This window comes from Mesotoga sp. BH458_6_3_2_1 (genome assembly GCF_003664995.1).
In the GTDB taxonomy this organism is placed as follows: domain Bacteria; phylum Thermotogota; class Thermotogae; order Petrotogales; family Kosmotogaceae; genus Mesotoga.
This window is the reverse complement of the sequence record NZ_JFHL01000021.1, coordinates 57,672-115,342: the sequence shown is the minus strand read 5'-3', so window position 1 is coordinate 115,342 and position 57,671 is coordinate 57,672. Positions and strand designations below refer to the sequence as shown.

The following is a 57,671-nucleotide window of genomic DNA, read 5'->3' as shown; positions in this document are numbered from 1 at the left end:
GAAGCATCTTCGTTGTTTCGATAAATGGGAACTCTCTGCCCATAAGAAATGCCGACTGTATTGTAGTGAATATTGTACTGATTAGCACCATGGTGAAGATTGAAGTCACGACATCATCTGATATAAGACCGAAAATCAAGCCAAACACAACGGGATATAGGAGATAATAGATCAACTGCTCATAACGCCTGTATATCTTCAGTTCTCTCCTCAGTAGGACGCCTCCTCGTCTTTCGGAAAAGGAGAAAGTTCTTGATCTGCTCTTAGTGTACGAAACTGGCTCGAATCTCATAGATGAGGCGACTTTGAAGAACAGAAGTCCCAAAAGTGGGATCGCACCAATGGCAAACAGAAAGTACATTGGCTGCTCAGATGCCTTGACGCTCCATGTAAATATGTTCACGGGATTTGAGAGAGTTTCCCAGGCAGCGGCAAGCTTCTGCAAATAGAGAGGGATATTATCTGTGTTCCTCGGGACCAACTGTACAATTATGAAGAACATGAACCCTGCTACAATTTGCACGATAAACATCACTTTTCTAGCAGCAGCCCTGGACATAAACTTTCCGAAAGCCACGGAAACTATTGAGGCAAGGAGAACAGTGTTGATTACTACCAATACAAGTGAAGGTATCCCTATCCATGGATTAGGATCGATCCTTAGATGATAAGGAAGAGCTATTCCAAGGAATACTGACAATGTGAGGCCTTGATATACCGTCGAAATCATAATTTGGTAAGCAATTATACTGACTCTTTTTACGGGGAGAACCAGAAGCATATCTATCTCTTCGTTTCTCATGAAGAGATACGATGATGTGGCCGAGAAGGATATAAGAAAGAACAGTCCGGAAATTGTGAGAAAAAAACCAGCCATAACTTTTCCAAGGGCAATTCCCTCTACTTCCACTCCAGCAGTTGCACCATAAACTTCCCAAAGAAAGAAACCTATCATGACCGTGAAAATTGCAAATACGAATAGTTGACTTGAAACGCCACCTCTGGTTCCTTTCTTGCCAGGGAACATGAACAACTTATATTTGAAGAACAGCTTAAGATCGTTCACAATTAGCACCTCACAAAGCACTTACTATTTCCTGGATATCTTCATCCTCTCCAGTAAGCTGTAGGAACAGATTTTCTAGAGTCTCTCTTTCATCGGCGCCGGCCCTCTTTCTTAGCTCGTCCATTGTTCCTTCGGAGATCAACCTTCCCTTGTTTATAATCCCAATTCTGTCACACATCTTTTCCGCGATTTCAAGCACGTGTGTTGTCATGAAAATTGTAGATCCCTCATTCTTGTACTTCTCCAGAAGCATCTTCAGAATTTTAGCGCTTCTTGCATCAAGGCCAACCGTCGGTTCATCCAGAAAGATGACCTCGGGCCTTCTCATAAGTACAGATATGACCATTATCTTCTGCTTCATTCCGTGAGACATCTCTGAAATCATCTTCCCTAGATAATCGATGCCGAATGCTTCGCAAAGTTCCCCCACTCTCTTTTTCGCCTCCTGTCTCTTGTCAGGAAAAACGTCCATGATGAATTCGAGAAACTCTGCGCCAGTGAAATAGGAATAGATTCTTGGTTCATCCGGAACAACACCTATCTTGCTTTTTATAAGAAGTTCGTTTCCTGGATAATCCATGTTTAGAATACTTACTTCTCCAGATGTAGGCCTTAGGGTACCTGTAAGCATTTTTATTGTCGTTGTCTTCCCAGCACCATTTGGCCCCAGAAAGCCGTATATCTCACCCGAACTAACCGACAGATCAACCTCGCTGACCACCGGGTCTTTATCGAAGACTTTAGTAAGCTTGTTACAGCTGATCATTTGAATCCCTCCAGACTCTATTGCTAAGTGTCTACCAGATTGTTCTCACGCCCCAATTTTACGACAAGAGTCATGGCATTTCAAATTACGATACCAATTCATCTGTGAAGCGTTCAATCTCCACAAGGGGCGATGAATCGTAAAGTCAGATGATATAATTGGCTGAGTTCATGAGGTGCGAATATGAGAAGAGCGTTATCCTTCGCCATACTGGCCGTAGTAGTTGTGGTTTTGCTGTCTGGAATAAACGGGTTTAGCTTTGACCCCTCCCCGGCTGCCTTTTTGAGCGACGACGATTCGGAGCTTGGGGCATTCAACAAGATCGCGGAAGTTTTCGGCGATTCCGGATCGATTGTTTTGGTTCTTGAAGCTTCTCAAACCTCTTTGGATCTCTTGAAAAGCATCACTGAAAAGATTAATTCTCTTGAATGGGTAAAATCCGTTTTGTCTCCTACAGAGGCCGTTAAGCTGGGAAGCTTCAATCTCTTCACGATGAGTATTCCATCGGAAAGCTATGTTTATGAAGAAGAGGGCCGACTGGTCCTTAATGAAGAATTGCTTTCAAATCCGCTGTACAGCAACTTAATCATTTCTTCTGACGGCAGGTACTATGCGGTCATGATCACAATAGCAGATGGTAACGAGCTGAAGAGTGACGCGTTGATCCCGGAACTGCGATCGGTACTGGATTCTTCCGGCGTAGAAAGCTACAGATTGATCGGAGAGAGTGTTGCTAATTCCGAAACCTTCAGGTCGATCATTGATCTCACCTTCAAGTATCCGCCTTTCATACTGCTTGCCATCATGGCGGTTTACGTGATCAAGTTCAGAAGAATATCTCTATCACTTCTAACTCTTGTACCCCCTCTGGCCGCAGTAATGGTTATAGTAGGAATAATGGGGCTGATGGAGCTTTCGATAAATAGTCTTACGGTTATGATTCCTTCGTTTATAGTCATAATCGGAAGTGCTTACGGAATGCATTTCCTTTCCCGATTTGAAGAGAACATCCATATGAAGAACGCTGTCAGAAGAACCGTGCACGAAGAAAGAGTGCCAATTCTCTTTTCTGCTCTTACAACTATGGCGGGCTTCTCTTCATACATCTTGCTTGATATGAAGGCCTTTCAGGAAATGGGAATATTCGTCTGCTCCGGGATCTTTTTATCGGCGATTTTTACAATTACTGTCCTTCCAGGTCTTGTTACATCTAAGGCAGCCACTAAACGAGAGGTTTCGCCGCCGAGAGACGTTAATCCAGTTGTTAAGAGAGCGGTAATTTGGGTTGTTATAGCCCTCAGCATTGCCTCTCCTTTACTGATAATTACTATACCAATGACGATTGATCAGTACAATTTCTTCAAGGAGGATTCAAAGATCAGAGAAAGTGCAAGAACCATGAAGGAAGCCTTTGGTTGGTTGACGAATTATGCTCTCATGGTCGAACCTGCAGAGGGAGGAAGCATTTCGTTGACATCCGTTCAACTTGAGAATCTCGAAGCTCTCGAGGAGGAGCTGAAGGGGATTGAAGGAATTTCCAAGGTTATGAGCCTCTTCGATCTTTCGAGGGAGACAAACGTCCCCTTACCTTTGATGATCAGGGCGCTCAATTCAACAGATGTATTTGGAGATTCTACCTCACTTTTAGTGAGCGATAATGCGATCCGTTTCAATCTCTTTTCATCTGAGAGTGACAGTCTGAGCGCAGAGAGATTGAAGGCCGCAGTTGAAAAGTCAATAGGGAAATTCCCTGAACTGCACAAGAACTTCGATTTCACTCTGGCGGGCACAACTCTAATATGGAAGAGCGTCAACTCATCGGTTGTCAACAACCAGATTCAGAGTCTGATAGTCTCATTTGGGCTTATCATACTTCTTCTGTTATCGATATTCAGGAGCTTGAAGTCAACTATAATTGCTACGATTCCAATTCTGCTGACGACACTATTTAACTTCGTCTTTATGGCCTTTTTCAGGATTTCCCTCAGCATTTCTACAGCTCTTATTTCAGGAATGTTGATGGGACTTGTAATCGACTACGCCATCCATTTCACGATCTGGTTCAGAAGATTCGGCGATTCTCGTAAAGCTTATGAACAAACGGCTAGGGCAATTCTTACAAATGGGTTGAGTCTTGTGGCGGGTTTCTCGGTTTTGCTGCTTACACCACTGCTGCTTTATGTGGACGTTGCGAAACTTATGGTAAGTGGGCTAGCTGTGGGGATGATTCTTACTCTCATACTTCTTCCCGAAATCGCATCGAGGAGTGAAAGGTTTTTGAGCGGGGCCAAAGACTCCGGCTGATATAATTCTTGTATAGATCAACTGGAGGTGCGCGGTTCTGAAAGCACTTGTTTCTCTTCTCCCAAGGGATTTGGATCGTTTCGTCAGAGAGATATGGGATGAATTGAAGACCGAGTTTAAGTTTGATTCGGTTTTTCTTACACCTTTCCCTCATATAACCTACTGCATTGTAGAAGAGAGGAAGACTAAGATAGATCCTTTGATAGAGGCAATAGCTTCCAATACGCCCCCTTTGATAGCCAGAACGGAGTATCTGGGAGTCTTCTCCGGCGAGAAACCGGTGATCTTCATTGGGCTGGCAAGGAATTCGCGCTTAGCATCTCTCCACCATGCCTTATGGACCGAACTCTGCGATTCAGTAGACAACAGAGCGATCGCTTACAATGAAATTCACTGGATACCTCATATTACAGTTGTTTTTGGAGACGATCTTAATCGATCCAACATCGGTCCGGTTATGGAAAGACTTGCCTTCAAGGATTTTCATCACGAGTTGACAATAGACAATCTGACGATACTTGAAGAGGTCCCCGGCGAAGGGATCGTTATCAGGGAAAAATTGAGGCTCGCCGGCCCGCTAGAAGACTATTGACCTCTCCCTCTCTCTTAAAGCAGCTTCTAGAAAGGTAAGCAACTATAAATCAAGCTTCCAGAATATCGGGTTTGTTATAATCTATCGAAAGAAGGAGGTAGATGCATGAGAAAAGTCAGCTGGAAGGACATAGATCTGAAGATCATGCTCCCAAGAAACGTAAAATCGACGGACTGTGTTAGCGAACTTGAGGAATTCATTGGTCAGGAGAGAGCCATAAGGGCTCTAGAAACTGGTCTTCATATAGATGCAAAAGGATACAATGTCTTCGTCTCAGGGACAAACAACACTGGGAGAAGGACCTTCGTAAGTCGTTTTCTCAAGAAGAAAGTCGAAGGCACGAAAACCCCTGGCGACTGGATATACGTCTATAATTTCGATGATCCCAGGACACCAAATTCGATACCGCTTGGAGCAGGTGCCGGAAAGGTATTCCAGAAGGAGCTGAACGAGTTTGTTCAAATAGCAATAAACTCGATAAGTGAAAGCTTTCAGAGCGAGGATTATCAGCAGAAAGTGACATCGATTCAGAACGAGCAGTCGGAGAAACGTTCGAATATGTTGAAAGAGCTTGTTGAGAAAGCAAAAGAGAAGGACTTCACGGTTCAGATAAATCAGACGGGAGTCGCCACCGTCCCTCTATGGAACGGGAAACCATTGACACAGGAAGTCTACGAGGCCCTGCCCGAGGATTATCAGAAGCAGATTACCAAAAAGGGCGAAGAGGTACGTGAACTTGTCAATTCCTACCTTTTAAAGCTTAGCAAGATGGAAAAGGAGTACGGTGAGAAATACAAAGAACTGAACAGGAATGTTGCTTCATTTGCAATTGAAGGTCATATTGAAGAGATGAAAGACAGATTTAGCAAAAGTAGAGAGGTCGTTGACTTCATAGAGAGCATGAAGGAAGACTTACTTGATAATCTGGGAGTCTTCTTCAGCCAAGAGATCGATTCGAAGGCCTTCTTCGGCAAGAGATATGCGGTCAATCTGTTTGTCGATAACTCGGGAATAGAGGGGAAACCCGTTGTAGAGGTTACGAACTCCAATTACTCCTCCCTATTCGGAAGAATAGAGTATGTAGCGAAAATGGGAATGCTTGATACCGATCACACAATGATAAGACCCGGAGCGATACACAGCTCCAACGGCGGATACCTTGTTCTTGATGCCAAAAACGTGTTAAGCGAACCGTATGTCTGGCAGACACTGAAACAGGTTCTCTTTTCGGGTCTAGAGGGGATCGAGAATCTTGAACATAAGATCGGCCTACTTTCGACCGTGAGTCTGAAACCGGAGCCGATTCCACTTGACATAAAGATCGTCATGATCGGAGAGCCTTGGATATACAGTATGCTCAGTACACTTGACACCGATTTCAAGAAGCTCTTCAAGATAAAGGCGGAGTTCGACTGGGAAATGACCATAGAGAATGATACTGTCGGCAAGCTCTGCGGACTCGCGTGCAACATTGTCAAGGAGAACTCCTTGAAGCCCCTCGAGAGGGAAGGAATCAAAGAAGTAATCAAAAGAGCGATCTTCCTTTCTGGCAGTAGAAAGAAGGTCTCGACCCAATTCGGCGCACTTGAACAGATCCTTCTAGAAAGCTCGGCAGTAGCGGAAATCAACGCTCACAAGATGATACAGGCCGATGACGTATCGACTGCATGGGAAGAAATGCACACGAGGGTCTCGCTCTATCAAGACAAGATCAAAGAGATGTTCCAGAACTCCACTTTGATGGTTCAAACAGAGGGGGAACTTGTCGGCGAAATTAACGGGTTGACAGTGATCCAGACTGAAGACCTTTCTTTCGGAATACCGGTGAAGATTACCGCCAAAGTCGGACCGGGCAACAGCGGAATCGTCGACATACAGAAGGAGTCCGAGCTCAGTGGACATATTCACAACAAGGCCAGTCTGACCATTCAGGGATACATGAGCTCGAAATACGCGCAGCAGTTCCCGCTGAGCCTAAACGGCTCGATAAGTTTCGAGCAGGTTTACTCGGCAGTTGAAGGTGATAGCGCTTCGGTTGCCGAAACGGTCGCCTTCCTTTCTGCAGTTGCTGAAGTCCCAATAAAACAGTCGATAGCCGTGACAGGCTCCATAAACCAGAGCGGACGGGTTCAGCCAGTTGGTGGAGTCCAATACAAGATTCAGGGTTTTTATGATCTCTGCAAGATTAAGGGCTTCAACGGCCAGCAGGGAGTGATAGTGCCCGAAGCAAATTCCGATAACGTGATTCTGAATGACGAAATAATAGGAGCGGTTAAAGAAGGTAGATTCAACGTCTGGACTATTGAAACCGTGGACGAGGCTATCGAGATACTAACGGGAATGAAACCGGGGAAAATCGGAAAAAACGGGCAGTACTCTTCGGGCAGTTTCAATCGACTTGTCGTTGATAGACTCAAGAAGTTCTTCGAGATTGCCTCTCGAACAAATAAGCGAGCCGGTAAGAACGTCGATTAGTCAGGTTATTTCATTAGACTAGCAAAATACGGCGATAGATAGTGCCTCTGTCTATCGCCGTATTGATTATAAAAACAGCTATTCTAGGATTCGGAATCTATCTCGGCAAATCTTGCAAGCATATAGTTTATGTAACCCTTTACATAAGAGGCAGTTTCTCTCAAAATCTCTACTGAAAGCGCATCGAGCTTCGCTGTTTCGCCTGCGTCTTGAAGATCGTCGAAATAGGCTTTTCCAGGCCAGGCTGATTCGGGATTTTCCAGTTTGTCTCCCATTGTACGCTTAAGCTCGTAATAGACTGAACTCAACCTATTTCTGGAGTACCTTCGCAAACTAACGGCCGCTTGCTTCGGGTCCTTAATTTCTTTGGGAGAAACCTCTTTGATCGCCTCAACAAGTGGTTCGTATTCTTCCCAAAGCAGGTATCCACCGTAGAAGTCATAAGCGAAGTGGTAGTTTGCAAAGACAGTCAGCCACTTGTCCATATTGAACGGCAATTTCAGAAGCTCGAAAAACGGAGCCGGGAATGTATGAAATGGCTGACCAACGTCTTCAAGATAGTGAAGTGCTCTTCCCAAAAACCGGTATGCCCAGTAGTGGTCTCCTCTAGAATAAGCGATCTCGGCCAGATCGCTGAAATACTGAACCACGTCGGTCACCTTACCAACTCGAATGAAGAAAAGCATTCTGTATTCCATGTGTCTCAGCCCCTGGCTATCTCCGAGAAGTGTCTCTATTCCTTTAAGTTCAAGCCCCTTGTCCATACCAAGATCGGGCTCGTAAGAATAGACCGAAAGGATCTGCCACAGGGGCGCCAAATTGTCAACCGGTTTGGGGTTTGGGAAGATCGAGCTGTACAGATCGAGATCTTCTTCCGGCAGATAGTCTTCGCCGAGATAATCGTAGAAACCCTCTATGGCCGGATTGTACTGCTGAGTATCTACATCGGAGTAAGTATAAGGAGTTATTTCCACGAACGCGTCGAAATCATCCTCATACTGAGAAACAATAATATAAGTAAGCGCGTCATGCCCCGACCACGAAAAGGCAAACGCGGTCAAAAGTAGTGTAAGAATCACCATCACTCTTTTCATTTGATCACCTCCAGTCTGATAATATCAGATTTCACGTTGCATTATTACTTTCTCAAGAGCGCCTTTATTTCGGTAATAGAACTCTTTTCTGATAGTATTATTTGAGAAAAGGCGTTATAGGAGGTGCGAAATGGAGGACAATTCAAAGGGAGTCTCAAGAGGGTCGCTCGATGTGAGAATACTGCGTGATGTCGAATTCGATTTTCAACTTTACAGATCTCTCGGTGCGGTTTCCTATGAAGGGGGAACGGTTGGGGAGATCCTCTCGCTTGTACCACATATAGATTGCGACGATCCCGACTCATGGGTGAAGTCATTCAAAGAGCTCGCAACAAAGCTTAAGAATCACGCCCTCGTAGTTCTTCAGAAAGGCAATAACGAGAGTGCGAGACAGGAATTCTTGAGGGCGGCAAGTTATTTCAGAGCCGCCGAGTACTTTGGCGACCCCAGGGATTCGAAAACAAGATACCTTGGAATGGAAAGCAGGGATTGCTTTGTATATGCTTTCAGAACCACCGATATTCAATTTGAAGCGGAGAGGATACCATACGGCGAGGATTTTATTCCAGCGTACTGGATTGCTCCAACAACCGGTGGCAAGAAGAAGACGATAATGATGATGAGTGGTTTTGACGGGACGTCGGAAGAAATGTATTTCCAGGCAGGCTCGGCCGCCTTGCAAAGGGGTTACGCGGTTGTTCTCTTCGATGGTCCCGGTCAGGTGGGAATGAGAAGGTTCTCGCCCGAGACACCGTTGCGTCCGGACTACGAAGTCCCGATCTCGAGAGTTGTCGACTATGCCCTGTCGAAGGAGGATGTAGATCCCTCGAAACTCGGACTGTACGGCATAAGCCTCGGAGGATACTTCTCGCTTAGGGCTGCGGCAAACGATTCTAGGATAAGGGCCCTGATTTCTAACTCGCCAATTACTGATATGTACAAGTACATGTCTGCATTTGCCGGAGGAGTTGTCAATTCCTCCGAAGACATAACACTGGAGACAGTCGATCTTGTGCCGCCTGAGTATCTATCTAAGACCCAAAAACTGCAGCTCGTCAACATAATGCTTAAATACGGAAGCCATTCAATGTTCAAGGCTTTCGAGAGAATGAAGGACTTTGTGGTCGGTGACAGTATAAAGAACATCCAGGCTCCCTTCCTTGCAATGGTTAGTGAGGGAGAGGGAGAAGAGGCGCTATCCCAGGCAAGAAAAGCCTCTGATACCGTTTCTGGAAAGTCGAAAATGAGGATTTTTACGAAACAGGAAGGCGCAGATTCCCACTGTCAGGTTACAAACCTGCCCTTGTCCAATTCAGTTCTTCTTGACTGGTTGGATGAGGTCTTCGGAGCGTAGACATGAAGCGCATGGGTTTACTCGGAGGAATGAGCTGGGAGTCGTCGCTAGAGTACTACAGATTGATAAATGAGATGGTCAAGAACAGGCTCGGGGGACTGCATTCCGCGGAATGCGTAATGGCTTCCGTTGACTTCGGACCGGTTTCGGACATGATGAAGATGAATGACTGGAAAGACATAGAGAGAGTCCTTTCAGAGGCGGCCAGGGATCTCAAGAAAGCGGGTGCAGATTTTCTGATCATCTGTACAAACACAATGCACCTCCTAGCAAGGGAAATCGAAAAGGCATCCGGACTCGAGGTTATTGAAATAGGCATTGCGGTCGGCGAGGAGATCGAGCGAAGAGGACTTAAAACAGTCGGACTCCTCGGAACAAGATTCACCATGGAAAGAGCTTACTACAGAGATACATTGGCGGGATTTGGCATAAATGTAATCGTCCCCTTGGAAGAAGAAAGGGTAGTAGTAGATAGGATCATCTTTGAGGAATTGTGCAAAGGAGTCTTCAGAGAAGAGTCAAAGTCGGCATATAAGGAAGTAATCAGTGGGCTGCAGATGAACGGAGCAGAGGGAGTAATTCTGGGTTGCACTGAAATACCTCTTCTGATAAAGGAGTCCGACGTGGACATCCCCGTTTTCGATACGACTGCCATTCACGCCCGGGCGGCCGTTGAACATGCACTTTCGTGATTCGAGAAAGCGAATGTTAGATCGTTCACAGTAATTCAGAAAACGTACACCTCAAGATACCTCGCTTCTTAGAACAAGAACAGCCTGTTTCTGAACCAGTTAGTTCAACCTGATATGAGATTCCAGATCACACTTGTATGAATCTCGACAGGTAAATGAAGTGTTCCAGCAAAATAATGTCGTTCACTATGATCATTAGCTATTTGAAATAGCTTATGATTGTTCACATCTAGAAAGGAGGACTCAAGTATGAGAAAACTCTTGTTAGTGCTTTTGTCACTATTACTGCTATCAGCAGTCCTATTTTCAAACGTCTACAACAGCGCCTCCAATGGTAACCTACAGGAACTGAAGGAAGCTTTGAACAGCGGTGGTGACATCAATGAGTTGGGTTACGCAAACAAGTCAGCCCTTATGGTTGCTTCAGATTACGGCCACTCGGAAATAGCTGTTTTTCTAATTGAATCAGGGGCAGACATCTCCATTGTTGACGACAACGGTTATACCGCTCTTCATTACGCTGCGAGAAAAGGTCTCCTCGAGGTTGTGAAGATGCTCCTTGAAAGAGGGGCCGACATAAACGCTCATCCAGCCAGTTCAATGTTTTATGAAGGATATACACCTTTGATCCTCGCATGCGACAATTCCAAGAACGACGCTACTCTAGAGGTTGTGAAGTATCTTGTGGAGAAAGGAGCCGATCTTGAGAGAGTTGAATATGCCTTCCGGTCACCGCTAATTGCCGCGATCTTTTCGAAGGGGACAAACACCATAAAGTTCCTTCTCGAAAATGGCGCCGATCCAAATCGACCGGCCAAAGACGGCAGAACCCCTCTCTATCTAGCTATATCGGAAGGTCTCCCAATTGAGGGTATTGAGGCTCTTCTGGAACATGGGGCCGATGTGTCTGTCGGAAACGAGTACTACACCCCGCTTCAGCTGGCAGTATCTAAGTCGAAAAACGATGTCGCGATTAAGCTCATCGAGTTTGGAGCGGACTATTCTTCTGTAGATGATAATGGGAACACTCTCCTCCATCGCGCTGCCGGAAAGGGCTCTACAAAAAACATCGAGATGTTTTTCGAGCTCGGAATTGATATAAACGCTAGAAACAACGAAGGAAAGACTCCTCTACATATCGCTGCTGAAGATGAATACTTCAATAACGTCAAGCTGTTGATCTCTCTTGGAGCGGACGTACTGGCAAGGGACAACAACAACTATTTGCCATTCCATCTGCATCTTGCCGTTTATAAAGAAGATGTGGAAGTCATCGAGCAGTTGCTCTCGGCAGGAATCAGTGTAGACAACAATGAAGTCGAAACAGGTATCTCTCCACTACATATTACGGCCGTGTACGGAGAAGTCGACATGGCAAAGCTCTTGATCCAGAAAGGTGCGGACATCTCGATAAGAGCACAAGGAGGTCTTCAGCCGATCCATGCTGCGGTGGGCAGTTATGGGAGTCTGGAAATGATTGATTACTTGCTGGAGAGTGGAGCAAATATCGATGCCGAAGATGACGAAGGCAGAACTCCAATCTTCTATGCTGTAAAGGACTACAATATGGAGGCTATCTCCCATCTCGGAGAGAAGGGGGCTGACGTGAATCATCAAGACCATGCCGGTATGACACCCGCTCACTATGCGGTTCAGGACGAATGGGACGGAATCGAAATGTTGACAATTCTCAGCAACTTCGGCTTGGTAGCGAATGTCAAGGACAACTCCGATAAGACTCCCGAGGATTACGCCGCTTCCGAAGAAATAAAAGAGTTTTTGAAGACTCTTTACTGAGGATTCAGACAAGTTTTTGCAATGTGCCACAAACATGGCCTCTGCGTTTGCTTAGGCCATGTTTATGATCGTCTGAGAAAGGACACAAAGAGTGGTAAAAGATCACTTTGCTCTTTTCGCATTAGTAGCTGCTCTGTGAAGAAGCGATTGCAGTTGCTGCTTTTCATCCTCTGAAAGGCCTTCGGTCAGTATCTCTTCAAAATTCGCACCAAGTCTTCGGAGTTCCTGACCGATTTTCTTTCCGTTATCGGTAAGAAAAAGCCTGTAAATCCGGGTGTCCAAAGAATCGATTTCTCTCTTAACGTAACCCGCTTCAGCTAGTTTTTTCATAGCCTTTGCAGTGGTCGCCTTGTCAACATCTAGAATATTGCTGAGTTCTTTCTGACTGATTCCTTCTCTTGACATGAGGATTCTCAAAAAGAAGAAGTGTCCGCTGCCCAGCCCGTACTTCTGCATTTCCCTGCTGAAGTAAACGTTTGCACTACGCGAAATGCGATATATCCAGCGACCTATGTACCCTTCTCTATTGAAGGAAAGATCATGCGACATCCGTTGTTCCTGCCTTAACATCGAGCTCACTTGAACGGAATATCTTCAGCTCTCTAAGGTAGAAAACCACCGAGATTGCGAAAGAGATCAAATCGGCAAGTGGAAAGGATATCCAGATGCCATCAATCCCCAGAAATCGCGGGACCACAAGAATTAGAGGGATGAGGATGATTATTTGCCTGAGGAGTGATAAGAAGAGTGCGGGTACTGCCTTGCCGAGAGCTTGGAACATTCCAGACGCAATTACCTGAACTCCTATAGTGGGGATGGCAAGGATAACGATCCTGAGGGCAAAAATCGCGGGCTCGATAAGTTCTGTTTCATCGGTGAAAATCGATATGAGTTGTCTCGCAAACAGGAACATAATTATTGCCGAGAAAAGAGCGATCAACGTGGTAACTGTAGATGCCAGTTTTACAGATTCTCTTGCGCGCCTCATTTTTCTGGCGCCGTAGTTGTATCCAACAATCGGAAGAAATCCCTGATTCACACCGAACATGGGCATGATGAAAACCATCAGAAGTCGGTTGATCACTCCATACACTGCTACTGCGATATCTCCTCCGTAGAATACCAGAGAATTGTTGAGAACCACGGCCAGAAGACTGCCGGCTACCTGCCTTGAAAAGGCGGAGAGCCCTACCGAGACGGTCTCCCTCATGATTTTCCATTCGGGGATCAGCGATCTTAAAGAGACTCTGAGTAAACTCTTCCCACTTAAGAAGTAGAAGAGAACATAAATTGAAGTGGCAGCCTGAGACAAAACGGTAGCCAGTGCCGCGCCCCAAATTCCCATATTTAGAGAGAATATGAAAATCGGATCAAGTATTATGTTGAGAACGGCGGAGATCAACATTGCAGCCATTGCTATTTTCGGTTTTCCTTCGGCCCTTACTACATGATTCATAGCCATTCCGAAAGAGAAGAAAACGCTTCCGAAAAGTATTATGCCCAGGTATTCTCTCGCGTACGGAATGATAGCTTCGCTGGCGCCAAGCATTATAAGCAGCCGATCTAAAAAGAAGTATCCCAGAAGGGTCATCGCCAATCCGAAGGCAATAGAGAAAGCCATTACGTTTCCAGCGGCACGTTTCGCTTTTTCGTGGTTCTTCTCTCCCAGCGCCCTAGATATCACCGAAGCGCCACCGATTCCGAACATTTGAGCGAAAGCCATAACGAATATTTGAACAGGCAAGGAAATCGAGATGCCCGCGATTCCCATCGACCCGACACCTCTTCCAACAAAGATTGTGTCAACGAAGTTGTACATAGCCTGGACGAGCATGCCGATAGTAGCAGGCAAAGATAGACTTAGAAGAAGCCTTCCGATTTTCTGCCCCCCAAGCATCTTATGTATGTCTTTTGCCATAACTCACCTATCAGATGGTTGCATATTCAACTATTATAATCCGAAGTAGTATCAAATGCTGCCGTTTGCCTCCAGGAGAGAAGTTCCGGTTTTAGAAATTAGAATTGAAAGTCGTTGTTCGTAAGCGGTCCCACCGTCCTTGGTCCTTAATGAAGAGCAGTTGCATGTTGTCTGTTCCAAGTTGCGAACCCTAAAGTAAAGAAACGTCAAATGCCGTCATTCCGACAAAGCTCCTGGTCGGAATCTTGATGCTCTTGCTTCATGACTTCAACCAAGAACGAAGAACCTGGACGCAGAGCGTCGGAACGAAGCGCGGGTTTTTTCTTCGGAGAACGGAGAACCGCTCAACGGTCAACCGTCTCTCTTGCTCTTACGAACCCCCAACCTCCCACCCCGAACCACGCTTCAAAAGTGCAGATCCCGAAACAAGTTCGGGATGACCGTAATTAGAGGCCCCACACAGGCTAGTAACGGCTCTTTCCAGCGATCAACGGGTCTTTGCTTTTCAGCGAACAGCGGATCAAAAAATCGAGATCCCGTGCAAATACATCACGGGATGACGAAGTGAATGTATTCAGGCAGGCTCAGCGGGATGACAACTGACGGTTATTGTGAGAAGGCCATATCCCGTCATTCTGACAATGCCCGTGGTCAGAATCTCTGTCCAAAAGCCGCCGTTCGCTTAGGAGCAAGAACCCGCTGAACGTTGATGAAAGCCGTAAGCCAGTCAACGGTACGCCGTCCTCCGCTGAGAGGATCAAAACCAGATCCCGGATCAAGTCCGGGATGACAATATTGGGCGATCAAGAGAACATCACATTGTATCTGAATTTGCTGTGGCATCCAGTTCTTGCATTTATGACTTCAGTTCCGCTCTTTCCAGCGTTAAGCGTCTCCTAGCAAGCGGGAAGCGGCTCTTGTTGGAGAACGGAGAACCGCTCAACGGTCAACCAGTTTCTCTTGCTCTTACGACCCCCCAACCTCCCACTCCGCGAAAGTCTAATACTTGTCTACTTTGAGCTTCTGATGTATTCTTCTTCCATGGGGATTGAAGAAAAATCGGCAGGTGAATTATGAACAGGAGTAAAGAGAAGTCTTCTGGAACAAAGTCAGTGATCTTATTGATTCTTACCGGTCTTCTTTGGAGCACCGGAGGTCTCTTGATCAAGAACGTCGACTCAAACCCTCTTGCGATATCGGGAATGAGGAGCATAATAGCATCCCTGGTAATACTCCTTGCCCTTGGAAAACCGAAATTCACATGGTCCCCGCCGCAGATAGCCTCTGCACTCTCTTACTCGGCCACGGTGATTCTCTTTGTTTCGGCAAACAAGATGACAACGGCTGCAAATGCTATTCTGCTTCAATCAACCGCGCCTATATATGTTGCTCTGTTGAGCGCATGGATATTGAGGGAGAGGGCGAAGCTCCTCGACTGGATCACCATTATTGCGGTCTTTGGCGGTATGGCGCTCTTCTTCTTTGAAAGCCTGGACAGCAGGGGAATGACGGGAAATATTCTGGCGGTTGCCAGCGGAGTTACCTTTGCTCTTTTCAACATCTTCATGAGACTTCAGAAGGATGGTTCGCCGATGGAGTCAGTACTTCTTGGAAACATACTGACGGCTGTGATCGGAGTGCCCTTCATTGTGGGGTCTCTGCCGAGTCCTTCCGGATGGATCAACCTCTTCATTTTGGGCGTGGCACAACTGGGATTATCTTATGTTTTCTACTCTGAAGCAATCAAACATTCTACGGCTCTTGAGGCCATTTTGATTCTCATGATTGAACCTATTCTCAGTCCCGTCTGGGTCTTCTTATTCATGGGAGAGATTCCCGGTAGACTTCCTATGATTGGAGGGGCCGTAGTAATAGGCGCCATAACGATTAGGTTTGTTCTTAGAAATCTCGCAGGAAGACCAATTCTCCTTAAATATGGGGTTTCCAGGAGATCCAGAAGGTGAATTCCGCTTGGCTTTAGATTTCGGTTCCTTTGTTAAGACCTGAATCCCGATAATGTTGTAAAATTGTAAGAATACCTAACAAGATTGGAGGTGCATCATGCATTCAGATGAAGCATACTCCGCAGTTATCAACAGGATACTGTCTGGCGGAGCGGATTTTGCAGAGATCTTTTTGGAAGAGAGATATACGGGAAGTATAAACATGGTTCAGGGTGAGGTAGAAGGAAGCGTTTCGGGGAAATTGTTCGGAGCTGGGTTACGTGCCTTTAAAGGTACAAGAAGTATCTATGCTTACACAAACGAACTTTCGCTCGATGGTCTCATGAAAGTTGCAGAAAGGCTGAAGGCCGTTATAAGTCAGGATAGGGTGGCGGATTCAGTTATTGATTTTAGAAATGAAGAGTTTGTTGACGTCTGTCCAGTTCTCTTTTCGCCGAATAATGTCCCGAAGAAAGAGAAGGTAAGAGTTATGCAACTTGCCCATGAAGGAGCGTCGACCTTCGCAGCGACCATATCTCAGGTTGTCGTGAATTTCATCGAATACGATCAAAATGTCTGGATCTACAATTCCGAAGGTGTGAAGGCTCAGGATCGCCGCGTAAGAACGCGACTGGCGATATCAGCGGTTGCCACAAAAGACGGACAAATGGAAAGCGGTTTCTACGGACCGGGAGCAGCCATGGGTTTTGAGTTCTTCAATATGGTCGATCCCAGAGCCGCCGGAGAAAGGGCCGCAAGAATCGCAGACAGAATGGTAAGGGCGGAATTCGCTCCTGCTGGACGTATGCCTGTGATAATCTCCAACGAGTTTGGAGGAGTAATATTCCACGAAGCCTGCGGTCATGCACTCGAGGCCACGGGAGTCGCGAAAGGCGCGTCTGTATTTTCCGGTAAGCTCGGTCAGAAGATAGCAAATGAATGTGTCTCTGCGGTAGATGATCCGACAATTCCCAATGCCTGGGGCTCGGCAAATGTTGACGATGAAGGTACTCCGACCAGGAGAAATTTATTGATCGATAAAGGAGTTCTCAAAAGCTACATGATCGATCGGCTTGGTGGAATAAAGATGAAAATGCAACCTACTGGAAGTGCAAGAAGACAGGATTACACGTTTGCGCCGACATCGAGAATGAGCAATACGTTCCTTCTTCCCGGAGAGTACTATCCCGAGGAGATAATAGCTGCCACAGACTACGGTCTTTACGCGAAGTCTCTCGGCGGGGGATCGGTTATGCCTTCCACGGGTGAATTCAATTTCGCAGTAAAGGAAGGATACATGATAGAGAAGGGAAGGATAACAAGACCGGTAAGGGGTGCGACACTTATCGGAAAGGGCAATGAGGTCCTTACGAAGATTGATATGGTTGGCAACGATCTCGAACGTGGGCAGGGCATGTGCGGGTCGATCTCGGGTTCGATCCCGGCCGATGTGGGCCAGCCAACGGTAAGAGTGTCTGAACTGATTGTTGGGGGGCGAAATTGATGGATTTCAATACCTTTGCCGACAAGGCTTTCAAAATCTCCAGAGAAAAGGGCTTTGATGAAGCCGAGATCTATTATTCGAGGGGTGGAGAATTTCAGTTAAGCTCTCTGAATGGAGAAATCGATTCATATACGGATGCAAGTTCGATAGAAGTTTACTTCAGAGGTCTCAAGAACGGAAAGATCGGAACGGCATTTTCAGAGATTCTAAGCGAAGAGGCAGCGACACTGCTGGTCGAAGAGGCTTTTGAGAACTGCTCAATAGCAAGCGGAGAAGATGTGTATATCTTCCATGACGGAACTGGTGAGTACAGTAACTTTGAAGGTTACTCGGGAGTCTTCCAGAAGAAGACCGTGAAGGAGAAGATCGATACCGTTGTGTCTCTTGAGAAGCTGGCTCTGGAATACGATAAGAAGATCCTTATGGTTCCTACATGCAGATCTGCCGATACCTGGTCGGAAGTAACCATAATCAATACACTCGGATTGAATAGGCGGTACAAGAGCGACGGTGGATTTGCCGTTGTAGTGAGTCTCGCAGGCGACGAGAAATCTAAGAAGACAGGCTTCAGTTTCTCACTTGTCAGAACGCCTGAAGAGCTGGATGTGAAAAGAGTCGCTGAAGAGGCTTCAAAGAGGGCCATAGATCAACTCGGTGCCGGAAATGTGAAGAGTGGAAAGTACAGAGTCGTTTTCAGAAACGATGTCTTCGGACAGCTTTTCGGAACTTTCACCTCTATGTACTCGGCGGACAACGTTCAGAGGGGCCTTTCCATCTTGAAAGGGAAAATGGGGACCGTAATTGGATCGAGCAAACTTACGGTGTACGACGACCCATTTCTTCCCGAGAGTCCTTACAGTAAGCCGTTTGACGACGAAGGAGTGCCGACGTGCAAAAAAGCGCTTGTTGAGAGAGGTGAGTTGAAGACTCTTTTGTATGACTTGAGAACGGCCGCGAAAGAAGGCACGAAGTCAACGGGAAACTCAGTAAGGGGTACTTACAGGTCAAAGCCTTCAATAGCCCCAGTGAATACTGTTATTAGATCGGGAGACTTGAGTTTCGATGAACTCCTCGAAACTATGGGTGAAGGTATTTTCGTAACCGATCTTGCCGGCCTTCATTCAGGAACGAATCAGGTTTCGGGCGAGTTTTCACTCGGAGCAAGCGGCTTTTTCGTGAAGGATGGAAAGATAAGCAGTCCCATAGAGCAGTTTACGATATCTTCGAATATATTGAAGGTCTATAATGGCATTGTCGAAGTTGGCAGCGATTTTGTTTCATCTATCTATCGTGTGAGTTCTCCTTCAGTCTTAGTAGATGAGATAGATGTGGCTTCTGAATGATAACGGAGGTGACTCTTTTGCCTTTATACAGTTTTGTCTGCAAAGAATGTGGTCACGAGGAGAGTCTTCTTTTGGGGATGAGCGCTCCGGTGCCTCCCTGTGAAAAATGCGGAGGTATTCTCTCAAAGCAGATAACTAATATTTCAAGTTTCGGATCATCCTCGGGTTCCGACAGTTGCGGCTCATGCTCTGGTGGAAGTTGCTCAACCTGCGGACACTGATTTTTTCATATACCGAAGTGCCCGGATAATCTGCCCGGGCACCTATGTTTGGATAAGACCGAATAAATTCACTTGACTTAAGGATAATTCGCCCTAGAATGCATATCGAGAAAAGTCAGACTGCTTTTATCCTTCCAACCTATTTGCGAAATTTTTCTCAGTAGAGTTCCAGATATTTACGGATCTCCCAGTCGGTGACCGAAGCGCAGAATTCGTTCCATTCACCCTCTTTTGATCTGACGAAGGTACTGAAAATGTGATCACCTAGCGTCGATTTCACGAATTCGCTGTTCCTAGTAAACTCAAGAGCATTGATTAGAGTCCCGGGAAGGTTTTCTATCATCAGTTCTTTTCTTCTCGAGCCTTTCATCTTGAAAATATTCTCGTCTACCGGATTTGGTGGCTCGATCTTTTTCTCAATACCGTCAAGACCGGCTGCGAGAGTCAATGCTAGCGCAAGGTAAGGATTGCACGTAGGATCGGGACTTCTGAATTCAAGTCTGGTTCCTTCTCCCCTAGTGCTGGGTATTCTGATCATTGCGCTCCTGTTTCCCAGCGCCCAAGAGATATTCACGGGGGCCTCGTATCCCGGTGTAAGTCTCTTATAGCTGTTTATAGTTGGATTTGTAACGGCGGTAATCTCTTTTGCTCGTAAGATAATTCCCCCGACGAAACTCAGAGCGGTTTCACTTAACCCGTGATCTTTTGAGAAATCGTAAAAGGCATTGTTGCCGTCCGAGAAGAGGCTCATATGGACATGCATCCCTGATCCGTTGACTCCCGAAAAGGGCTTCGGCATAAATGTTGCATGAAATCCATTGGCTATAGCTATCGTCTTCACAACCCATTTGAACGTCTGGACGTTATCTGCGGTTTTCAGTATGTCAGTGTATCTGAAGTCAATTTCGTGTTGAGAAGGGGCTACCTCATGATGTGCCGCCTCAACTTCAAAGCCCATTTCCTGTAGAGAAAGTACGATCTGTTTCCTTACCTCCTCGCCTCCGTCAACTGGAAGGAGGTCGAAATAACTTCCCGTATCCAGAAACGCACCGATCGGTTTTCCACAGTCACGGTCTCTCTTGACTATAAAGAACTCAGGTTCCGGACCGGCGTAAGTCTCGAACCCCATGTTTTTAGCTTTCTGGATTACTCTCTTCAAAACATATCTTGGGTCTCCCTCAAAGGGTGTCCCATCAGGTTTGTAGACATCACAAATGAGTCGTATGGTTTTTCCCTGACCATTGTCCCAGGGAAGGAAAGCAAAAGTTGAAAGATCCGGTCGTAGATACATGTCGGACTCCTCGATTCTCACAAAGCCATCGATTGAAGAGCCGTCGAACATCGCACCCTTTTCCAGAATTGCAGGTAGCATTCTTGCAGGGACTTCCACATTCTTCAGCATACCGTTTATATCGGTTATCTGAAGCCTCACAAAACCAATTTCTCTAGATTCACACTTCTGAATCAGTTCCTTTTCAGTCATGTTTCCCCCGCTATCCTTGCCCGACCCATGGGCGTGAGATACTTTAGTATATATCTAATTCTATACATTAAGGGAACTATCTTGAGAGATTTCGAGCAAGAATTGATGATAAACTAATCACAGGGAGGTGCCTGATGAACATCAAGCGTGCGTTTATCAGTGTTCACAACAAGTCAGAAGTGGAGACAATAGCAGGCTATCTTGCTTCAAATGCGGTAGAGATAGTAGCAACTGATCATACTGCAGAATACCTCATAGCTCACGGTATAAAGGCAATAAAGGTTGCAGACTATACTGGTTTCCCACCGATATTTGACGGAAGGTTGAAAGCTATTCACCCAAAGATAATTGGTGGAATACTTGCGATTCAGGATCTTCCTGAGCACATTTATGAGATGAGGGAGCACTCGATTCTTCCTTTCGACTTGATAGTTCTTAACCTGAAGCCTTTTGAGTCAGCTGTAAAGGAATCGCCTGACGAATCCAACCTGTCGAAGGAAATTGATGTAAGTGGACCTGCTCTGTTGATGGCAAGTGCTAAGAATCATAGGGATATTGTTGTGATATCAGATCCTTCGGACTATGAAGAAGTTATCGCGAGTTTGGAAGATTGTGGAGACGTTCCTCTTCTCAAGAGAAGAAGATACGCGCTTAAAGCGATCTATGCTGCCATGCTCTACAATTCATCTATCCATAAGGCTCTCTCTCAGATATTTGCATCCGAGAAATACGACTACACGGTCATGGAACACGTTATGCAGCTTCTCTATGGTGATAATCCCTCTCAGAGCGCTAACGTGCTAAAACTCACACAGGAACCGGGACTGCTAGACGAGGTTCAGATCGGGAACCCTTCGGTGGGGCTGAAGAAATCACAACTGAGGAATATGAACGTGTTCATGGAACTCTATTATTACAGTGACAACATCTCCGTATTCCTTGACAAAGGGAAAATAGTCAAAGTCTGTTCAGGCAGATTGCCAGAGCAAACTTCTGATGGCGGTCCTGATACGATGTTCGCTTCTACTTATGCCATCGACGGAGATACTCTCAAGACGCTTCATGAAAGTGGGATCGAGGCTTTCGGCGGCGTTTTTGATCGTGATGCGATACGAGCCGCGCGAGAAAGAGACATCATGATACTGACAGCTCCTGTGCATGAGGCGGTGTCGCTTTCCGAAGAGACATATTCCGGCTTTGGAAACTACTTCGTAAGAGAACGCACGTTCAAGTTGAAAGACTACGAACTTGAGATTGATGACAAGCTCGCTCTCTACTGCTCCCGTATAAATAGGGCGAATAATTTATCGATCTTCAGAGATGGAGAGAGTTTGCTTCTTCTGAGCGGATTGAGTTACGGAGAAATGATGAACTACGACTTTACAAAGCGCGATCTCAGAGATTCGGTTATGGCTTGCGATAATGATTTGAGCGACGAGTTAATAAGAAAACTCATAGCAGCCGGGGTCAAGAGACTCATTTTGCCGGGCACTAAGAGGACTTATTCAAATAGAAACGTTCTTGTGCTTGGAATTGACTTCACAAGACTCAACAATTGACTAGTACTTGAAAGCTACGAAGACAAACTATATAATGTAGTTACACCATGCTAGGCGGGGAGCTGGCGGTTCCCTGTACCCGAAATCCGCCACACGCGGGGCCGAATGCCTTTTGAGGCTTTGCCGGTTTGGTGTCGGTTTGTCTGAAGGTGTTGAGGATTGAGTCCTGCGCAACGGGAACTTGCGAACCTGGTCAGATCCGGGAGGAAGCAGCCATAAGCGAGCACTCTCGTGTGCCGTGGGGGCGCTCAGTCTGAGCCGGATGGCAAATACGGCCAGGTTGTCACTGTCGATTAAGGATGCATGGTGTTTCTTCTTCTATGTATCACGCTTATCATCTGCTAGAATTAATATGACAATTATAGACGGTTTTAGGAGGTACATAGAATGTTGCTTAAGGGAGAAAAGAGCGAAGATTTTTCGCTCTTCGGTTCAGATCTCAAAGAGTACAAGCTAAACGAATATCTAGGAAAGAAAGTTGTTCTCGTTTTCTATCCCGGTGCATTCACAAGTGTCTGTCAAAGAGAACTCTGCACTTTCAGAGATTCACTGGCGAATTTCGATACCATGAATGCCATTATCCTGGGAATAAGTATGGACAGCCCCTTTGCCAACAAAGCCTTTAAAGAGCAGAATTCTCTTTCCTTTCAGTTGCTTTCCGATATAGGAGGGGGAGTGTCGAGGAAATACGGTGGTGTGCACGAGGATTTTTCCGGTGTCAAAGGCCTTATGGTCTCAAAGAGGGCTGTGTTCATAGTGAACAAAGATGGCAAGATAGCTTACACATGGGTTTCGGAAGATCCGAGAGTAGAACCCGACTACGCAGAAATCTCAAATCAGCTGAAGAAGATTTAGCGACGGGGAATATCCCATCGCCTTAGTTATTGGAGGTTAACATGACTGAATTCAGCTTTCCAGAGTATTCAACAGAGCTTCTAGAAAGTCTTAAGGCAGGCAAAGTTCTGATTGGGGTAACCGACGGAGTGGAAACTAACCTGATGACAGTTGCCTGGGGTTTCTTAGGCAATACCTGGAATCGGCCAGTGTTCATCGCCATGATCAGACCGAGTAGATTTACTCATAATTTCTTCAGGAGTAGTGACGGCTTCTCCGTTAACTTCATGTCAGAAAAGTGGCAGGAGGCTCTAGACTTCTGCGGGACAAGAAGCGGAAAGTATTTTGACAAGTTTAAGGAAACCGGTTTGACTCCACAAGAGGGAATGTCACCATCGATAGTGGTAGTGGGTGAGGCAGATAAAGTATTGGAATGCCGCGTTGTTTCTAAGGAAGCATTAACACCTCTTGCTCTGAATGGAAGCATAGCAAGCACTTTCTACGGCGATAACTCATATCATTCGCTCATATTTGGAGAAATCACCGATTCATACACTCTTCCTTGAATAGACTCCCACGATAACGGTAAGTATGAGAGAGGCTAAAAGAATCGACCACAGTATGTAAGACGACCAGTTTGGTGTCTGCAGGCTTAATCTCGAAGATGAGTCTTGCAGTAGAATATCTCTTGCGAAAATCAAAGATATGATCGACTGAAATGAACATAGGAATCCAAGGACAAGATTCCAGTTCTTCATTCCCGCGGATATTGCGGCTATCTGTGCGGAGATAAATATCATAAAAGATACTGGCGCCAGTGATATTCCCAAAAGAAAGACTAATCTTATGGAATCTGGGTTTTGTACTATGTTTGTTGACATCTGGTTTGCCATGATGATAAGAACAGTGGACGACAAACCAACAACTATTCCCGCACCGGTCAAATATTTGTAAGCCTTTTCTTTTCTACGGACGTGAGCAACGCTTACTGCACCACGATCTCTCTTCTTCAATTCAATCACCCAGACAGCCAAAAATCAGATCAAGAAACCTGAAAAGCAATGAACGCATCTATCCAGATGCTGTGAGTACCTGAGATGCTGACAAAACATTATCATTATACTGCAAATAATATTGATTATCAAAAGTCAATTAGAGCCTACATTGGAATCATTCGCCCTCAATCATGCGAATGTAATAACATGAGTTATCAACATCTAGACAGATCGCCCGCTAAATCGACTCTATTTTCCAATTCTCAGAGAACTTCTAACTGTAATCTCGCGCAGAGATCCTTTTTGCCAATGGCGATTCCTACAAATTCTGAAGCCAGAAGAACTTGGTTAGTGAGAAAACGATAGAATTACAGTGGAAAGAAACTCTGGAAAAGCAGATTGCGGAATCAGGATCATTTCTTCCTCAAGTTTTACCAAGTACACAAGAGATGAATACAAAGATATATTGGTCTTAAGTTCATGGAGACAACTGAAATGAACTTGTTCGCATCTGTGACTATCAAAAGGCAACGAATAGTAAAAAAGACAGTAAGCAACAGCTGCACTTAAACTTTGCAGGGTGATTCTGACGATGGTGAACGTATGAAGGGGGTTTTGCCAATAGCAAGAATAGGATTTAGTGAGATTCGCCTATATTTGGATAGAATGGCGCCGAAGTCATTGACCTTTATGGTTCTGACAAAAATAGTGTTCTCTTTCGTGACGGTTCCATTAATTGCCTTTTTGCTAGGATCATTGTTCTCCTTCTCCGGAAGAAGAATGGTCCTTGACTGGGGTTTCTTGAATCTTGTTGACAGTTTCCCAGGAATTGCCGTTTTCTTTACAGTAGCTTTCCTATGGTTGCTTGGTTTTTCATTTGAGCAAAGCGGGCTGGTAGGGTTTTCATCAGCGGCTCTGAAAAATAATAAGGAGAGATTGATATCTGTCTTGATGAGAATTCTGAGGATATTTCCCAGATTGCTTGGGTTAGCATCATTCAAGGCAGGAATCCTTTTGCTGTGCGCTCTTCCTACATTAAGAACTCTTCCGGCATTACAGAGAGCCTTCACTAGACAGCTCCCGGTCGGAAAGTATCCGTCAGAAGGCACAGGCTTGTTTGGATGGATAGCGGCCTTGGTCTCCTTTCTTGTTATAAGCAGACTTCTGATTTCATGGGTCTTTGCAGTTCACTACGCCGTTCTTGAAGGAAAAACCTTCGTTGGTTCTCTCAAGGCAAGCTCCAACCTTGTACATGGAAGCAGAAAGAGGGTTTTGCTTACTGTGCTAGCGTTTTGGCCACTATCCGTGCTGCTGATTATGGTCAATTCTTTGGTATTCAGAGTTTCAAGAGACTTCATTATCCGGTCAAGTTACGATCCGACATCAATGAATATCCTTAAACTATCATTGTTTGCTTCCGTCGAGATTATGATAACAACTGCTCTGTCTATTGGAATATCAATTATCTATTCGATACTCATTACAAGACTGTTCTATGAACTTAAAGAAGGAAATTCGGACTATCGGATAACAGCGGTTATGAACCCTGCCAAAACGAAGTCACTGAAGTTGCAGAGACCTTGGATTCTTCCCTTACTTATATTTCTTGCGATCCAGGGGGTCTTCTTCGGATACCTTGGTCGCTTTCTTGTTGATACTGAGATCGAGTTGCCCCTAGTTACCGCTCATAGGGGAAGTTCATTCAAAGCGCCGGAGAACTCTTTGAGCGCAATCAGAGCTGCTTTTGAAGACGGAGCGGACATCATCGAAATCGATATTCAAATGACAAGCGATGGAATACTTGTACTGAATCACGATAGATCGCTCACAAAGGTTGCAGGCGTAGGAGAACGCGTTCACAATCTAACCTTTGAGGAGATAGCCATTCTCGACATTGGTAGCCGATTCTCAAGGCAGTTCTCGGGAGAGAAAATTCCGACTCTGGCAGAAGTCATCACATACATGATCGAGATCCCTTCAAGTGTAAAACTGAATGTTGAACTTAAGGATTATGGTTTCTCGCCGGGAATTTCCGAGGCGACAGTGCAGCTAATCAAAGAGATGGATTTTTCAAACAGGGTTATGATAACTTCAACGAGTATCGAAAGACTCTCAACCGTGAGAGAGCTTGCGCCAGACATTCCCATTGGACTTATCGTAGGACATCTGAGCAGTAGTGTCTGGGATATCGATGTTGATTCTTATTGTGTGCCCTCTACGATTCTGAATGAAAGGTTTATTCAGAGAGCAAAATCAATGGGAAGAGACGTCCATGTATGGACGGTAAACAATACAGAAGAGATGTCGCGATACTCTGCAATGGGCGTCACTTCGATAATCACTGACAGACCTGACGTCTTGTCTCAGCTCCTTCTCAGGGAAGCAGAAATGTCGATCTTCCAGCTGAGAGTGCTCAGTATTTTGATGACATAACATTCTGCTCCACAATATTCTCTCTGTAAAGCGCTTTCAGAGAGATTATTTGGCGTTCAGTCATCTGCTGAGCTTTTAAGTGATAGACCCGACGCTCTCTTTGTAAGCTGATGTAAGAAATTTCCAAGAAAGAGAAGAAAATAAAGATTAGAAATTTGCCCACTTCAACTTTCTTGGAAATGCAATCATTGCGATGAGAATGATATTAGGTAGGCTGCTCCAATCAAGGAAAGTATCTTGTCAAATGCGTGTTCGTTTGTTTTCAAGTACAGTTCTTACCTTTGCAACTTGCTCAGATTATTGCAGGAAGTCGGCAAGTCTCTTATCTTGTATGAAGTAGCCCGTATTCCCTAGCCTTTCAACCTCAAATGACTTTTCCATCAGAGGAAATTCAGAAACAACAGCGCGTATTGTCGTCGTATCCTCTTCTCTAATCAGTGAAAGATGAGTTCTCACTTAAGGTTGATCTCAATTTTCATAAAAGTTCAACTCTTCAATAGTCCTTTTTTTCTAGTCATTATCTTGTGTGACACATGTGAAAAGGGACTTCTTGTAGAGTCTTTCAGTAAAGAATCAAATTATAAAACTACTATGGGTGTGGAGAAATCCGATTCACTTCCATTGTATTGAGGCTTACTGCTGATATACTGTAGGTGTCAAATCTATTAGGAAGGCCTTTTTCTCTCCAGTTCTTCTATTTGGATCCCTCGATTGAAAGCTTCAAGGTCACATTTGTCTGCCAGATAGCCAGGAACCATCTAACACAGATTGTTGTGCGGCTTTCTGGAAGCTTGAGGAGGGATAAACATGACGAAGCACGTATTGATTATCACACTGCTGGTAATACTCCTAACCTTATCTTCTTGTGCAAAAAAGAATCAGCATCTCATAACTCTTATTGCAAACCCTGCAGAAGGTGGACAGGTAAGTGGCGGTAGAAAGTATTCTCACGAAAGCCCGGTTACTGCAATCGCTACTCCGAACCAGGATTGGCAGTTTGTCAGCTGGACCGAGTCGGGTCTTGAACAAAGCGAGAATCCGGTTTACGAGTTTTTAGCCGAAAGGGATAGAACACTCGTCGCGAATTTTGTCAGAACGAGCCACGAAGTTACAGTCGAGGCCACGCCCGAAATCGGAGGGATAGTTGGTGGAGGCGGATTGTTCGACCATGGGAGCGAGGTGACCGTAGTTGCAACTCCGAATGAAGGCTGGCGATTCATGTACTGGACAGAGGATCTTTCTAAAGTTGATGAAAGCGAAAGCTACAGCTTTCTTATTACTGAAGACAGAGAACTGACAGCACACTTTGCCCGTGAATTCACGATAACTCTTTCCTGGAACGGTAATGGTTCTGTAAATACTAGTGACTCTATTGAGATGGTCAATGACTCAGAAGACTTCCGTTTTTCTTCATACGAAGATTTGAAGGGGATTTGGGACGGAACCATGAAATGGGGAATAAATGAAGACAGAGGATTCGTTATCGCCATAGAAATGCAGGATGAAGGTAAGTTTGGAGGGATAGCAGCTGTCGATAATGGGCCTCACGATATTGCTTTGAAAGGTTCAGTTAATGAAGATGGCGATGTAGAGTTCAGTTTCACCGTGGAATCGAGCCTGCCCGGAGTCGAAGACTACCTGTTCAGTTTCGACGGTACTGTTGAAGAGACTTCCATTTCGGGCAACTACACGGTTCGCGAAGGTAGAGACCTTTACAAGCAGGGAACCTTCGAGATGGAGAAACGTTATTCAGAGCAGGTGCTGGTCGAACTGGGAGAGGACATAACTTTCGATATTATTCCGGGAAGTGACTGGTACACAGATGAAGTAATAGTTGACTGGCTATCCGCGGGAACTCTTACGGAGTACACATTTGAAAACGTAGAAAGGAATCATTATCTCCACGTAGAGTTCAAGCCCGTTACACATACAATTACTTCTGGTGCAGAAGCCGGCGGTAGAATTGTTCCGTCTGGAGATATCGAAGTGGTTCAAGGTGGTAACCAGGTATTCAACATATTTGCGGACGAGGGTTACGCCATAGAAGATGTTGAAGTCGATGGACTCTCTATAGGACCGGTAGCGATCTATGAATTCGAGAATGTGACGGCGGGCCACACGATATTTGCCAGATTCATCAAAACGTATACGATAACGGCCTCGGCCGGAGTCGGTGGCACAATAACACCCTCAGGGGAGGTAACTGTATTTCAGGGCTGGGGTCAGTCATTTGCGATTAGTCCCAGCAAAGGCTATGCGATACAGGATGTCGTTGTCGATGGTTCATCGGTAGGGAAAATCGATTCGTATGTCTTCTATCATGTCATGGCAGACCACACGATTCATGCGTCTTTCCAGGAAGTTCTTCCTCCAGGGATGTGGCAGAGAAGTCTGGGCGGTACAAAAAACGACTCTTCAAACGAGATCTGTCAGACATATGATGGAGGCTTCATTATATTGGGACATACACTTTCTAATGACATCGATGTAAGTGGCAATCATGGAAACGGGGATGCATGGATTGCGAAGGTCAATCCAAATGGTTGGCTTAGCTGGCAGAACTGCATCGGGGGAAGTAATCTCGACTATGGCAGATCGATTAAAGAGGTATCGGACGGTAACTTCATATTATGCGGCAATACCTTCTCAAGCAGCATAAACAGTAATGATTTCGAGCAAGAGGCAGTGAATTACGGAGATGCATGGATCGCAAAAATTAATAAGACTGGCGGAATAATCTGGAAGAAGATTTTGGGTGGGAACAATGGCGATATATTCAGATCGATTATTCAGACCGTTGACGGCGGGTTTGCCGTTTTAGGCAATACGTCATCCTCAGACGGCGACATTGCTTTCAACAATGGTGGCAGCGACTTGTGGATAGTCAAGCTGGATGAGACCGGCGAAATAGAATGGCAGGAGTGTCTCGGCGGCAGCGGCGATGAATACGGTAATTCGATACATCAAACTACAGATGGTGGATATCTACTTTGCGGTCAGACAGATTCAGATGATGGAGACGTATCCGGTACTCACGACACTTACTATGGAGATATGTGGATAGTGAAGCTTAGCAGCAATGGCACCATTGAATGGCAGAAGGCTCTTGGCGGCAGCATGGAAGATTCTGCATATTCCGGCATGCAGACCTCGGATGGAGGTTATATTGTGGCGGGAATGACTGGATCAGATGATGGTGACGTTAGCGGGTACCACGGATACGGTGATGCATGGATTCTGAAACTGGATCAGACTGGTTCAATCGAATGGGAGAATGCCTTAGGAGGAACAGACACCGAAGCTGCTCTGTCAGTGTTTCAGAGCGCGGACGGAGGATACGTAGTAGCGGGAAGTACAAAATCAGCCGATGGTGATGTTTCAGGACACAAGGATGGTTTCGATGTATGGCTCATAAAACTTTCAACTTTGGGAAAGATAATATGGGAAGGCTGTCTCGGAGGCACTTCAGATGATTATGGAACTTCCGTAATACAGACTGATGATAATGACTATGTCGTTCTTGGTTATTCGAATTCCGATGATGGAAATCTTACAGAGAATAATGGAGAATACGATCTCTGGATTGTCAAGCTCATGGGTGAATAATGCAGAATTTGCTTCACGTGATTCGAGGAAGGCATCGAACGACTACGTGTAGCGAAGTGATCGCATCTTGTTGCCCTGTCTGAGAAGAATATGTATATTCTCGCGAGCATTGTATTTTTCGATGCGGCTTAAAGTGAAAGGCCTCAAAAAAAGGATTTGGATAACTGTAGATAATACATCTTTTGGAAGCGAAATCTAGAACCTCTCTTTGTCCCTATTTTGGATTCTGAGATCTCAGAGATTGAAGTTGCAGGTACTAGCGTCTCCAAAAGCAATATATTGCTCAACATAATTCAGTTAGGTATCATTAAGGCATCTACTGAATAGTCCGATTGTGATCCTCCTTTTAGTGTAGACTAGTCACATGGATATTTTGAAAAAGAAGTGGATGGCGGCCTTGACCGCGGTATTCTGCTCTATTCTCTGGGGCAGTGCTTTTCCCGTGCTGAAACTAAGTTACGAGGAAATGTCTATAGCTCCGGACGACGTTTCAGCCAAACTTGTCTTTGCGGGAATTCGATTTCTGGGGGCCGGTATCATGGTGCTCGTGCTTTCAATACCCCTTGGTAGAAAGGGTAGAACAAGATTCGCGAAGAAAGACTACCTCCATTTGCTGGCGCTCGGGATACTGCAGACTTTTCTGCTATATTTCTTCTTCTATAACGGGCTGAGCTACACAACGGGTATGAAGTCTTCGATAATAATGGCCGGAGAGAACTTTCTAGTTATTCTTCTTGCCCATTACATATACAAGAATGACCGCTTGAGCTGGAAAAAGACGCTTGGTATGATACTGGGATTCGCCGGTGTTTTCCTTGCAAATTTTGAAGTCGGCTTCACTCTGAGCTTCGTATTTCTGGGCGACGGATTCATGTTGATCGCGGCGACTATCGGTGCATTCGGCACCATGTATGCCAAATGGATGTCAGCAAACCGATCTCCCTTTCTCGTGTCGGGATGGCAGCTTTCGATCGGCGGCTTTCTTCTCCTGATTTCCGGCCTTCCCGGGTTGAAAGAGGATTCGCTTGTTTTCACACTGAAGGGAAATCTCCTTCTGGTATATTCTATGCTTCTTTCGGCTATAGCCTTTTCCTTATGGTACGCGATTCTCAGCTTTCACAAAGCAGGTGAGATCACTATGTTTCGTTTCGTGATCCCGGTGGCCGGTGTCTTTCTCTCGGCAGCCTTTATTCCGGGAGAGGCCCTAAATTCGTACATGGCATTTGCCCTCGTATTGGTTTCGGCCGGTATAGTGGTTGTCAACTGGAAGAACAGGGGAGTCTCTGAAGATAATTCCACTCAATAAATTCGAATACCGCTCTGGAAATTCACATCAGTTACTAGGGGCTCATTGTGAGCTAACCTTCTCTTGGACGGAGATAACTTCGGCACAAGGACGCAGCAGAGGATAGAAAACAGGAGGCAGCCGTTTAGGTTTCCTTTTGGGTCTGAAACAGAAACGAGGTCAAGAGTAGCAAACGACTTCACTGGATCGAAAATAGCCTTAACATTTGCACTCACTGAGAAAGAGAGTCGAAGAGAAAACGGAATCTGTTCTCTCAACTGCCTTTCGAGAATCTTCTTGCAGCAAGTCTTATGCCAATGGCACCAAGAGGAGCCGTTGCCAGAATCGAAAGAACTGATACTGAAAGTATTACATCTCCATAAGCGACTCCCATGGCAAGGGGAATTCCTCCTACCGCCGCTTGAACAGTGGCTTTGGGCAGATAGGAAATCATGCAGAAGAGTCTTTCGCGGATATCCAGTTTCGAACCGAGAGTGGCCGCCAGAACTCCTGCGCTTCTAAATATGAGTCCAAGTAGAATTACGAGCAGTCCCATAAGCCATGAGTCGCCTATCGCACTTACGTTAACACTTGCGCCAACCAGAACGAATAAGAATATTTCTGCGACAACCCAGATTCGCTCCATCTTCCCCGCAATCCTGTCGGCGGCTACCGGAAGTCTCTCTCTAAGTACAAAACCTATCGCCATCACTCCCAGGAGAGTTGCTACCGGGAGTACTTCCTCGAGTTTATGGAAAACGAATGCAACAGATAGGATCAAGAGAACCTTCTTAGTGTCCCTAATATGGAATCTCTTGAACAGCAAGCTGAAGAGGAACCCAATTATCGCGCCAAGAGATATGCCGAGAATAATCTCTACTGGCACCATAAGAAAGGACATTCCGATACTGACGTCCTGTCCTCCTTCAATTCCCAAAAACACTGTAAAGAGTGTAATGGCCACGACGTCGTCTATTGAAGCTGCCGCTAGAATTGTAGAAGGTATTTCATTTCTCTTTCCGAAGTCCCTTTCTTTCAGTCTTAGCATCTCGGGAACTACTACCGCAGGCGACACCGCCGCAATTATGAAGCCTAGCATTCCGCCTTGAATGAGGCTGAGATTCAGCAGGAAGTGAGCCACTACCATGATTGAGAAACCTTCGAAGAGACCGGGAAGAAAACTAAGACGAAGAGCCGGGGGCCCTATCTTCTTGATAATTCTCCGGTTCAATCCGAGACCGGCTCGCATAAGTATGACTATTAGTGCTAGCAGCCGGACTTCATCGGAAATTGAGAGCAATGATTCGTCGATTAGATTCATTACACCGGGTCCCAAAGCTATTCCAAGCGATACCAGGCCTATAAGACCGGGAAGACGAACTCTTTCAAAGAGTGAAAGTACTGCGATCGAGAGAATCACTATAAGGGAGATGCTTAGAATCATATGTTCCTCCAGAGTCAAGCAGAACCAGACTGCGAATTTGGTAGAAGCTATCAGCTGGTGGCGGTTCTGGAGGACTGTTCTCCAAGGCAAGCTTCATTGCCTAGAGAATTATATAGTCTATGCGTTATACTGTCAATGACCAGTGAACGGAGGTGATCTCTTGAACACTTTTCTAGCCATCGTCGGCGCATTGTTCCTGCTTTATCTTGCGATTAGGTTCTTCCCTGCGTTGATAATGATTGTGGCCGGCGTGGGAGTGATAATGATAGTAATATTTGCAATAGCAGGTCTGGTAGTTGTTTTCCTGCCGATCTTATTGGTTATTGGTCTAATTCTGATCATTGTTAAGCTCGCGTCATGAAAGACACTGATCTTACTGCAATACAGGTCTGGTTCGATCAGGATTCATTTGGAGAAGAGGTATTTCGCAGAAAGATGAGGGACTATATAGCCGAGGCCTCTCTGACATGGAAGGGAAGGAACCACATTGTGGTCTTCCCGGAGTTTTTTGCGACCTTTCTCTACCCATCCTTCAGGAAGCTGAGCTTTGAGGAGACGACGGCAAAGACTCTTGTCAAATATGCGATCAAGAATATGGGGCTTTCTTTCAATCCCTTCAAGAAGGCCTTTCTGAAAGATGCTCTTGAGATTGAAGCCTACTATCATGATGTCTTCGAAGGCATTGCAAAGGAGTTCGGTACTTATCTTCTAGCGCCTTCGATCCTGCTGCCGGTTGTCGACACTGAATCGGAAAAAGGGAGATTCATCCGGAACGGCAAGCTCTACAACCTCGCCTACTTCTACAACCCTTCGGGAAAGGTTGTAGCGAGGGCTTTAAAACACAATCTCACTGAGGCCGAGAGTTCCATTATCTTCTCCAGAGGGGAACAAGAACATAACGTCGTGCACACGGAGATAGGAGTGATTGGTATTGCAATCTGTTACGACATGTTCTTTCATAGCGAAATAGAGAAACTGGATGCCGCGGGCTGTGATACAGTTCTTGTCCCATCATGCAACTTTGCCTTGTGGAAGGGAAGACTGAGTGACTCGACGCAGGAGAGGACATGGTTTCGTGACGGGCCGATCAAGGCATCGTCAGGTAGAGAGAAGATTCGCTATCTCGTAAATTCAATGGCTATTGGAATTGTCGGCAGAGACAGGGCGCAGGGGAGATCTTCCATCTGGTACAGAGGAAGGGCGCTTGCCGTTGCCAGAGAATTCGATAGGGAAGAAATACTAAACGTTACTACTTAAGGCGATGCGCTTTATCAGTAACACATATAGAAGTCCACCATATCTTCGTGACGGGATTTCCCTAATACTGATACTCATTTAGAAGTCGAAAATCTGGAGTATGTATAATTCTTTTGTAGTGATAATTCTGAGATATACCAAGGAGGAATGTTATGAGAATTACTGTCGTTCATGACACGCCGCTCGATCTTCATCATGAAAAGATGGTCAATAGTGTTGTGAACTCACTCGAGAAGAGTTTCGAAGTTGATTCGAAACCATTTGAGATCGATGCTGTCGGCGGACTTAGAGGTACCGATCTCATATTCAATCTCGCTACCGGTATGGGCGATACAGAGAGACAGGTCCACCTTCCGGCCGTGCTGGATCTTCTGGGCATACCCTTCACCGGTTCGGGCACTACGGCCAACGCTCTTTGTATAAACAAGACGCTCACAAAGTTAATCATGAAGGCCTATGGAATATCCACTCCCGAATTCTTTTCGGTACGTCCCGGAGAAACTGCCGACAGCCTGCCGTTCAGTCCGGCGATTGTCAAACCCGTTAAGGAAGGCGGCGCAAAGGGTATCTGGGAGGACTCGGTTGTGGAAAGCGTTGATGACATGCAGAAAGCGGTTTCACGTATTCACGAGAGATTTGAACAGGCCGCTCTTGTTGAGAGATTCATTGAAGGAAGGGAGTTCACCGTCGGGATTGTTAACAGTGAAGTCCTCCCGATCATGGAAATAGATTTTTCGTCACTGCCAGATCACCTTGAAACCTTCTATTCCTACAGGGTGAAACAGTTCCACGGTGACGAGACGAATTACATCTGCCCTGCAAAGATCTCAAGGAGAGAGGAAAAGGTTGTAAGCGAGTTTTCGATGAGGGTCTTCCAGGTGCTTGACCTAAAAGACTATTGTCGTATCGATTTGAAGATCGACGACGAAGGTAAGATCTACTTCCTGGAGGTCAATTCCCTTCCTCTTCTTGTACCGGACTACTCCGATATCGTTAAGATGGCCGAAGCCAGAGGGTGGAGCTACGAAGATCTCATTAACAGGATCGTCGCTTCAGCAATCCGTAGATATGGAATCAGGAAAGAAAATGGAAGACTATAAAGAGATCCTAGATTACATAAGGCAGGTTCCGGTGATCGACACACATGAACACTTGGTCCATTCGGAAGATTTGCTCCAGGGGCGCAACGATGTTCTTCAAGAGTTTCTCATTCACTACATGAGCTCCGACCTGCTCTCTTCGGGGCTCGACCCGGAGGTTCTGGCCGTCGCTAGAGATAGTGAGAGGGATCTAGTCAGGCGATGGGAACTTATCGAACGTCACTGGGAGTTCTGCAGGCACACCGGTTACGGCAGGGCGCTCGATGATTCGGTAAGAGAGATATACGGGATCGACGGAATAAGGGGTTCAACAATAGAGGAGCTAGGAAAGAAGTTCGGGGAGGCAAACAGACCGGGACACTTGAAAGAGATCCTGAAGGATTTATGTAACATAGAACTCGCGATAATTGATCCATGGACCGGCCGATTCGAGTGTGACAGGAGCCTTTTCAGAAGGGTCTGGCAGCCACAAAACTACATAATTCCTATGCCTCCGGAATTCGATATAGTTGGTTGGCTGGAGGAGACCTATGCAGTAGAAATCAGATCGCTCAAAGACTGGCTCGAGGTCTTCGAATTGGAGTTAGACGAGAATATTTCGAACGGCATCGTCGGTCTGAAGAGCGTTCTGGCCTATCACAGGCCGATTAGATTCGAAGAAGTTAGTCTAGACGATGCCGCAACTGCGTTTCGTAAGGCCCTTGAAGAAAGGGGAAGAAGAGGTCCCGATCGTAACAGAGGCCTCTTGATTCCCGAAATAGTGCAGGATTATGTGATGCATCACATACTTTCAGCGGCAAATGAACGGGGTATTTTCATTCAGTTTCACACCGGGCTTCTCGAAGGCAATCGTGGAATACTGAGCAATTCTAATCCCGAACTACTGGAAAATCTCTTTTCAAAATATCCGCGCGTGAAATTTGATCTCTTTCACATAGGATATCCTTACTGGGGAGTAACTGCGGCCCTTGCCAAGACCTATCCAAACGTCTTCATCGACATGTGCTGGTCTCACATCATATCGCCAGTTTCTGCACGGAACGCTTTGAGCAATTTTCTGGACTTGGTGCCGTTCAACAAGATATCCGGTTTTGGCGGGGACTATGCAATCGTTGACGCGATCTACGGACATTTAAAGATCGCGAGAGAAAACATCGCCCGGGTTCTTGCGGAGAAGATAGGAGATAGAATTCTTACTGTTTCACAGGCGGTAAGAATCGCGGAACGGCTTCTCCATGACAATCCGAAAGAAATCCTCCTTAACAGTCTATGATCTGTGAAGAAATCTCAGAGAGGACGGTTTTGGAGAATAAGAAGGTGGAGATCACTTGACACATGAGGAGAGGTACAACCTGGCTCTGGAGATTTCCGGGAGGCTTTCGAGAGAGATGAAGGATAATCTGATTTGCTTCTGCCTGTATGGTTCCACCTCAAGAGGGACCGATACTCACTGGTCCGACCTAGAAATGCTTATGATAACAAGGGAAGAGGTTCCCAAGAAAGCCTTTCTGGAAGGCTTGGTCCCGATCACTACAAATTCGATAACTGAAAAGAAACTCTGCGGAATACTCGAGGAACCGGGAGTTGAATGGCCATTCTATGCTGGACTCGTAAAGAACCTTGTCGTACTGGAGGGCGATGCATCGAAGCCCGAGCAGTATTATGATCTCGCTTGCCGTGTTCCTGAAGTGAAGTTCAGGAGGGCTTTGAAGGAGAATCTCTCGGAGCTCGTATTCGAGTCGTGCGGGAGAATCTTCTCCTGCATCGCAAGGAAGAGATACGAGGATATTTACTGCGCAGTGATAGAGACCCTGCTAGAAATGAAAACCGCTCTTTGCCTTCTGAACTGTACTCACGTTAATCATGACTACTTCGAAGGGCTGCAGGAGAGTTTCAAGTTTAGAAAGTTACCAGAACGATATCCCGTCCTGGCAACCAGAATGTGGAAAGGCGGAGATCCCTTCCAAATTGTGGACCACTCCAGAGAACTCTTGAACAACTACACGGAACTCCTCTACAATGAGCGTATCCTTGAGAGGGAAGAGATGTGAAAACAGCCAACACCAAACTGACAAACGGTAGACTTAGAGGCCAAGGAGACTAAAGTGACATCTAGGGAAAGAATAGTCTCTGCAATGAGACATTCTGAATCAGACAGAGTTCCGATCGATCTGGGAGGAATGAGGTCGACCGGCATTCATGTCAAGGCTTACAGAAAACTCGCCGACTATCTTGGTTACTGTGATCTTCCAGTAAGGGTTTTTGATGTTCACCAGATGCTTGCCTTTGTAGATGAGGAGATCAGGAGAGAAGTCCATTCCGATGCGATCGAACTCAAGAGACTGAATGGAGGCTTTGGAACTCGAATCGATTCCTGGAACGGGCGAGACATCTTCGATGATGGGTCGAGATACCTCTTTCCAGATGGATTCGACCCGAAAGTGAAAGAGGACGGTTCACTCGTAATCGAGAGGGACGGTGTCGAAGTCGCGACAATGCCCAGAGGCGGCCACTACTTCGACAGGAGTTACTTTCCCCTGGCCCATGCCGGGAGAAAAGAGGAGATCTCGGCCCTTGTTTTGCCAAGATTGACCGGCGAGGAAATCGAGTTTTTGAAGGCTCAGCTCACGGGAATACGCGAATCAACAGACTGCGCCGTGATCGGGGCTTTCGGGGGGAACTTCCTTGAGGCCGGCCATTCAATGTTCGGGTACCAGGAGTTCATGGAGAGGCTCATTACCGATCGGTCTCTCATGGAGTTCTTTCTTGACCGGCTTCTCGAGACCTATCTTGTAGATCTGGAGAAGTATCTCTCCGCCCTGGGAGACGATATAGATATTATTCAGATCGGCGACGATTACGGCACCCAGGAGAACACCGCGATTTCGCCACGAATTTTCAGATCTATCTTCAAACCTAGACTTAAAACCCTGTGCGACTTCATTCACAGGAAGAAACCCGATCTTTTCATCTTTCTTCACTCCTGCGGGTCAGTCTACACCTTCATACCAGATTTCATAGAAGTCGGTGTTCAGATACTGAATCCGGTTCAGACCAACGCGAAGAATATGGAGCCGGAAAGGCTAAAGAATGAATTCGGAAGAGATATCGTCTTCTGGGGAGGGGGATGCGATACACAGCACGTCCTGCCTTTCGGAACACTAAAGGACCTTGAGGAGGATATTCGCCGCCGCATCGACATTTTTTCTCCGGGGGGAGGCTTTGTCTTTTCTCCCATCCACAACATTCAGGCCGAAGTGCCACCCGAGAAGATCTTCAGACTTTTCGAGTGCGCATACGAATACGGTTCCGATAATACCCGCTGAAGAAACTGCTCTTGTTCTAGACTTGAGACGTTCTGTTACGAACGATAATTCCTGCCGGCTCTGAAGAAGGCGGAGATGTTCTCTGGAGGGGTCTCCAGTGGGATGTCGCAGCCTGAACTCAAGATGAAGTTGGGAACGGCCTTCATTTTCTCGAGAAGTATTGCAGTCTCTCTTTCGACTTCCTCTTCATTTGACTGAAGAAAGACCTTAACCGGATCTATGTTGCCTATAAGAAAAACATCTTCGGGAACTCTCTCCGCTGCAGCCTTCAGGTCCACCATGCTGTCAAGGCTCAATCCGTAGGCGCCGCTGGCGCCCATAGGTTCTACTATGTGTTCCGTGTCTCCACAGATGTGGTAAATCAAAGGTTTTGAAAGGTCGGATCTTAGCCTTTCAAAATACGGAAGTACGAAACGTTTAAACTGTCTCTTAGACAAAAGTACCGCCGTCGGTTCAAGCACTGCTATCATATCTGCGCCGTGGTCGATTAGCGCTCTCGAGTATTCACTTACAACCCTTGAGCAGAAATCTATTACGCTCTCTGCAAAAGCCGGATCTTCTATCAGTTTCATACAGAGGTCTGTAACCCCAACGAGTTCTCCTGCTAGGCTGAGTGGACCGATAACGTAGCTGCCCCTCTTTCCCGGCAATTCTCTTGCCATTTTTTCTGCAACTTCTGCGAAGACCCCCATTCTCCCGGACACTCCCCTCCAGGAGTTCACTACTGAGGAAAGCTCGGCCGGTCCCTTTATTGGATGTTCCTTTACGTAGGGATTGTCATCCTCGGGGAAACCGACTTCCAGTCCCAACGCCTCGGCCTCGACCGTTAGGTCCATCATGAAGAAGATTCCGTCTGGCTGAAACTCATCCATAATCTTGGCCAGAGAGTTAAACTGGATTTCCGCATTTGTTAGATTCTCTTTGAGCGTCGTTTCCGTCAGTCTTGCGCCCGGTGCGCCGAGCAAAGGTATGATTGATCTATTGAAGGCCATTGCTTATCCCTCCCTCAAGGCAAGATTGTCAACGAAAATCTCGTTGAAATCCTTTCTGCCAGATAGTTCAACGTAATATATGTTGTTGCTAAGATCTTCCGCTCTCTCTCGAATTCCGCTGTCCAGAACTGCCAGAACTGCCCCAAGACCGGCCGCATTTCCGACGGGCCAGACTCTTACGACTGGGACATTGGGAAGCATGCCTATTCGCAGAGCGTTCTTGGGGTCGATGTAGTTCCCGAAGGCTCCGGCCAGCAAAATCCTGTCGATGTCTCGCGTTTCGATGCCTGCCCGGTCCATCAAAACGGATACTCCCGCTCGAATGGCTGCCTTTGCAAGCTGCACTTCACGAATGTCTCTCTTGTTTATACGCACTATGCCCGCAGGGCCTTCAAGCTCGAAGTACTCTCCTTTGATTCGTCCCGATTCGCCAAGAATACCCGCACCTATCATCACGGCAATCGCGTCTATCAATCCCGAACCACAGATTCCAGAGACCTTCGACCCATTCACCGTACTGAACCCGATATCTCTTCCGTTGAGCCACACATGATCGACCGCTCCCGACCTGGCAATAGTCCCCTGACTTATGTTGCCTCCTTCGAATGCCGGACCTGCCGCGGTGGAGCAGGTGAAGATTCGGTCGCCCCTTTTGAGGGCCATCTCTCCGTTGGTTCCGATGTCTACGAGGAGAACGTTGCCGGAATCTTCGACGAATCCCGACGAGAGAATACCGGCCGTTATATCCGAGCCTACGTAGGCAGAGATTCCAGGCATTATGTAGATTTTCGAACTTGGAATGGACTCTTCCAGGTCGAGTTCCCGTGATTCGAATACCTTTCCTCCGGTGAATGCAGGTATGAAAGGTGATGAGGCGATTCTCTCGGGGCTTATTCCGAGAAGAATATGGATCATCGTCGTGTTTCCCACTATCGAAGTGTCGTAGATCCTTTCCTTCGATACTTCGCTTTCTCTGCAAAGATCGTCGATCAGCTTGTTCAGTGTGGTAAGAACTGCCGCTCTCAGTTCATCGACTCCCTTATCTCTCTTCATAGTGTAATCTATCCTGGAAATGACATCCTGGCCATATGAAGACTGGGGATTTGGGGCAGATCGAACAGCAAGAATCTCTCCCGACTTGAGATCCGCCAGGTAAACTGCGATAGTTGTCGTGCCGATGTCGATAGCGACACCGAAGATTCCACTTTCGTCAGAGAAAGGTAGTATGTCTATTACTTCGCTTCCGTACATGACGGCCCGGCCTCTGTAATCCATCTCCCTTATGATGCGGGGAAGGTTTCTAAGAAGATTCAGTCTGTCAATCCGTGGTCTTTCTGTAACGAGAGCACTGATCAGTCTTGAGTAGTCTGAAACCTGGTCATGGATATCCGGCTTTGAAAGAGAAAACTCTTCTAGCCTAACCTGTGGGGATATCTCTCGTATCATGATCTTAGGAAGAGACGGCTTGGAAACTGCAGAATCCACTTCCGGATCCTCCGTTTTGACTCTGACATCGGTCATGACTTTGAACTGGCAGCTCAGCCTGTATCCGGCCGCAATCTCGTCTCGGGTCAGAAGTCTTGCCTCGGTAAGGGTCGGCGGGAAGGCCTCGCTTCCTTCATCTAAAAGGACCTTGCACTTTCCGCAGTTTCCCCTTCCTCCGCATACGGCACTTACTGGCTGCGACTCCCTTCTCAAAACATCGAGCAGAAGCTCGCCTCTCTTTGCCGTCACTGTTCTTTGCGAAGGCAGGAATATGACCTTATGCACAGCTTCTTTCATTGTCTATCTTCTCTCCTCATCTGTATCCTCGATTCCATATGGTCTATCCCTTTACTCGATAGCTCCGCTGCAGCGGGCTCTTTCCTGGCGACGAGATTTGGCTATTCTATTCAAGGGAGTTTCTCAGCTTCTCATCATATGGGGCACTTCTGTAATGACAGTTAACCCTTCTGCAAACCATGCAGCTCCTGTAATCCTTCTCGGATCGAAAGGCGATCCCCGAAATCGACTTCGTCGGAATCATGAGAAGAGATTCCTTCAGCTCGACCCCAATTTCCTCCTTCACATTTCCAATCAAGGAAAACAACTCCTTCTGCTGCTGCAAAGGCCAGATTTCCGCATCTCCCGAACCCGGAGACATCCAGACTAGATTCTCGATCAGGTTGTTCCTTGAAATCTCCCTTCTCATGAATCCGGCTGCCTCATGGAGTACGTGCTCCAGCAAGCTATCCCAGAGAAAGATCTTGAGAAAGTCTGCACGATCGAGCGGGTACTCGTAAAGTTCTCGTCCGGAAGTTATGACGAATGGGAAGACTCTGCCCACCGAATGGAGTTTTTTCGACAGGAGACGGCTCTCGAAGCGAACCCCGTCTATCGTAACTTCGTCGCCGTTAACGCTGTCGACGAAGCAGGTTCTGTAGATTGCCTTTGGGTTTGCAGTCTCACGGGCTTTCTCGACGAGCTCTTTGAAAGCAGCCTCTTCCTCAGAACCGGCTCTGATACGCAGGCTTTCACCAAGCGAAGCCTCATTTATTTCGAAAGGTATGCCTTTCAAAACCGAGACGTTTTTCTCGCGTTCTACCATGAACCAACCGAATCGGAAACCGGTTCAAAGTATCTAGCGAGAGTTGAATTCATTTCCGGCCTCCAGCATTGCGAGATAGTTTTTCACCGGGATGTAGTTGGCGACGGTGTTGCCCGTACCCAAAGCATACCCGCCTCCCGGAGCACATTGTTCGAGAGTCTCGAGTGTCCGACTCCTGACTTGCTCGACGGAGGCATGGCATAGAAAATCAACATCTATTCCTCCGAGGATCGAAATTCTCTTGCCCCATCTTCGCTTCACTTCGGGAACAGGCATTATCTGGTCTTCAAAGGAGTGTTTTGCATCGACTCCGGCGTCTATTATATCGTCCATCACAGTGGTTAAGTTTCCGCAACTATGAAGGACGAAGGGTTTACCGTTTGCATGTGCCACACTCGCTATCTCTTTGTACCAGGGGAAGACCAGTCTTCTGAGATGTCTCGGAGAGAAGATGGTCGATGTCTTGTATCCCAGATCGTCTCCAAAACAGTAGGCGCCTACACATTCCATCGAAGAGATTATCTTCGCGGCTCCGACCAGAACATTGCCGATCTTTTCGTTGAGAGTGTTGACCAGCTCGGGATCCTCGTAAACGGCCATAGAGAGATTCTCGACACCCATCAGGAAGCTGGAGTGCTCAAATGGGCCACCGGAAGCCCCTCCAACTACTTTCATTCCTTCCGGAAGGTGGTCTCCCAGCTTACGGAAAAGGTCGAAATCAACAGCTTCCTCTGGCTTCGGCCAGTCCGATTCCTGGAGGTCTTTCATGGTCTTAATCGGCCCACCCTTTTCGTTCATCCACTTCCTGCTCTCTCTCCTGTAAGTGGCCGTGTCCTCACCATGGATGTAATCGGGAGTGGGAAAGCGGGGAGCCTGATAGAAGGGAACATAGTCATATCCCATTTCATCGTAGAAACCGACCAGCTGGTCGAAGTACCTGTCGGAATCTTCTTCTACTTTGACCAGTTTGTAGCCCATCACTTCTTCCATTATTTCATCGTCGGCAAAGAGTTCAAAGAAAGGAACTCTGCAAGGTTCTCCGTTACGCCTGAAGACGTCCAGAATCACTGAAAAATCGGGTGCCGGTTTCAACTAGATCCCCCCATTTTTTTCAAAGGCTCAAAACTTCGGAAGCTCCGATCAGATTCAAGTGTATCGGGTATTCATCAAAAGCATTCTAGCATCAATCCATATCTCAAATAAAGCCTCGACGAATGCGTACCTGCAGTTGTGGAAAAGATGAAGGCTCGAAACAAGGCTTGAAAATCGGACCTGTCGGTACTGTTATAATCATCATGAGATGAGTCTGATGTCCCGCATTCAACTCTCTTCATGCCTCGAGGTGAAGCCAGATGAGACTTATTACTAAGAAGATTTTTCTAGAGTACGATTACTGCCCTGTCAGGGGATGGATAGAGAGGAATGAGCCCCGGGAATTCAGGCCGACCATTGCAGAAGATTTCAGGATGAAAGAAGGCCTCGATGTCGGCAGAAGGGCTAGAAGTCTCTTTCCCGAAGGTATTCTGATAGAGGAACTGGATCCATTTGAGGCATCCTTCATAACCGAACGGATTATCGGCGATAGGGAATCCGTAACTCTTTTTGAACCTGCCTTTATCAGCGGCGATTTCGTCTCAAGGGCCGATGTTGTGATAAAAGAGGGCGAGTCACTGGATGTCTTCGAGGTCAAGTCCAGCCTTGCCGGTTCATCGAACACAAAGGACTACATAAGGGATCTTTCTTACACGGTATCTGTCATAGAAAGCTTGGGTCACAGAGTCAATAGAGCCTGCTTGATAATGGTCTCAAGGATGTATCGCAAGGGCGACGAGGACCGGAAGCTCTTTGAGATCATAGATGTAACAAACGAGGTCTCTGCCCAGAAAAGTGAGATAAAGGCAAAACTCGAACCTGCCTCAGTTATCCTGACTTCAACATTGATCCCTTCCGGTTCGCTGGGATACAAATGCAGGGACTGCGAGCATCTTAGAAGATGCTTCGGCCTGGAAAGGAAGCTTAGCATCTTTGAGCTTCCCAGACTGGGTGCCGACAAGACAGATGCTTTGATCGAAAGGGGATACTTCTATCTAGAAGAGCTTCCGCGAGAGGCACTCGGCGACAAACCCCTTTTGCAGAGGGTCTTTCGCGGAGCTAAAGAAGGAAGGATTGTGTTTGACGAACCAGAAGAACTGCGAGAAAAACTGAACAGCTTCAAGTATCCAATAGGTTATCTCGATTTCGAGACCGCCGCCTCAGTCATCCCCCTGTACGATGGATTGGCTCCCTACGAGGGTATTCCTTATCAGTATTCACTGCACATTCGAAGGGAAGTCTCGGACGTCCTGGAACACAGGGAGTTTCTCTTCGACAATCCTTCGAGGGATGAGAGTCTTCTGCTAGCCGAAAGGCTGGTTGAAGACCTCAAGGACTGCAGAACACTTATGGCACACCATGCTTCCGTCGAGAGGAATATTCTGAGATGGCTGTCTAACAGATACAAAGATTTTCCGGAGCTTTCAGAACAGCTCATATCCTTCTCGGAGATGTTTGTAGATTCAGAACTCCTTGTGAAAAACCACATATATCATCCCGACTTCGGCGGAAGCTTCTCGATCAAAAGGCTTCTTCCTGCGCTAGTGAAAGGTGTTGGTTATGAGGGACTGTTTATACACAACGGTGACGATGCCAGATATGTTTTCGTGAACATGGCTCTTGGAAATTACAGAGAGTCAGAGATAGAAAAAATAAGAAGAGATATGCTTGAGTACTGCAGGATGGATACACTGGCGATGGTGGAGATTCACGGGTTTCTCTGCGATCTTTCATCGGAGTAAGGATAGTACAAATGGATAAAAGAGTAATCGGCAGACGACTTAATCGAATTCTTTTCAAAGTAGAATAGTTTGGTCATCAAATTAGGTTATTATGAATCATGCACACTTTAGGCATCGAGAGGATGTGACGACATAGAAGTCTTCAAGATAAAGAATCATGAAACATCGCTTCCGCTAATTCAGGGAGGAATGGCCGTAGGAATATCTCTGGACAACCTGGCCGCTTCCGTTGCTAATGAAGGTGGAATAGGGGTCATTGGAACGGCAGGTATAGGTATGACGGTTGAAGGTTACAGAAGCAACTTCAGGCAGGCAAGCATCGATGGCCTCAGGAATACCATAAGAAGGGCAAGGGAGAAGACAAAAGGGGTTTTGGGAGTCAACATAATGGTGGCCCTCACAAACTACGCAGAGATGGTGGCAACGGCCGTGAAGGAGAAGATAGACGTGATCGTCTCAGGCGCAGGACTGCCTCTAGATCTTCCCTCTTATCTCGAAGAAGGATCGGAGACGGCCATCATTCCTGTGGTCTCATCTCTGAAATCCGCGACCGTAATATTCAAGAGATGGTTTGGCAGGTACAGATACGTCCCCGACGGCTTCGTTGTGGAGGGACCTAAGGCGGGCGGCCACCTCGGATACAGAGTCGAGGAGATTTTTTCCGAAGAGAGTTCGCTGGAGAAGACGTTACCTGAAATTAGAAAGTTTGTTGATAGAGTAAAACTTGATACTGGGAAGAATATACCTGTTATAGCTGCCGGGGGCATATTTGACAGAGATGATGTCGAGAGAGTCTTCAAGCTGGGAGCTTCTGCTGTTCAAGTGGGAACGGCCTTTGTTGCCACGGAAGAGTGCGATGCAGACTACAGGTTCAAGCAGGCATTTGTCGATGCGCGCAGCGAAGATGTCACGATAATCAAGAGTCCCGTGGGAATGCCAGGAAGAGCAATCAGGAACAAGTTCATAGAGGATGTCGAAAATGGTAAAAGAAAGCCCTTCAAGTGCGCCTATCAATGCATAAAGACATGTAATTATAAAGAAGCGCCTTACTGCATTGCGGAGGCACTATTGAATGCCTGCAAGGGAGATCTGGAAAACGGGTTCGCCTTCTGCGGAAGCGAGGTCCACAGAATAAGCGGCGTCACTACCGTGAAAAAGGTAATAGATAGACTCTTTGGAGAAAGGCGTTGAAGAAATCTTTCGGATTTACGTTTTTTATGCCTTGCTCTTTGAATATTGAAAACTGTACGGGAGGTTGAAGATGGAAAGTCTGGAGAAGATAAGGAAGGCGATAATCGAGACAATGCCGGCAGAGGCAAAGGTAGCCACTGAAGAGGCTCTCGCGGAAGGACTCAGCGCGAAGGAAATCCTTGATGGTGCGCTTATCCCGGGTATGGACGAAGTCGGGAAGCTCTTCAGGGAGGGCGAGTATTTCGTTCCCGAGGTCCTTGTTGCCGCAAAAGCGATGAACCAGTGTATGGACCTTATAGAGCCGCTTCTTGTAAGCGGAGGGGTCAAGAAGATCGGGAAGGTAGTCGCCGGTACCATAGAAGGAGATCTCCATGATATTGGAAAGAACCTCGTCTGCATGATGCTCAAGGGAGCGGGCTTCGAGATAATCGATCTAGGTGTCGATGTGAAGCCCGAAGAGTTCGTTGAGGCAGCCAAGGGTGCGAAGCCCGATATTCTTGTGATTTCAGCCCTGTTGACAACCACCATGCTGAATATGCCCAGAGTGATTGAAGAACTTAAGAAGGCAGGAATTCGTGACGATGTGAAGGTCTTGATAGGCGGGGCCCCTGTCAGCCAGACCTATGCCGAAGAAATCGGGGCAGACGGCTATTCTCCAGACAGCTCGGCAGCAGTCGAACTGGCAAGAAGACTCGTCTCTTGATTGATTCACTGGTTATTTGTGTCGATGGGGATCGGCGTTTAACCTCTGGAGAAGACGAAAAACATGAATGATTTCCCGCTCAATCTCTTTCAAGCTTCATAGCCTGTTTTGACGGCAGCGAGACGAATTGTTATAATATTTAGGTATTCATTCGTTTATTTGTTTTGTATGGTTTTTATTTGATGGCGGATAGACCGTCTCGTTACGGATGGAGGGTTAAGTATGCTTATCGCCCTGATAATTCTGTCGATAGTTACACTGATCTCCTTTCTCTTCGCGATTGCATCAGTTAGAAGATTATCCCGGAGCATCAAGAAGAATCAGGAGCTACAGCTAAGCCTTAAGGATCTCGAAAGGGATGTCTCGGATAGAGATGAGAAGCTCGAGTGGCTGACTTCTGCGAAGGAGGAACTTGAATCAACTTTTAAAGCGATTTCCTCGGACGTTTTGAATTCCAGTACTGAAAACTTCATTCGACAGGCAAACGACAAGTTCTCTGGCCTTCTGAAACTCCAGAAAGAAGACTGGGGAAGCCAGAAAAAGGATTTCGAGAGCCTTGTCAGCCCTGTAAGAGACAATCTCGAAAAGCTCGAGAAAAATGTTAAAGAGCTTGAATCGAAAAGGGAAGGAGCTTATAAAGCTCTTGAAGAACAGCTGAAGATGCTTTCCGAAGCCAACACCGACCTCAGACAGGGCGTAACGGATCTCAAGAGCGCCTTGAGGAACAGATCGACACGCGGCCGTTGGGGCGAGATAGAGCTTCGACGCATTGTTGAGCTCAGTGGGATGACCGAACATGTTGACTTTGTGGAACAGGAGTCTATCGATAACGGTAGACCGGACATGATAGTGAAGCTGCCCAATAACGCCTTCATTCCCGTTGATGCCAAAGTGCCGCTGGACAGTTATTTGACCGCGCTGGAAGAAGAAGACGAATCTCTTAGAAAGCATCTCATGGGTAACTACGCGAAGAATGTCCGCGATACGGTCAACAGGCTTGCCGGCAAGAAATACTCTGAGGCCTTCAGTAGAACGGCCGATTTCGTTGTCATGTTCGTTCCTCTGGAGTCGGCAATCAACGCCGCTTTTCTCGCAGATCCTGAACTTTTCGAATATGCTGTTTCAAGAAAGGTTTTGATCGCCTCTCCTGTAAATCTCGTTGCTTTGCTAAAGTCCGTCGCATATGGATGGCAGCAGTACAGTCTTACAGAAAATGCCGAGCGTCTCGTTCAAGCCTCTAAGGAACTTTATGAGAGATTTGGGGTCTTTTTTTCCCATTACAGCAGATTGCAGGGCCATCTCAAAAACGCCGTAAGGGCCTACAATGACGGTGTGGGCTCTTTCGAAAGCAGGCTGCTCCCAAAAGTCAGGGAGATAGAAGCACTTGCCGAGGTAAACGAAAAACTGGAAGAGATCGAGGAGATCTCCGACGAACCGAGATCAACGAATCTTGCCAGCCGCGATTGAACTGCTCATCCCAAAGCTCCGTATAGACTGTAAGCAGGAATATACAGGAAAGCGCGAAATTCTCATGGTAACGGTGTTTTCTTGACGCCCCGTCCGGCCTAGTTGCAGTGACCTCTTTCCGCTTCTAATTGTGCTTTTTTCTTCTATTATCAGATGCAATTCCATATGAGATCAAACGAAACATCCAGGAGTGGTTTGAAGGGCTTTTATACGATAAAATGCGAAAGGGAACTTCTAAGTTTCCAAGATCATATGAAGAAGGAGATATAGATGAATGAGATTCTCTGGTTTGTGATGCTGGTAGTGAACTTCGCTTTGATTACCATAGCATACAGATGGTGGGGAAAGACGGGCCTTTACGTATGGGTAGCTATTGCCGCGATAATAGCTAACGTTCAGGTTATAAAGACAGTCTCTCTCTTCTGGATGGCCGCCACGCTCGGGAATATCGTATATGCGACCTCTTTTCTCGCTACAGACATCCTATCGGAAAACCACGGAAAGAAAGAGGCCAGGAAGGCGGTCTATATCGGATTCTTCTCTCTAATATCCGTTACGGTGATAATGCAGATTGCGCTCGCCTTCGAGCCCCACCCTTCGGACTTTTCTCAAGAACACCTTTCTGTGGCATTTGGTCTCCTTCCCCGTATAGCTCTTGCGAGCCTTGCCGCATACTGGTGTTCTCAGCTGCACGACGTCTGGGCATACGACTTCTGGAAGAAGAGGTTCCCCGAGAAACGGCACATCTGGATAAGGAACAACGCGAGTACAATGATCTCGCAATTGATAGATACGGCTGTCTTCACTGTCATAGCCTTTGCGGGAGTCTTTTCGGCAGGTGTCTGGTGGCAGATATTCTGGTCCACTTATATTCTGAAATGGGTCGTTGCCGTTCTAGACACACCGTTCATCTATCTCGCCAGAAAGATGAAAGACGACGGGAAGATCAGAGATCTTGTTCCATAACCCTTATCATAGGCTGAAAATACTAAAAGCACGAATTGTTGAAGCTTCGGTTTTTGGAAAACAGCCGATCTCCGGCTGGTATAATTAAGCCGAATATCCTCTGTTCAATGGTGTGGTACTTCAGCTTTCACATACGTTGCCATGTCAGGAGGTGAACAGTTAAAGAAAGAGAAGAGAAACTAGATAAATACGTGGAAAAGAGAGATTTCAGCAAGACATCGGAACCGGACGGAAGAGAGGCCTCTATTGAATGGTCAAATGAGAGGCCAGTATTCATCATTCAGAAGCATGCTGCTTCGAGGCTTCACTACGATTTCAGAATAGAAGTCGATGGAGTTCTCAAGTCATGGGCCGTTCCAAAAGGTCCTTCAACCGATCCATCGGAAAAGAGGCTCGCCGTTCCAACGGAAGACCATCCCCTTGAATACGGAGACTTCGAAGGGAATATCCCCGAAGGCGAGTATGGAGGAGGCACGGTCCTTCTATGGGACCGGGGAAGCTACAGAAATCTGAAGGAAGACCCTGAATCGAATCCTCTGTCGAAGCAGATAGAAGACGGGCATATCACGATATGGCTCGAAGGCCGTAAACTTAGAGGCGGGTATGCTCTCATAAGAACCGGTAAAGGCAGCAAAGCCAGATGGCTTCTAGTGAAGATGAATGACGAAGAGGCCGATGCGCGGAGAAATCCGACAGCCACCGAACCGGATTCGGTAAAGACCGGTAGAACTCTCGAAGAGATTCGTGATTCCGGAGAGTAATGCTGATTTGAAAGACCGTAATGCTGATTTGAAAGACCCTCGTTATCTGGAAGTTGATCAGACAGTATATGCCTGCCCTATCTTGAAGACCCGAAAAGTCTTCAAATCTCTCGAAGACCTTTCAAATTGAAAAAACAACGGCTATCTGGAGTTGCCTCAGTCATTTGAGCCGGGGTATTTGTCGATAATCTCTGGATTCTTTAGGCCCTCCCTAACTTTTTCAAGCATCTCGGCTGTCAGTATCTTCAGTTTCAATAGATGAATGGATACGGCTACGCCAACTCCGACGAGGATAAGCGTGACGGCAGTATTGGATATCAGTATCATTGTCAAAGTGAGAGTAGACCAAAGCAATAGAAGCGCAAGGTTCCTCGCTCTCCTCCTGACGGCTCTGAAATGGAGATAGCTGTAGATATATGCGCCGAAGAGCCTGTGACTGATCAACCATCTATATAGCTTTTTAGAGCTCCTCAAATAGCAAAATGCCGCCAACAGCAAAAAGGGTGTTGTTGGCAGCAAAGGAAGAATTATTCCCGTTATTCCAAGAAAGAGGGACAGAGATCCTGCAATTAAGAGCAGAATCCTTTTCAGTCTCACGAGTTGCCTCTCATATAACCAAATTTGTTGCTTATTGCTCTACTTCATTCAGAGAGATACCGAGCGCCTTCGCTACACCTGCTCCATAAGCTGGGTCGGCCTTTAGACAGTTTCCGATGTGTCTTATCTTTATTTCCTTAGGAGCGTCGCCCATGTTTCTTGCCGTGTTTTCAAAGAGGACCTGCTGCTGTTCGGGAGTCATCAGGTTAAAAAGCTTACCTGGCTGAGTGTAATAATCATCGTCGTCCTCTCTGAAATTCCAGTTGTCTGCCGCACCGGAAAGCTTCAGAGGCGGTTCCTTGAATTCCGGCTGTTCTACCCAGGCGCCGTAGCTGTTGGGCTCATAACCCAGAGTGCTTCCAGCATTGTCGTCCACCCTCATCTGACCGTCACGGTGATAGCTGTTGTAAGGATTTCGTGGTCTGTTTACGGGAATCTGATCGTGATTGACTCCCAGTCGATATCGCTGGGCGTCGCCGTAGGAAAATAGCCTTCCCTGCAGCATCTTGTCCGGTGAGAAGCCTATGCCGGGAACGATATGCGCCGGATTGAACGCGGCCTGTTCGACGTCGAGGTAGTAGTTCTCGGGATTCTTGTTCAGCTCGAAGTAACCAACCTCTATCAACGGGAACTCTCCCTTGTACCAAACCTTTGTAAGATCGAAGGGATTGTAGGGCATCTTTTCGGCCTGTTCAAGAGTCATTACCTGAATGTACATGGTCCATCTTGGGAAGTCGCCCCTTTCGATGCTTTCGAATAGATCGCGCTGGTGGCTTTCGCGGTCCTTTGCGATTATTGCCTCGGCTTCGGCATCGGTTAGATTCTTGATACCCTGCTGTGTCTTGAAGTGGAACTTCACCCAGACTCTTTCATTTTCGGCGTTTATCATGCTGAAGGTATGGCTACCGTAACCGTTCATGTGTCTGTAGGAGTAAGGTATTCCCCTGTCACTCATCGTAATGGTGACCTGATGAAGCGCTTCTGGAAGTGATGTCCAGAAATCCCAGTTGTTCTTCGCACTTCTCATGTTTGTTTTCGGATCTCTCTTGATCGCGTGGTTTAGATCGGGGAATTTCAGAGGGTCTCTAAGGAAAAAGACGGGTGTGTTGTTGCCGACGAGATCCCAGTTCCCTTCTTCCGTATAGAACTTCATCGCGAAACCTCTGATGTCCCTCTCGGCATCGGCGGCGCCTCTCTCCCCTGCAACCGTGGAGAACCTCACAAACATGTCCGTCTTCTTGCCAATTTCCGAGAAGAGCTTCGCCTTCGTGTACTTCGTTATGTCGTGGGTTACGGTGAATGTCCCGAAGGCACCGGAGCCCTTTGCGTGCATTCTCCGTTCGGGTATTACTTCTCTGTCGAAGTGGGCGAGTTTTTCGAGATACCAGACGTCCTGAAGCAACATCGGTCCACGGGGACCGGCAGTCATTGAATTCTGATTGTCTACTACTGGAGCTCCTGCTTCAGTAGTAAGTTTGCCTTCCTTCTTTGGATCTTTTTCCATATTCTCCTCCTGTCTCGATGGTCCCGAGAAGCGGACATCGTTGGGTCGGCTTCCAATTAGGTTCTCGGCAATCTAGTGAATAAGTTTGTGAAGTACAATCCCGGCTCACAATTAATGAAAACGCTGTATTGAAAAAAAGAGTTTGATCGAAGAGACAAGACTGTAAAACTTCTTACTACTTTAAATGATTCTAACATGATATTATGCCGACTTCTTCTAAGGGAAGAAGAGCTGACAGTTCAATTACTGGATCACCCCGCTTCAGAGATGTGGTTAGGTTTAATAACTTCTATATTGTGATCAGGATTCTGCTATCATTAAAATGAGGTGATTGAATGTACGCAGTTCTCTCGAAGAAAAGAATCGCTCCCGATACGTATGATATCTGGCTTTCTCATCCAGATATCTACAGATATGCAAAACCCGGTCAGTTCCTGATAATAAGGATAGACGAGTTTGGTGAGAGGATTCCTCTCACGATAGCATCGGCAGAAAAAGACAGGGTAAGGGTAATAGTGAAGGCCGTTGGGAAAAGCACCTATAAACTTTGTGCAATGAACGAGGGAGAATCCGTAAGCGATATAGTTGGTCCTCTTGGAAATCCCAGTGAGATCGAGAAACTTGGAACGGTCTGTGTTGTTGGCGGAGGAGTGGGAATAGCTCCTTTGTTTCCTGTTGCAAGGGCGCTTAAAGCTGCCGGAAACGAGGTAATCGGTATACTGGGTGCGGCTAACAAAGATCATCTGATCATGGTGGACGAGTTCAGGCCCTTTCTTGACAGGCTTTACCTCTCTACAGATGACGGCTCTGCGGGAATCAAGGGAACCGTAACGAACCCCCTCAAAGAAGTAATAGCAGATTATTCACCGGTCACGATATGGGCAATCGGTCCGATGGTAATGATGAAGTTCGTCTCTCTTCTCGCTTCCCAGAATGACATACCTTGCTGGGTGTCTCTCAATCCGATAATGGTGGACGGCACGGGAATGTGCGGCGCCTGCAGGGCCGAGGTTGGAGGCGAGATGAAGTTCGCCTGCGTTCATGGACCGGAGTTTGACGGCAGATTGGTCAACTGGGACGAGCTGATCAAGAGGCAGTATCAGTACAGGGAAGAGGAACGGGTTGCTCTTGAGAAATACGTACGTGAATTGGGTGAGAAGGATGGCTGAGAAGTTCAAAGTAAGAATGAGGGAGCTCGACCCTTCGGAGAGAGTCAACAGCTTCGAGGAGGTTGCCCTTGGATACACAAAGGAAGAGGCAATCGCGGAGGCAAAAAGATGTCTACAGTGCAAACACAAACCATGTGTGAGCGGCTGCCCCGTTGGAATAGATATTCCCGGTTTTATCAAGGCCCTTAGAGAGGATGACATTGAGAAGAGCACGAGGATTTTGAAAGATGCGAACAACCTTCCGGCCATCTGTGGACGAGTCTGCCCTCAGGAGAAGCAGTGCGAACTGGCCTGCGTAGTGGGAAAGATTCCCGGCAGTGAACCCGTAGCAATCGGGAGGCTGGAGAGATTCGTCGCCGATCAGAATATCTCTCTAGAGACTGCTGTAAAGCCGTCCGCAAACAAGAGAGTTGCAGTAATCGGTGCGGGTCCTGCCGGATTGACGGCCGCCGCCGATCTCGCGAAAGAGGGTTTTTCTGTTACAGTCTTCGAGGCCTTCCATACGGCGGGAGGCGTGCTTGTTTATGGCATCCCCGAATTCAGGCTTCCCAAAGAGATTGTTGCAAAGGAAGTCGAATTTGTGAAGAGCCTGGGAGTTGAATTCCGTTTCAATCAGATCATCGGCCGAACGATTCCATTCGAAGAGATCAAGAACGAATATGATGCCGTCTTCATAGGTATCGGCGCAGGCGCGCCGAGATTCATGGGAATACCTGGATCGAATCATAACAACATATTTTCCTCTTCCGAATATCTCACGAGGACAAACCTGATGAAGGCCTACCTTTTTCCGTTGTACGATACGCCAGTAAAGATAAAGGACAGAGTGGCCGTGATTGGAGCCGGAAATGTGACGATGGACGCTGCAAGAACGGTGAAGAGGCTCGGAGCCAAAGAGGTCCATGTGGTTTACAGGAGAAGCGAAGAAGAGATGCCTGCGAGAATAGAGGAGTATCACCATGCCGTAGAAGAGGGAATCATATTCCACTGGCTGACCCTTCCCGTTGAGTATATAGGTGATATAAACAACAACGTCACGGGGATGAAGTGCGTGAAGATGACTCTTGGAGAACCCGACGATTCGGGAAGAAGAAGACCGATACAGATCGAAGGATCGGAATTTGTCATGGAAGTGGACATGGTCATAGAAGCAATCGGTCAGACTCCAAATGCCATTTTGAAGGCCGGTTTCCCGGCGGTAAGGCTGAACAAGTGGGGCAGTATCGATGCCGATGAAGCAAGCGGCAGAGTCGACGAAGGTATCTACGCCGGTGGAGACATCGTTACGGGTTCTGCAACTGTAATCGAAGCGATGGGGGCCGGCAAACGCTCGGCAAGGGCAATCAAGTCATACTTATTGCGCAAGGGGTAGGTTTCAGCACCGCAATGATATTTTGGTAGAAATAATCTAATAGTATTCCAAAACAAAAAGACAACGGCCCTCCTGGATTTGTTATGAACAATTGCTCTTCATTCTTCTGAGAAAGTTTCGCCTGCTTTTAGGTGATCTGCCTTTTTTCTGTTCAGATCAAGTCTCGATTTTTCTAATAAATTAGACGCTTCATCCCGAAATTTCCATTGATCATGAAGGATGCTCTTGTCGAGTATCTCGGCTTTATGCGGCTTTCCAAACTCATGAACTCAGTTTCAGCCCCCTCTTTTATAGTATCTTATCCCTCAATAGACTTACTGAGATGCGATCCCGCCCGATGAACTTCCTTTATTGCGCGATGTTTAATCCATACTACCCAAAAGAGTGTTTTCGAAAAGACCGCCGAGTTTGTTAGAATAATTTAGGTTCAGAAACTAACTAATATGGAGGGACATTCATTGTCATTTACTGAGAGAAGATCAGCGGGAGTTCCTTCCGAACTTAGAGAGAGGAATTTGAAGACAATCATAGACGTAGTGTTTAGATATCAGCCGGTATCGAGAACAAATATCGCGAAATTGACCGGGATAAGCAAACCGACAGTGAGCAAGCTTGTGGGATTACTAATGAGCGAAAATTACATTGTGAAGACGGGTAAGACCTCTTCGGGGCTTGGCAAGAGGCAGGAGCTTCTTTCATTCAATCCCGAGAAGGCCTTCGTCATTTCCGTAGATGTTGGACTGGCGACAACGATCGTAGCAAAGGTAGATCTTTCGATGAAGATGACGAACAAGTGTGAGATAAAGACATCAGAGAGTCCCGAGAGATTCGCCTGCGAACTGGTGGACTGTCTTTCAGATTTCTGCGGAGCAGGGAAAGAATCGCCTGCCTCGGTGGTAATCTCCGTCCCCGGACTCGTTAGAAGCGATCTCAGAACTGCTATAAACGTCCCGTTGCTCCACTGGACCGATCTCCCTCTCGCGGAACTCGTTGAGGAAAGGCTCAGGCTGAACGGTATTGTCTGCGGAGTTTCGATAAACAACGATGCCAAACTGGGAGTTCTTGCCGAAGTTGCACTGAACAAGGCCATTCCCGACAGTTTTTCCAACATTGTCTATGTTTTAGTGAAGGAAGGTGTTGGGGTCGGTCTTTACATCAATGGAAGTCTATACGTGGGAAGCAATCACATTGCGGGCGAGTTTGGCCACATGTCAATAGATCCCAAAGGCCCGGAATGCTCGTGCGGAAGAAGAGGCTGCTGGCTGACGATGGTCGGCTCTAGAGAACTGGACGGCTTCGTCCGCGAAAATCGGCTGGAGGATTATATTGAGCTGTTCTCGGTCGGCCTCATGAATATTGTAAACGGTCTCGACCCCAATCTAGTGGTCATCAGCGGCGCACTTGAGCAGTACTGGGAAAGGGTGTTGCCGTCTTTGAGAGCGAAGCTGAAAAGCATTGCTCTCTTCGATCAATCCTCTATGGAAATTATGAAATCAGCTCTCGACGACAGAGAGGGGCCCATCTTCGGGGGAGCGTTAATGGTTTTGAGAAAGTATCTAGACATAGAAACGGGCGTCTTATAGCCCGAATTTAAAGAGAGGTGATGACAGTTGAAACGTGGAGTAGTGCTCTTGACGGTACTGTGTTTGCTCTTTGCCGGGGCAACGGCTCTCGGCAGCTCTCCAAACGAGTTGGTTGTTTACCACTGGTGGACTGCCGGTGGAGAGAAAGAGGCAATTGATGCACTCTTCGAAGTATTCATCGATGAGCACCCTGAGTATTCTATTGTTCAGAACCCGGTAGCGGGAGGCGGTGGCGGTATTCTCCGAGCGCAGATCAAGACGATGATCATGGCCGGAAATCCACCTGACACTTTCCAGATTACTTACGGACACGGTATGATAAGCTCTTTCGTCAGTGTTCTCCAACCCATCGATGATCTGATCAAGGGTTACAACATCCCCGAAGACGTCTATGAATGGGGAAGAGTCGATGGAGTTATGTACGGGGTACCGCTAAACCTGATGCAGAACAACTGCCTCTGGTACAATGTCGATCTCGTCGAAGAGCTCGGGATCGAGATGCCAATCAAGAGTCTTGACGAATTCCTCGGAGTCTGTGCGAGAGTGAAGGCCGAAGGCTACGTACCTCTAGCAGTTGGTGCGGGAATGGGACAGCAGTTCTGGCTTGGAACCCTTTTCGAAGCCGTGAACAGCGCCCTATCCGGCGGAGGCGCGGACTTCTTCGTCGATTATTATGCAGGCAAGACGACGCCTTCCGAATCCGAAGTTTTCATTGATACGCTGAAAGTTCTCAGAGCCCTTATCGTTAATGGATTCGTCAATGATGACTGGTCGGCTCTAACTTGGGACCAGGCTTCCGATCTTATGGCTACTGGAAAGGCCGTCTTCTACATCATGGGAGACTGGGCAAAGGGTCATTTCACTTCAATGAACATGGTTCCCAACGTAGATTTCGGTTATCAGCCCTTCCCTGGAACGGATCACGTATTCATCGGACATGCAGACTGTTTTGTTCTTCCGATAGGTGTTGACAGAAAGGTCGCCAAGGACTGGATACAATTCCTGACGACAGTCAAAGCGGCAAATACGTTCTGCCCCATCAAAGGAGCGGCACCGTTTGTTCTCGACGCTCCTCTCGATGTCTATGATGACATTACAAAGGAGATCCTTGGCTACTTCCGTGATGACGGAGTTGCGAAAGTGCTCTCCCAGTTTGGAGCACCGCCCGAATCGTATCTCGACGTTTTCGGAACGGCCTTTAGTGAGTACTTCAATTCACCTGAGATCAACGAGAACACACTTGGCAATTTCGATTACGCTTACGAAGAGGTTTTCCTGTTCTAAAACAGACCGGCAGGTGTAAGGGCACCTGCCGGCCGTTCGCGCTCAAATGTTTTTCGAAACCAAGGAGTTGGATTATTTGAGCAAGAGAGTACAAATACTACTTTTCATTTTACCAGGTTTGATCCTTGTCGGCCTGTTCGTCTATGGCTTCACGGCCTGGACGTTTCAGGTATCGTTGACAAACTGGCGAGATGTCGGATCGGCGGGAGACTTTGTAGGGTTGGATAACTATATCAGGCTGTTTTCAAAAGACCGGGTTTTCAAAACTTC

General features: G+C 46.8%; 47 protein-coding genes, 1 other RNA gene and 1 riboswitch (2 of these 49 cut by a window edge). Of the genes, 34 read left to right on the top strand and 14 right to left on the bottom strand.

The window, feature by feature from the left end:
- Together Y697_RS10565 and Y697_RS10560 are read right to left on the bottom strand one after the other, a co-directional pair.
- Positions 1 to 1,066: the 5' portion of a hypothetical protein gene (locus Y697_RS10565; protein ID WP_121551579.1), read on the bottom strand. The gene continues 437 nt to the left of window position 1, outside the view; the window shows 1,066 of its 1,503 coding nt (coding positions 1-1,066); its start codon is at positions 1,064 to 1,066; its stop codon lies beyond the left edge, outside the window.
- A 10-nt stretch (positions 1,067 to 1,076) separates the two neighbouring features.
- Positions 1,077 to 1,832, bottom strand: a complete 756-nt coding sequence (locus tag Y697_RS10560; RefSeq protein ID WP_121551578.1) for an ABC transporter ATP-binding protein — start codon at positions 1,830 to 1,832, stop codon at positions 1,077 to 1,079.
- 183 nt (positions 1,833 to 2,015) lie between these two features.
- On the opposite strand from Y697_RS10560, the gene Y697_RS10555 reads away from it, so the two are divergent.
- The 3 genes from Y697_RS10555 to Y697_RS10545 all read left to right on the top strand — a co-directional run bounded on the left by Y697_RS10555 (position 2,016) and on the right by Y697_RS10545 (position 7,203).
- Positions 2,016 to 4,136: an RND family transporter gene (locus Y697_RS10555; protein WP_121551577.1), complete on the top strand. Its 2,121-nt coding sequence runs from the start codon at positions 2,016 to 2,018 to the stop codon at positions 4,134 to 4,136.
- Between the two features lie 70 nt (positions 4,137 to 4,206).
- The gene (locus Y697_RS10550) at positions 4,207 to 4,728 is read left to right on the top strand and encodes a 2'-5' RNA ligase family protein (protein WP_121551576.1); all 522 of its coding nucleotides are present in this window, start codon (positions 4,207 to 4,209) and stop codon (positions 4,726 to 4,728) included.
- Positions 4,729 to 4,833: 105 nt separating this feature from the next.
- Positions 4,834 to 7,203 carry a Lon protease family protein gene (locus Y697_RS10545; protein ID WP_121551575.1) on the top strand — a complete coding sequence of 790 codons (2,370 nt, stop codon included), beginning with the start codon at positions 4,834 to 4,836 and terminating at the stop codon, positions 7,201 to 7,203.
- An 83-nt stretch (positions 7,204 to 7,286) separates the two neighbouring features.
- On the opposite strand, the gene Y697_RS10540 is transcribed toward Y697_RS10545, so the two are convergent.
- Positions 7,287 to 8,297, bottom strand: coding sequence for a phospholipase (locus tag Y697_RS10540; protein ID WP_014731716.1), 1,011 nt, complete (start codon positions 8,295 to 8,297; stop codon positions 7,287 to 7,289).
- A 130-nt stretch (positions 8,298 to 8,427) separates the two neighbouring features.
- On the opposite strand from Y697_RS10540, the gene Y697_RS10535 reads away from it, so the two are divergent.
- The 3 genes from Y697_RS10535 (at position 8,428) to Y697_RS10525 (ending at position 12,140) form a co-directional block, all read left to right on the top strand.
- A complete protein-coding gene (locus Y697_RS10535) occupies positions 8,428 to 9,651 on the top strand; it encodes a S9 family peptidase (protein WP_121551574.1) in 1,224 nt (407 codons plus the stop codon).
- Positions 9,652 to 9,653: 2 nt separating this feature from the next.
- On the top strand, positions 9,654 to 10,343 hold the full coding sequence (locus Y697_RS10530; RefSeq protein ID WP_121551573.1) for an aspartate/glutamate racemase family protein: 690 nt from the start codon (positions 9,654 to 9,656) through the stop codon (positions 10,341 to 10,343).
- Positions 10,344 to 10,592: 249 nt separating this feature from the next.
- Positions 10,593 to 12,140, top strand: a complete 1,548-nt coding sequence (locus tag Y697_RS10525) for an ankyrin repeat domain-containing protein (protein WP_121551572.1) — start codon at positions 10,593 to 10,595, stop codon at positions 12,138 to 12,140.
- 102 nt (positions 12,141 to 12,242) lie between these two features.
- On the opposite strand, the gene Y697_RS10520 is transcribed toward Y697_RS10525, so the two are convergent.
- Both Y697_RS10520 and Y697_RS10515 read right to left on the bottom strand, forming a co-directional pair.
- A complete protein-coding gene (locus tag Y697_RS10520) occupies positions 12,243 to 12,689 on the bottom strand; it encodes a MarR family winged helix-turn-helix transcriptional regulator (RefSeq protein ID WP_121551571.1) in 447 nt (148 codons plus the stop codon).
- Positions 12,679 to 14,058 (bottom strand): MATE family efflux transporter, encoded by a 1,380-nt coding sequence (locus Y697_RS10515; RefSeq protein ID WP_121551570.1) that lies wholly within the window; start codon positions 14,056 to 14,058, stop codon positions 12,679 to 12,681. The genes Y697_RS10520 and Y697_RS10515 overlap by 11 nt, the downstream gene beginning before the upstream one ends.
- A 1,073-nt stretch (positions 14,059 to 15,131) precedes the next feature.
- On the opposite strand from Y697_RS10515, the gene Y697_RS10510 reads away from it, so the two are divergent.
- From Y697_RS10510 to Y697_RS15150, 4 genes are all read left to right on the top strand, one after another.
- Positions 15,132 to 16,022, top strand: a complete 891-nt coding sequence (locus Y697_RS10510; RefSeq protein ID WP_121551569.1) for a DMT family transporter — start codon at positions 15,132 to 15,134, stop codon at positions 16,020 to 16,022.
- A 97-nt stretch (positions 16,023 to 16,119) separates the two neighbouring features.
- Positions 16,120 to 17,505, top strand: a complete 1,386-nt coding sequence (locus Y697_RS10505; protein WP_121551568.1) for a TldD/PmbA family protein — start codon at positions 16,120 to 16,122, stop codon at positions 17,503 to 17,505.
- A complete protein-coding gene (locus tag Y697_RS10500; protein WP_121551567.1) occupies positions 17,505 to 18,848 on the top strand; it encodes a TldD/PmbA family protein in 1,344 nt (447 codons plus the stop codon). Before Y697_RS10505 ends, Y697_RS10500 begins: the two co-directional genes overlap by 1 nt.
- Positions 18,845 to 19,069 (top strand): FmdB family zinc ribbon protein, encoded by a 225-nt coding sequence (locus tag Y697_RS15150; protein WP_121526790.1) that lies wholly within the window; start codon positions 18,845 to 18,847, stop codon positions 19,067 to 19,069. Before Y697_RS10500 ends, Y697_RS15150 begins: the two co-directional genes overlap by 4 nt.
- A 157-nt stretch (positions 19,070 to 19,226) precedes the next feature.
- Here Y697_RS15150 and Y697_RS10490 read toward each other — a convergent pair whose 3' ends face one another.
- The gene (locus Y697_RS10490) at positions 19,227 to 20,552 is read right to left on the bottom strand and encodes a glutamine synthetase family protein (protein ID WP_121551566.1); all 1,326 of its coding nucleotides are present in this window, start codon (positions 20,550 to 20,552) and stop codon (positions 19,227 to 19,229) included.
- 134 nt (positions 20,553 to 20,686) lie between these two features.
- On the opposite strand from Y697_RS10490, the gene Y697_RS10485 reads away from it, so the two are divergent.
- The 4 genes from Y697_RS10485 to Y697_RS10470 all read left to right on the top strand — a co-directional run bounded on the left by Y697_RS10485 (position 20,687) and on the right by Y697_RS10470 (position 23,511).
- Positions 20,687 to 22,111 carry a phosphoribosylaminoimidazolecarboxamide formyltransferase gene (locus tag Y697_RS10485; RefSeq protein ID WP_121551565.1) on the top strand — a complete coding sequence of 475 codons (1,425 nt, stop codon included), beginning with the start codon at positions 20,687 to 20,689 and terminating at the stop codon, positions 22,109 to 22,111.
- A 45-nt stretch (positions 22,112 to 22,156) separates the two neighbouring features.
- An RNA gene (gene ffs, locus Y697_RS10480) (signal recognition particle sRNA large type) lies at positions 22,157 to 22,418 on the top strand.
- A gap of 80 nt (positions 22,419 to 22,498) precedes the next feature.
- On the top strand, positions 22,499 to 22,966 hold the full coding sequence (locus Y697_RS10475; RefSeq protein ID WP_121551564.1) for a peroxiredoxin: 468 nt from the start codon (positions 22,499 to 22,501) through the stop codon (positions 22,964 to 22,966).
- A 41-nt stretch (positions 22,967 to 23,007) separates the two neighbouring features.
- Entirely contained in the window at positions 23,008 to 23,511 is a 504-nt protein-coding gene (locus Y697_RS10470; RefSeq protein ID WP_121551563.1) for a flavin reductase family protein, read from the top strand.
- On the opposite strand, the gene Y697_RS10465 is transcribed toward Y697_RS10470, so the two are convergent.
- Entirely contained in the window at positions 23,494 to 23,967 is a 474-nt protein-coding gene (locus tag Y697_RS10465; protein WP_121551679.1) for a hypothetical protein, read from the bottom strand. The genes Y697_RS10470 and Y697_RS10465 overlap by 18 nt on opposite strands.
- Positions 23,968 to 24,543: 576 nt before the next feature.
- On the opposite strand from Y697_RS10465, the gene Y697_RS10460 reads away from it, so the two are divergent.
- The 3 genes from Y697_RS10460 (at position 24,544) to Y697_RS10450 (ending at position 31,285) form a co-directional block, all read left to right on the top strand.
- Entirely contained in the window at positions 24,544 to 26,373 is a 1,830-nt protein-coding gene (locus Y697_RS10460; protein ID WP_121551562.1) for a glycerophosphodiester phosphodiesterase family protein, read from the top strand.
- An 807-nt stretch (positions 26,374 to 27,180) separates the two neighbouring features.
- A complete protein-coding gene (locus Y697_RS10455; protein WP_121551561.1) occupies positions 27,181 to 29,979 on the top strand; it encodes an InlB B-repeat-containing protein in 2,799 nt (932 codons plus the stop codon).
- A 364-nt stretch (positions 29,980 to 30,343) separates the two neighbouring features.
- On the top strand, positions 30,344 to 31,285 hold the full coding sequence (locus Y697_RS10450) for a DMT family transporter (RefSeq protein ID WP_121551560.1): 942 nt from the start codon (positions 30,344 to 30,346) through the stop codon (positions 31,283 to 31,285).
- Positions 31,286 to 31,538: 253 nt separating this feature from the next.
- Here Y697_RS10450 and Y697_RS10445 read toward each other — a convergent pair whose 3' ends face one another.
- On the bottom strand, positions 31,539 to 32,708 hold the full coding sequence (locus Y697_RS10445) for a sodium:proton antiporter (protein WP_121551559.1): 1,170 nt from the start codon (positions 32,706 to 32,708) through the stop codon (positions 31,539 to 31,541).
- Between the two features lie 34 nt (positions 32,709 to 32,742).
- Positions 32,743 to 32,818: riboswitch (Fluoride riboswitch) on the bottom strand.
- Between the two features lie 50 nt (positions 32,819 to 32,868).
- Here Y697_RS10445 and Y697_RS10440 point away from each other — a divergent pair.
- The 6 genes from Y697_RS10440 (at position 32,869) to Y697_RS10415 (ending at position 38,391) form a co-directional block, all read left to right on the top strand.
- A complete protein-coding gene (locus Y697_RS10440) occupies positions 32,869 to 33,069 on the top strand; it encodes a hypothetical protein (RefSeq protein WP_006490100.1) in 201 nt (66 codons plus the stop codon).
- Positions 33,066 to 33,965 (top strand): nitrilase-related carbon-nitrogen hydrolase, encoded by a 900-nt coding sequence (locus Y697_RS10435; RefSeq protein ID WP_121551558.1) that lies wholly within the window; start codon positions 33,066 to 33,068, stop codon positions 33,963 to 33,965. The genes Y697_RS10440 and Y697_RS10435 overlap by 4 nt, the downstream gene beginning before the upstream one ends.
- A gap of 152 nt (positions 33,966 to 34,117) precedes the next feature.
- Positions 34,118 to 35,065 (top strand): ATP-grasp domain-containing protein, encoded by a 948-nt coding sequence (locus tag Y697_RS10430; protein WP_121551557.1) that lies wholly within the window; start codon positions 34,118 to 34,120, stop codon positions 35,063 to 35,065.
- Entirely contained in the window at positions 35,052 to 36,338 is a 1,287-nt protein-coding gene (locus Y697_RS10425; RefSeq protein WP_121551556.1) for an amidohydrolase family protein, read from the top strand. The genes Y697_RS10430 and Y697_RS10425 overlap by 14 nt, the downstream gene beginning before the upstream one ends.
- A gap of 55 nt (positions 36,339 to 36,393) precedes the next feature.
- Positions 36,394 to 37,116: a hypothetical protein gene (locus tag Y697_RS10420; protein WP_121551555.1), complete on the top strand. Its 723-nt coding sequence runs from the start codon at positions 36,394 to 36,396 to the stop codon at positions 37,114 to 37,116.
- A gap of 54 nt (positions 37,117 to 37,170) precedes the next feature.
- Positions 37,171 to 38,391, top strand: coding sequence for a uroporphyrinogen decarboxylase family protein (locus Y697_RS10415; RefSeq protein ID WP_121551554.1), 1,221 nt, complete (start codon positions 37,171 to 37,173; stop codon positions 38,389 to 38,391).
- A 35-nt stretch (positions 38,392 to 38,426) separates the two neighbouring features.
- Here Y697_RS10415 and Y697_RS10410 read toward each other — a convergent pair whose 3' ends face one another.
- From Y697_RS10410 to Y697_RS10395, 4 genes are all read right to left on the bottom strand, one after another.
- Positions 38,427 to 39,383: a uroporphyrinogen decarboxylase family protein gene (locus Y697_RS10410; RefSeq protein ID WP_121551553.1), complete on the bottom strand. Its 957-nt coding sequence runs from the start codon at positions 39,381 to 39,383 to the stop codon at positions 38,427 to 38,429.
- A 3-nt stretch (positions 39,384 to 39,386) separates the two neighbouring features.
- A complete protein-coding gene (locus Y697_RS10405; RefSeq protein ID WP_121551552.1) occupies positions 39,387 to 41,165 on the bottom strand; it encodes an ASKHA domain-containing protein in 1,779 nt (592 codons plus the stop codon).
- A gap of 106 nt (positions 41,166 to 41,271) precedes the next feature.
- Complete coding sequence (locus tag Y697_RS10400) at positions 41,272 to 41,970, bottom strand: vitamin B12 dependent-methionine synthase activation domain-containing protein (RefSeq protein ID WP_121551551.1); 699 nt, start codon at positions 41,968 to 41,970, stop codon at positions 41,272 to 41,274.
- 33 nt (positions 41,971 to 42,003) lie between these two features.
- Entirely contained in the window at positions 42,004 to 43,062 is a 1,059-nt protein-coding gene (locus Y697_RS10395) for a uroporphyrinogen decarboxylase family protein (RefSeq protein ID WP_121551550.1), read from the bottom strand.
- Positions 43,063 to 43,322: 260 nt separating this feature from the next.
- On the opposite strand from Y697_RS10395, the gene Y697_RS10390 reads away from it, so the two are divergent.
- The 6 genes from Y697_RS10390 to Y697_RS10365 all read left to right on the top strand — a co-directional run bounded on the left by Y697_RS10390 (position 43,323) and on the right by Y697_RS10365 (position 49,892).
- Positions 43,323 to 44,804 (top strand): DUF2779 domain-containing protein, encoded by a 1,482-nt coding sequence (locus tag Y697_RS10390; protein WP_121551549.1) that lies wholly within the window; start codon positions 43,323 to 43,325, stop codon positions 44,802 to 44,804.
- Positions 44,805 to 44,936: 132 nt separating this feature from the next.
- Positions 44,937 to 45,995: a nitronate monooxygenase family protein gene (locus Y697_RS10385; RefSeq protein ID WP_121551548.1), complete on the top strand. Its 1,059-nt coding sequence runs from the start codon at positions 44,937 to 44,939 to the stop codon at positions 45,993 to 45,995.
- 70 nt (positions 45,996 to 46,065) lie between these two features.
- On the top strand, positions 46,066 to 46,698 hold the full coding sequence (locus tag Y697_RS10380) for a corrinoid protein (protein ID WP_121551547.1): 633 nt from the start codon (positions 46,066 to 46,068) through the stop codon (positions 46,696 to 46,698).
- Between the two features lie 222 nt (positions 46,699 to 46,920).
- Positions 46,921 to 48,165, top strand: coding sequence for a DNA recombination protein RmuC (locus Y697_RS10375; RefSeq protein WP_121551546.1), 1,245 nt, complete (start codon positions 46,921 to 46,923; stop codon positions 48,163 to 48,165).
- Positions 48,166 to 48,435: 270 nt separating this feature from the next.
- A complete protein-coding gene (locus Y697_RS10370; RefSeq protein ID WP_121551545.1) occupies positions 48,436 to 49,131 on the top strand; it encodes a queuosine precursor transporter in 696 nt (231 codons plus the stop codon).
- A gap of 191 nt (positions 49,132 to 49,322) precedes the next feature.
- A complete protein-coding gene (locus Y697_RS10365) occupies positions 49,323 to 49,892 on the top strand; it encodes a DNA polymerase ligase N-terminal domain-containing protein (protein WP_121551544.1) in 570 nt (189 codons plus the stop codon).
- A gap of 156 nt (positions 49,893 to 50,048) precedes the next feature.
- On the opposite strand, the gene Y697_RS10360 is transcribed toward Y697_RS10365, so the two are convergent.
- Together Y697_RS10360 and Y697_RS10355 are read right to left on the bottom strand one after the other, a co-directional pair.
- Positions 50,049 to 50,489, bottom strand: coding sequence for a YbaN family protein (locus Y697_RS10360; RefSeq protein ID WP_121551543.1), 441 nt, complete (start codon positions 50,487 to 50,489; stop codon positions 50,049 to 50,051).
- Positions 50,490 to 50,520: 31 nt separating this feature from the next.
- Positions 50,521 to 51,993: a catalase gene (locus tag Y697_RS10355; protein ID WP_121551542.1), complete on the bottom strand. Its 1,473-nt coding sequence runs from the start codon at positions 51,991 to 51,993 to the stop codon at positions 50,521 to 50,523.
- 335 nt (positions 51,994 to 52,328) lie between these two features.
- On the opposite strand from Y697_RS10355, the gene Y697_RS10350 reads away from it, so the two are divergent.
- From Y697_RS10350 to Y697_RS10330, 5 genes are all read left to right on the top strand, one after another.
- The gene (locus Y697_RS10350; RefSeq protein ID WP_014730000.1) at positions 52,329 to 53,162 is read left to right on the top strand and encodes a sulfide/dihydroorotate dehydrogenase-like FAD/NAD-binding protein; all 834 of its coding nucleotides are present in this window, start codon (positions 52,329 to 52,331) and stop codon (positions 53,160 to 53,162) included.
- Positions 53,155 to 54,534: an NADPH-dependent glutamate synthase gene (gltA, locus tag Y697_RS10345; RefSeq protein ID WP_121551678.1), complete on the top strand. Its 1,380-nt coding sequence runs from the start codon at positions 53,155 to 53,157 to the stop codon at positions 54,532 to 54,534. The genes Y697_RS10350 and gltA overlap by 8 nt, the downstream gene beginning before the upstream one ends.
- A 458-nt stretch (positions 54,535 to 54,992) precedes the next feature.
- Positions 54,993 to 56,117, top strand: a complete 1,125-nt coding sequence (locus tag Y697_RS10340; RefSeq protein ID WP_183083788.1) for an ROK family transcriptional regulator — start codon at positions 54,993 to 54,995, stop codon at positions 56,115 to 56,117.
- Positions 56,118 to 56,144: 27 nt separating this feature from the next.
- Positions 56,145 to 57,401, top strand: a complete 1,257-nt coding sequence (locus Y697_RS10335) for an ABC transporter substrate-binding protein (RefSeq protein ID WP_121551540.1) — start codon at positions 56,145 to 56,147, stop codon at positions 57,399 to 57,401.
- A gap of 76 nt (positions 57,402 to 57,477) precedes the next feature.
- Positions 57,478 to 57,671: the 5' portion of a carbohydrate ABC transporter permease gene (locus tag Y697_RS10330; protein WP_183083787.1), read on the top strand. Its footprint extends 679 nt past the window's final position; 194 of the gene's 873 nt are visible here — the first part of the coding sequence; its start codon is at positions 57,478 to 57,480; the stop codon falls past the right edge of the window.

Bases quoted from the DNA above. Each gene is read 5' to 3' on its own strand.
- Y697_RS10435 (WP_121551558.1), top strand. From the start codon at position 33,066: ATGAAAGACACTGATCTTACTGCAATACAGGTCTGGTTCGATCAGGAT.
- Y697_RS10455 (WP_121551561.1), top strand. From the start codon at position 27,181: ATGACGAAGCACGTATTGATTATCACACTGCTGGTAATACTCCTAACC.
- Y697_RS10500 (WP_121551567.1), top strand. From the start codon at position 17,505: ATGGATTTCAATACCTTTGCCGACAAGGCTTTCAAAATCTCCAGAGAA.
- Y697_RS10445 (WP_121551559.1), bottom strand. From the start codon at position 32,708: ATGATTCTAAGCATCTCCCTTATAGTGATTCTCTCGATCGCAGTACTT.
- Y697_RS10515 (WP_121551570.1), bottom strand. From the start codon at position 14,058: ATGGCAAAAGACATACATAAGATGCTTGGGGGGCAGAAAATCGGAAGG.
- Y697_RS10470 (WP_121551563.1), top strand. From the start codon at position 23,008: ATGACTGAATTCAGCTTTCCAGAGTATTCAACAGAGCTTCTAGAAAGT.
- Y697_RS10525 (WP_121551572.1), top strand. From the start codon at position 10,593: ATGAGAAAACTCTTGTTAGTGCTTTTGTCACTATTACTGCTATCAGCA.
- Y697_RS10355 (WP_121551542.1), bottom strand. From the start codon at position 51,993: ATGGAAAAAGATCCAAAGAAGGAAGGCAAACTTACTACTGAAGCAGGA.
- Y697_RS10485 (WP_121551565.1), top strand. From the start codon at position 20,687: ATGAACATCAAGCGTGCGTTTATCAGTGTTCACAACAAGTCAGAAGTG.
- Y697_RS10375 (WP_121551546.1), top strand. From the start codon at position 46,921: ATGCTTATCGCCCTGATAATTCTGTCGATAGTTACACTGATCTCCTTT.
- Y697_RS10370 (WP_121551545.1), top strand. From the start codon at position 48,436: ATGAATGAGATTCTCTGGTTTGTGATGCTGGTAGTGAACTTCGCTTTG.
- Y697_RS10490 (WP_121551566.1), bottom strand. From the start codon at position 20,552: ATGACTGAAAAGGAACTGATTCAGAAGTGTGAATCTAGAGAAATTGGT.
- Y697_RS10350 (WP_014730000.1), top strand. From the start codon at position 52,329: ATGTACGCAGTTCTCTCGAAGAAAAGAATCGCTCCCGATACGTATGAT.
- Y697_RS15150 (WP_121526790.1), top strand. From the start codon at position 18,845: ATGATAACGGAGGTGACTCTTTTGCCTTTATACAGTTTTGTCTGCAAA.
- Y697_RS10545 (WP_121551575.1), top strand. From the start codon at position 4,834: ATGAGAAAAGTCAGCTGGAAGGACATAGATCTGAAGATCATGCTCCCA.
- Y697_RS10510 (WP_121551569.1), top strand. From the start codon at position 15,132: ATGAACAGGAGTAAAGAGAAGTCTTCTGGAACAAAGTCAGTGATCTTA.
- Y697_RS10430 (WP_121551557.1), top strand. From the start codon at position 34,118: ATGAGAATTACTGTCGTTCATGACACGCCGCTCGATCTTCATCATGAA.
- Y697_RS10390 (WP_121551549.1), top strand. From the start codon at position 43,323: ATGAGACTTATTACTAAGAAGATTTTTCTAGAGTACGATTACTGCCCT.
- Y697_RS10530 (WP_121551573.1), top strand. From the start codon at position 9,654: ATGAAGCGCATGGGTTTACTCGGAGGAATGAGCTGGGAGTCGTCGCTA.
- Y697_RS10400 (WP_121551551.1), bottom strand. From the start codon at position 41,970: ATGGTAGAACGCGAGAAAAACGTCTCGGTTTTGAAAGGCATACCTTTC.
- Y697_RS10560 (WP_121551578.1), bottom strand. From the start codon at position 1,832: ATGATCAGCTGTAACAAGCTTACTAAAGTCTTCGATAAAGACCCGGTG.
- Y697_RS10555 (WP_121551577.1), top strand. From the start codon at position 2,016: ATGAGAAGAGCGTTATCCTTCGCCATACTGGCCGTAGTAGTTGTGGTT.
- gltA (WP_121551678.1), top strand. From the start codon at position 53,155: ATGGCTGAGAAGTTCAAAGTAAGAATGAGGGAGCTCGACCCTTCGGAG.
- Y697_RS10520 (WP_121551571.1), bottom strand. From the start codon at position 12,689: ATGTCGCATGATCTTTCCTTCAATAGAGAAGGGTACATAGGTCGCTGG.
- Y697_RS10410 (WP_121551553.1), bottom strand. From the start codon at position 39,383: ATGGCCTTCAATAGATCAATCATACCTTTGCTCGGCGCACCGGGCGCA.
- Y697_RS10460 (WP_121551562.1), top strand. From the start codon at position 24,544: ATGAAGGGGGTTTTGCCAATAGCAAGAATAGGATTTAGTGAGATTCGC.
- Y697_RS10405 (WP_121551552.1), bottom strand. From the start codon at position 41,165: ATGAAAGAAGCTGTGCATAAGGTCATATTCCTGCCTTCGCAAAGAACA.
- Y697_RS10380 (WP_121551547.1), top strand. From the start codon at position 46,066: ATGGAAAGTCTGGAGAAGATAAGGAAGGCGATAATCGAGACAATGCCG.
- Y697_RS10425 (WP_121551556.1), top strand. From the start codon at position 35,052: ATGGAAGACTATAAAGAGATCCTAGATTACATAAGGCAGGTTCCGGTG.
- Y697_RS10505 (WP_121551568.1), top strand. From the start codon at position 16,120: ATGCATTCAGATGAAGCATACTCCGCAGTTATCAACAGGATACTGTCT.
- Y697_RS10540 (WP_014731716.1), bottom strand. From the start codon at position 8,297: ATGAAAAGAGTGATGGTGATTCTTACACTACTTTTGACCGCGTTTGCC.
- Y697_RS10475 (WP_121551564.1), top strand. From the start codon at position 22,499: ATGTTGCTTAAGGGAGAAAAGAGCGAAGATTTTTCGCTCTTCGGTTCA.
- Y697_RS10450 (WP_121551560.1), top strand. From the start codon at position 30,344: ATGGATATTTTGAAAAAGAAGTGGATGGCGGCCTTGACCGCGGTATTC.
- Y697_RS10535 (WP_121551574.1), top strand. From the start codon at position 8,428: ATGGAGGACAATTCAAAGGGAGTCTCAAGAGGGTCGCTCGATGTGAGA.